Raw genomic sequence first — 55,952 nt, 5'->3', positions numbered from 1 at the left:
GACAACACGATGTCGGCCCACGGCTGAGCCGCGATCGCCGCCAGCGCGACGGCATCGGCACCGGCCGCCATCGTCTTGGCGACCTCCGACAGCGCCGAGTCGTCCCGGTCCTGCTCCGCCAGGTGGGCGTCGGTCAGCCGGCCGTTGGCCAGCCCCTCCTTGACGATGACCGTCCATCCGGCCTCGTGGGCCTCGGCCAGCGCCGGCCCGACCGAGGTCTCCAGCAGGTTGTAGGTGGCCTGGACGCTCTCGAACAGACGGCTGCCGCCGACCGTGATCCGCAGCGCGGCCCGGATGGCCTCGGCCTGCCGCGGCCCGCTGGTCGACATCCCGATCCGCACCCCGCGCGCGGCCAACGCGGCCAGCCTGCGGTGCAGGCCCTGAGCTGTATCAGCCAAGGCCGGGCTGTCGGGGGTGACCGAGTGGATCTGGTACAGGTTCAGCCGATCGCCCAGCAGGGACCGGGTCTCGGCGATCTGCCGGGTGAACACCGCGATGCTGTGGTCCTTGACCTCGTGCACCGGCGCGTCCACGCGCCAGTCGGCGGTGTAGGTGTAGCCCCATTTGCTGCCGACGGCGACGTCGTCGATATCAGGGTGCGCATGCAGCCATTCGCCCAGGAACTCCTCGGCGCGGCCGTAGGAACGTGCGGCGTCGAAGTAGCGGACCCCGGCCGCGTAGGCCGCGTCGAGCACCGCGTGCGCGCGAGAGCGCATCGCCTCGACCGAGCGGTCGGCGGGCAGGTCGTCGTCGCGGCCGAGGTTGATGTACCCGGGACGCCCCACGGCCGCCAGGCCGAGCCCGAAGGCCGTCCTCGGGGCCGGATCGGGATCAGGGTGCTTCGACGTCATGGACTTCCTCCTGGGCGCTGCTCGGCGGTTCCGGCTTCAGGCTTCAGGGCATGGCCGGCCAGCAACGCCGGCGCACCATGCGCTGCACGCTCTCCAGCGTCTCGCAGGTGAGTGCCTCGGCAGCGACATCGGCGCAGATCCGCGCGTCCAGACGGCGGATGCGGACCCGCGTCTCGTCCAGCGCGGCGGGGGCGACCGACAGCACGTCGCAACCCAGGCCGATCAACAGGGGGATGACCAGGGGATGCGCCGCGGCGTCACCGCACACTGACACCCGGATGCCTCCCAGGTGCGCGGCCCGCACAGTGCGGGCGATGGCGTCGAGGACGCGCGGGTGGGCGGCCAGCGCCGGGGACACCGCCGGATCGCGCCGGTCCAGCCGCAGGATCTGGCTGGTCAGGTCGTTGCTGCCGATGGAGAAGAAGGCCGCGTCCGCCGCCAGCTCGTCGGCGAGATCGACCGCTTCGGGCAGCTCGATCATCGCCCCGATCGGCGGCGCCGCAACGCCCAGGTCGGCGGCCACGTCGGCCAGGGTCTTCGCGCAGGCGGCCAGTTCCTCGACGGTGGCCACCATGGGGATCATGACGCGCAGATCGCACGCCGCCCCGGCGGTGAGGATCGCACGGAACTGATTCGAGAACGCCTCGGGGTCGGCGAGCATGTGCGGCAGGCCCCGGCCCAGATGCCCGTCCACGGCCTGGTCGGCGAGGAACGGCGGGAACTTGTCGTCGGCGAAGTCCAGGGTGCGCACCGTCACCGGCTGCCCGGCCAGCTTCTCGAGGATGGGCCGCAGGACCGCGGCATGCTGCTCAGCTGTCGGCCAGGAGCCCGCGTCCAGGAACGGCAGTTCGGTCCGCAGCAGCCCGACGCCGTCGGCCTTGGCGGTGTTGGCGGCCTTGGCCTCGATCGCGGTGGCGACGTTGGCCCGCAACGCGATCGCGTGTCCGTCAAGGGTCTGAGACGGCAGGTCGCGCTCGGCCGCCAGGACCTCGCGACGGCGGCGCGCCGCGTCCATCGCCGCGATGGCCGCGTCGCGCTCCCCCGGCTCGGGATTCACTGTGAGCGTCGAGCGTTCGGCGTCGATGAGGACCTCGGTGCCGTCCGGATGGTTCAGGACTCCCGCGTCGACACCCAGGATCAGCGGGATCCCCAGCGACCGGGCGATGATCGAGGCGTGGGAGTTGGGCCCGCCGACCACCGAGACCGCGGCGACGACCAGGTCGCCGTACTCCAGCAGGTCCGCGGCGCCGATCTCCTGCGCCGCCAGCACCACCGGGCCCCCGGGCACCGCCGACTCCGCCCCGGCGAGGTGGGCCAGGACCCGGCGGCCGACCTGGCGGACGTCGGCCGCGCGCTCGGCGAGAGTCGGATCGTCCAGGGACGCGAGCAGGGCGGCGTACTCGTGGACGGCCAGGACGACGGCGTCCGACGCGGACTGGCCGGCGCGCACCTGCTGCACGGCCGCGCCGCGCAGTTCGCCGTCCAGCGCGATGTAGCCGTCGACCTCGACGATGTCGGCCAGGTCGGTCTGCCCGGAGGCGCGCAGCGTCCGCGAAAGCCCGGCCAGCTGCCCGGCCACCGCGTCGAAGGCTTCGGTGACCTCTGCGACCGGGTCCGGGGCCGACTCCCGCGTCGGGTCTGGGCTCGTATCAGGGCCCGTACCCGAACTACCAGGCGGCGCGACCGGCGGCAGATCCGTATGGTGCAGCAGGCCCAGAGCCGTACCGGCGGAAGCCAGGTGTCCGACGTAGGTCGAGCGGGTCACGACTGGAGCACCTCCGCGAGGGTTCGGAAGACCAGTGCGGTGGAGGTGGCACCGGGGTCCTGGTGTCCGATGCTGCGGGCGCCGAGGTAGGACGCGCGTCCCTTGCGGGCCTGCAAGGGGATCGTGTCCTGCATGCCGGTCTCGGCGGCCTTCGCGGCCTGCTCGGCGGCCGCGGCCTCGCCCTGTCCGGCGCCCGCCGCCTCGCCGAACGCGGCCAGCGCCGGGACGAGAGCGTCGACCATGGTCTTGTCACCGGGCACCGCGGCGCCGAGTTTCTGTACGCCGGCCAGTCCGGCGTCGAAGGCCGCGGCCAGTTGCCCGGCGTCGGCGGTCGGGCCGGACAGCTGCTTGCCGGTGGCGCGGAAGAAGGTGCCGTAGAGCGGGCCGGCCGCGCCGCCGACGGTGGAGATCAGCGTGGTGCCGGTCTTGACGAGCACGTCGCCGACGCCGGCCGCCTCGTAGCCGTCCAGGGCCGCCAGGACCGCGGTGAAGCCACGCTGCATGTTCACGCCGTGGTCGGCGTCGCCGATGGCCGAGTCCAGCTGGGTCAGGCGGTCCTTGTTCTCGTCCATCGCCGCGGCCATGGCCCGGACCCAGGCCCGGGTCAGGTGGATGTCCATCGGTCGACTCCTTTGTCTCTGTCCGGTCCTTCGAGGTCTGACTGCTCAGGCGCCCCAGCGCAGCGCCGGGGTGTCCACCGGCGCGTCCCACAAGGCGAGCATCTGCTCGTCGGCCTTGCAGACGGTCAGCGAAACGCCTGCCATCTCCAGGCTGGTGATGTAGTTCCCGACCAGGTTGCGGGCGATGCGCACGCCGCGTTCGGCGAAGTACTTCGCGACCTCGGCGTAGGCGACGTACAGCTCGATCAGCGGGGTGCCGCCCAGGCCGTTGACCATGACGATGGTCTCCTCGCCGGCGGCCAGCGGCTGGTCGGCGAAGATGGCGTCCAGCGAACGGGCCACGATCGCCGAAGCCGGCTCCAGCTTCTCCCGGCTGCGGCCGGGCTCACCGTGGATGCCGACGCCGACCTCCATCTCGTCCTCGGCCAACTCGAAGCCGGGCCGGCCGGCCGCGGGCGTCGTACACGGGGTCAGCGCCACGGCGAAACTGCGCGAGGCGGCGTTGACGCGGCGGCCCAACTCGGCGACCTCGGCCAGCCCGGCGCCCTGCTCGGCGAGGGCTCCGGCGATCTTCTCCACGAACACCGTCGCACCGGTGCCGCGGCGTCCGGCGGTCCACGTCGAGTCCTTGACCGCGACATCGTCGTCGACCAGGACCGTGGCCACCTCGATGCCCTCGTCGCCGGCCAGTTCGGCGGCCATCTCGAAGTTCATGACGTCGCCGGTGTAGTTCTTCACGATGAACACCACGCCGGCGCCGCCGTTCACGGCCTGCGCCGCCGCCAGCATCTGGTCCGGGACCGGCGAGGTGAACACTTCCCCCGGGCAGGCGGCGTGCAGCATCCCGGTGCCGACGAATCCGCCATGCAGGGGCTCGTGCCCGGAACCGCCGCCGGAGATCAGCGCGACCTTCCCGACCGCGGGCCCGCCGGCCCGGGTGATGACGCGGGCCCGGGCGTCCACGTGGAGCGTGGGGTGGGCCGCCGCGACCCCGGCGAGGGCGTCGCTCAGGACGGACTCTGGTGTGTTGATCAGCTTCTTCATGCCGGGACTCCTTCGGAGGGATCACCCATGCACCGAGTGTCGCCCCGGCGGCCTGTTCGGCGATACAGCCGCGACCGGAATGGCGGGACACGGGCGAGAGGTAACACGGCCGACTTGTGTTCGTCATCACTGAACGATGTTCGGAAGTTAGTCCGAGGTCGAGGCGGTGTCAAGGCATCACGTGTCAAGGCATCCCTGTGGTCAGGGACGCACGGCCCGCGAGGTGCCGCGGCCCGCGCCGAGCTCCCGCGAGATCTGCCGCGCGACCTCGCGCACGGCGACGATGTGGTCCTGACGTGCGCCGTCGTCCAGGACCCGCTCGACCGGGCCGATGAGGCCGATCGCGCCGGCCACGCCGTTACGGTCGAAGACCGGGGCGGCGATCCCGGCGTCGCCCAGCGCCGACTCCTGGTTCTCCAGCGCGTGCCCGGTCCGCCCGACCTCGTCCAGCTGCCGGGCCAGCGCCTCCGGGTCGGTGATGCTGGAGCCGGTCAGCGCCTGCAGGTCGCCGTCCAGCAGCGCCGCGCGCTGGTCCGGGGGCAGGAACGCGACGATCGCCTTGCCCAGCGCGCAGGTGCTCCAGGGGATGCTGGCGCCGACCTCCAGGATCTGCACGACGCCCTCGGGCCGGAACGCGTGGTGCACGACGAAGACGTGATCGCCGGTCAGCACCGCCACCCAGACGGCCTCGTCGGCCCGGTTGGCCAGGGTGTCGGCCCAGCTCAGCGAGCGCGCCCGCAGCTCCTGCGTGTCCAGGTAGGCGTTGCCCAGCAGCAACAGCCCCGGGCCCAGCTGGTACCGGCCGGTCTCGGAGTCCTGGACCACCAGCCCCTCGCCCTCCAGCGTGCGCAGCAGGGCGTGCACCGTCGGCTTGGCGACACCGACCCGCTCGGCCAGCTCGGTCACACCCAGCCGCGGGCCACCGGCGGCGAGCTCCCGCAGGACGCGCACCGCACGCTGCACCGACTGCACCATCGGCCGACCTCGCTTTTCAGTATTGCTGAACACTGTTCCGAGATTTAGTATCACCGTTCATGAACCAGTCCCCCGGAATCGTACTCGTATCCCACAGCGCCCAACTGGCAGCGGGCCTGCGCGAACTCCTGGCGCAGATCGCCACGGACCGGGTCCCGGTGGCACTGGCCGGCGGCACCCCCGACGGCGGCCTCGGCACGAGCTACGAGCGCATCGCGGCGGCCATCGCGGAGGCGGACCGCGGCGCGGGCGTGATCGTCCTGCCCGACCTGGGCAGCTCGGTCCTGACCACCCTGACGGTCCTGGAGGACCACCCCCGCCCCGACGTCCTGCTGGTGGACGCCCCCTTCGTCGAGGGCGCGGTGGCCGCCGCCGTCACCGCGGCCTCCGGCGCCGACCTCGCCACCGTGGCCGAGGCCGCGCGCCAGGCACGCGGGATCAGGAAGCTGGCGGACTCGGACCCGGGCACGGACCCCGAACCGCGGCCCGAAACCGAGCCCGCCGGCACCCGCACCGTGTCACGCCAGGTGACCCTGCCCGCGACCCTCCACGCCCGCCCCGCAGGCCGCCTGGCCCAGGAAGCCGCGAAGTTCACCAGCACCATCCGCATCGAACACGGCGGCAAAACGGTCAACCCCACCGGCGTCCTGACCGTGATGAGCCTCGGCGCCACCGCCGGCGGCACCGTGACCGTGCACGCCGAGGGGCCGGACGCCGATGCGGCGGTCGAGACGCTGGCGGGGATTCTCGCCGAGGTGGAGTAGGACGTCTCCACCGACGAGGGCTTGCTGATCCGCCACAGACCCTCTCCCGCTTCTTCGACACCTCCACCCGACTGGTCCCGCTCCGGGCATCAGTCGGGTTTACTGCATGCAGGGCAATTGCGACAGTAGCCGTCTTTTACAGGATCCTCACATGCGCCGCTTGGCGGGGCATATCAATATCCTGTTTCCTTTGCGCCACCACAGCGGGAAGGCCGAAACCCGTGACGCCGCCGTCAGCACCGAAGAGCTGCCACGCGGCGTGCGCTTAGTCACACCGCGGCAGCCCGGCTACGACCCCGACCGGCAGCCGCCTAGACTTGCCATGTGGCAGATCACATGCAGAGTGCCAACCGGCAGCTGGTGTAAGCTCTCCGTCTACCTGCTTCGCAGAGCTCTGATCTTGCTGCTTCGCCGGTGCGTCGATCACGGGAGGATCGCATGAGCAGCTTCACCAACCCCAGTTACGAGAGGCTGAGGCTGCGACGCTTCATTCGCGCCGAACGCGTGGCCAGGGACCTCCGCCTCATCGACGTCGCGACGGCCATGAACTGGTCGGAGTCGAAGGCCATCCGGATCGAATCCGGCGCCGTCAAGATCGGCACCAACGACCTCAAGGCCCTGCTCGCCTATTACGGGATCGACGATGCCCAGACCGTGGCCGAGGTACTCGCCATGGCCAAAGCGAGCCGGGCTCGGCCTTGGTGGCATGAGTACCTGGACGTCATCAACCCTGTCTTCGCGTCGCTGCTGGGCTACGAGTCGTCCGCCACGAGACTGTCCATCGTTCACAATTCGGTGGCGCCGGGGCTGCTCCAGACCTCCGAGTACGCCAAGGCGATACTTCTGGAGTTCGCCTCGAAGGCCGACGTCTCGAGACTCACCGACCTTCGCATGCAGCGCCAGGCCATCTTCCAGCGGGAGGATCCGCCCCAGGCCACGTTCATCCTGGGCGAGGCGGCGCTCCGCAGCCAGGTCGGTGACGCCACGGTCCTCCGCAATCAGCTGAAACTCCTTCTGGATCGCATGGACTGCGAGCACACCACGATCGAGTTGGTCCCGTTCAAGGTCGGCGCCCATCCGGGGATGCTGGGCCCCTTCACAATCATGAGCTTCGACGAGGGCGAGGAAGACGTCGCGACCTTCGAGAGCCCCACCGGCTTCACCTTGATCAGGGAACAGGCCGACGTCACCAACAAGTACCGCCACACGTTTGAAGGATTGCGCGAAATAACGCTCAAGGGCGATGAGGCCGCACAGTTCATCAACCGGGTGATCCGGGACCTCGATGGTTAGAGGTTTACCGAGCCACAAGGGAGTGGTCGTGGAAACCAAGGTCCGTATATCGCTTTCGGCTGCCGTGGACGCCGCGAGAGGACGTCGTCGTGCCCGCGTCTAAACTGTGGCCGCGGCGTCCGAAGAACGTTCCGCAGCAACGGGAGTCCGGCGAGCCCACAAGCACGGCGCCGACAACCATTGCGGGCTCTAACGGCACCAACGGCGTTACCGCCGTGAACGGCGCGGTGCCATTCTCGTCCGCCACCGATGCCCCGTCGCAGCCGGAGCCGGCGACCGGCGCCTCGGCAAGTGAGAACCCACAGCCGCAAAGGCAAGCCGTGAAGGTCAGCGGCCCGTGGGACCTGATCGCGTACATCTTCGACGGGGCTCGCGTGCTGATCGCCGATGGCGATAAGCACAAGCGCAGGGCGGGGAGGGCCATCCTCAGGATGCTGTTCCTGGTGGTGCTCGTAGCGCTGGCCCTTCCCGTCGCGATCATAGTGTTGGGCGGCACTTGGACCGCCATCGGGACAGGTGGCTGCGCCGTCGGCGTTACCGGCGTGGCCGCGATGAAGAAGCTACTCGGACGTGGTGACGCCCCGTCCGATACCGATGGATCCGACACCGCGCCACGAAGCTAGTGGGTGAACCGGTCCGCAAACCAGCCGGCACAGCAGGTAAGCGCGATCACGAGAACCACCAGAGCCCACATGAACCACGACTGCGGAAGCGAGCGCGCGATCAGACTGCTTACTCCCATTGTCACGACACCACTCCCCACCGCGTAGACCGCCAGCGGCACCGTGACGAGTCGCGGCCTGAGCTTTTGGGAGGGCCGAGGAAAGCGTGATGGTCCCGTCGACGCCGCCAACCCTTCGGGGTCGTCGCTCAGCGGAGACGTCAGCTCGTTGACGGTGACAACTCGAGCCACAGGACCGTCCTCAGAAGCGTGCCGTATTAGCCGGTTGGCGGGGTGACTCCGTCGACTCCACCACACAGAGTAGCCAAGCCTTCGCGTGATGTCATTCATATGGAGACCACCACCCGTTCGTGTTCGACGGGGAACCCCTCGGTGAGATCGGCACGTTGTCCCAGTGACGTCATGAAACCACTCCCCTCCCCGGTGGAACATCGAACTCGTTGTTCCGGACACCGCCCAAGAACGCGGTCCACTCGTGAAAATCGAACTCCAGGTTCCCGCTCGAGGCATTTCTAGAATTGCGGACATAGACTGTGTCAGACCCGACGGCCACTTCCACACAATGATCGTCTGTGCATCGCGAGGAAGTCCGCCAACGCAGTCCCGGTTCGTGCTCCGACACTCGATCCCCCTTGTCTATCGCGCGGCACCGGAGGGATCGCAGACCCCCCACGACCTCCCGTCGTGCCCCGCTGTCACAAGCCACGGCCCGTAAGCGGATCGCGTTCACCCGCCTACAGACCGAAACCTAGGTGTTGAGTCTAGGAGCGTCGGTTGATCAAGTCCACGAAACTGGCATAAATGCGCAGTGAGATCACACTGAGATGATCGCACGTGAGTGATGTGACACAGGCTCTTGACACCGACGAACCATTCGTGCGGGCACATCATGTTGCTCGCAGTCAGTAGTAATAGCAGCTCCAGCAGCTCAGCAGCGGAGCCCTCAAGAAGACACCCTAGTCTAGTTCGATACCATTACCGTCGCCCTGCTACACGCACACTGATGTGAGATCTGTGGCTGAAAACCCAGCAGTCCGTGCAAATGCAACGCGCCGGAGACGCGCCGCCGTGGAGGCCGAACCACAGAGCAGGAAATCGAAGGTCGACGCCACGCTGGTGGCCAGCCTGGCGTCGACCGCTCATGTCCGACGGTTGGCAGAACCCCTCAGAACTCTCCCGCCAACCCCGCCCGCACCACCTCCGCGACCTGCCGCCGCTGCCGCATCACGAAGTGCCGCCCGTCGTCGATGACGCGGATCCGGAACGGCCCGGTGTGCAGCTCCCGCCACAGCGCGAGGTCCAGCGGCGGGATGTCGTCGTCGGCGCCCGACAGCACCGTCAGGCGGCAGGGCAGCGGCGCGCCGTCGACGTACTCGTACGTCTCCCACAGCCGGAAGTCGGCGCGCAGCGTCGACAGCAGCGGGCTGGCGGACAGCGCCTCCTTCGCCGAGTCCTTCGCCGAGTCCTCGCGGATTCCGCCCAGTGACTGCATCGCGCGCCTGAACTCCGGCTCCGGCAGGGTACTGACTCGCCGGTTCCGGTACGGCGCGTGGGGCGCGCCGTGGGCGGAGGCGAACAGGTGCTGCGGGGCCGGGGTTCCCTGGGCGACCAGGCGGCGGGCTGTCTCGAAGGCGATCAGGGCGCCCATGCTGTGGCCGAACAGGGCGTACGGGCCGTCGACGGCTCGGGCCAGGACCGGGACCAGTTCGGCGAGCAGGTCCTCCAGGCTGTCGTGGGCCGGGTCCCGGATGCGGTCCTCGCGGCCCGGGAGTTGGATGGCGGTCACCTGGACGCCCGGGCCGACCAGTTCCGGCCAGCCTCGGAAGGCCGAGGCGCCGGCTCCGGCGTGCGGGAGGCAGAACAGTCTGATGCCGCCGGTGCGGCGGTTCTGGTCGCGGAGCCAGCGGATCTGGTCGGGATCGGTGAGCGCCGTGGTGGGGATCGCGGTGGTGCGCGGGGCGGGGGTGGCCGCGCCGTCGGCGTCCGCTGTCATGGTCATCACGCCGCCGGGCCCCCGCGCCGGCCTGCGATCGGCTCCCCCTGGGGGCGGTTCTCCTCGGGGTGGTGCACCACTGTGTATGCGGATGTGTCGTGGACTTCGTAGACGGGCATGTCAGACTCCTCGGGGCCGGATCGGACGGGCGCCGGCGGACTTCAGGGCACCGAGCGTGGCATGGAGGTGTGGGGAATTGTGGAGCCGACGCCGCACCGGGCGACCGCGCAGACCCAGTGAAGTGCGGATTGATCGGCGGCGCATCGGTACAACTACTGGTCCTCGGCACGGTTTCGGCGTAGGTATATGTGCGCAGAGCTCTGATAACGCGCTCTGCACCCTTGGCCCGTAATGGGCCCGCGGCTGGTGAACCCAGCGCCGGCGCCGACCGTTTCACTAAGACTTCTGACATATCGTGACGGCGGATCAGTGGACTACATTTGCCGTAGATCGTTCCAGGAGGCCCCATGCCCACAGCCCGAGATCACGGCGCCGCTGACCGCCCACGGCCGGTGGTCGGCAGGACGGCTGAGCTCGGCGCTCTGGACAGCGCCCTGGCCCGGCTGCGGTCGGGCCGTGGACGGGCGATCGCCCTGGCCGGGGAGCCGGGCATCGGCAAGAGCACGCTGGTCGCCTACCTCGCCGCCCGGGCCCGCGCGGCCAAGGTCCACGTCCTGGGCCCGGCGTTCTGCGACAGCATCGCGGCCGGCCCGCCGCAGGCCGTCCCGGCGGCCGGGCCGGGCGACGCCGTGGTCGTCGCCGCGGACGAGCTGCACCGCATCGAGCCCGAACACCTGCCGGCCCTGGAACGCCTCATCCGCACCGCGGCCGACGCCCCCATGCTGCTGCTGCTCGCCTTCCGCCGCCGCCAGCTGGCCCCGGCGGTGGCCGGCGCCGTCTCCCGGGCCGTGGCGGCGGACCTGCTCGACGTCTGGGAACTGGGCCCGCTGTCCCGGGACGAGGCCCGGGAGCTCGTCGGCGACCTGCCGAACCTCGACGCCGTCCACAAGGCGGCCGGCGGCAATCCGCAATATCTCAGGATCCTGAGCGCCGACGGCGACCCGCACACCGACGCCGCCCGCGCCGTCGTGGGCGAGCTGGCCGACCTGGACCCGGCCGCGCTGACCACGCTGCAGGCGCTGGCCGTCCTGGGCGAACCGGCGCACCCGCAGCTGATCGCGGCCGTCGCCGGCCTGTCGGCGGCCGGGGCCCTGGACGCCCTGGACGCCCTGACCCGCCTCGACATCGTCCGGCCGACCGGCACCATCGCCCGATTCGCGATACGCCACCCCGCGGTCGGCGAAGTCGTCTACCGCCGCATCGAGCCCGGCTCGCGCATCGCGATCCACCTGCGCGCCGAAAGCGTGCTGTCCAGCCAGGCCGCCCCGATCGCCAGGCGCGCCTACCACCTCACCCACGCCGCCGACCCCAGCCGCCCGGAGCACACGGCCACCCTGATCGCGGCGGCACGGCTGTCCATCCACACCGCTCCCGCAGACGCCGCGCGCTACCTGCAGACCGCGCTGCCGCATCTGCAAGAGGACTCCCCGTCGTGGCGCGAGGTGCAGGTCCTGCTGGCCCGCGCGCGCCTGCTGACCGGACAGGCCTCCGAAGGCCGGAGTCTGCTGCACACGCTCCCGGCCATGGTGGACGCGCCGACCGGCGACCTGACCGCGGTCGCCGTCGCCGGCCGCCTCGAGCGCCAGCTCGGGCGGCTGTCCGAGTCCTCGGCCATCCTCCGGTCGGGCCTGGCCGCCGCCCCCGGCGACGACTCGGCGGCCGCGGCGCTGCACAGCATGCAGGCCGACAACGCGCTGGACCAAGGCGACTACGCGCGCGCGCAACAGCATGCCGACACGGCCGCCGCGCTGGCCCACGGCAGCCTCGACCCGGTCGGCGAAGCGCTGGCCAAGGCCCAGGCCGCGCTCGCGTACCTGTCCTCCGACCACCTGGACGCGGCCGAGACGGCCCTGACGCAGGCCGCCGAACTCGTCGACGCCGCCTCGGACGCGGCGCTGTTGAAGAACCTCGAGGCGGTCTACCAGCTCGGCCTCAGCGAGTCGATGATGTCCCGGCTCGCCGACGCCGAACGGCATCTGGTCCGCGGCGCGGAACTGTCGCGGCGCAGCGGGCAGACCTACGTCCTGCCGATGATCCTGAAATCCCTGGCGGACACCCAGTCCCGGGCCGGCAGCATGAAACGGGCCCTGGTCACCCTCGACGAGGCCGATCTGTACGTCGAGAGCGCCGAGAACCCGGCGACCAAGGCGATCCTGGCGATCATCCGGGCCGCGGCCCTGCTGTGGACCGGCGTCAGCGACGCGCCGCAGCAGGCGCTGGCCTGGGCCGACAAGGCCGCGTCCTGGGCCGAGGGCAGCACCACCGTGTGGGCGGTCGTGGTCCGCTGCCGCCGGGCCGAGATCGTCCTGCAGGCCGGCGACCCGTCGCGCGCCGGACGGCTGCTGCTGGAGGCGGCCGGCGGCCCGGACCTGTCCCACCTGATCGCGGCACGCAAGACAAGGTCCTGCGACACCATGGCCGAGGTCGCGATGTACGAGAACGACCGCGAGGCCGCCGACCGCTGGGCCGAGCTGGCCGAGGCCTCGCTCGAACGCATCCCCTCCCCCAGCAGCCGGGCCTTCGCCTCCCGCGCACGCATGCGGGCCCAGACGATGCACGACGACCTCAAAGCCGCCCTCAGCAGCGCCCAGCAGGCCATCGAGGACTTCGCCGCGAGCGGCGAGCGCATCGAGGTCTGCCGGACCCTGTCCTCGGCGGCCGCACTGTCCTCCGCGCTGGGCAACCACAAGCAGTCCCAGGAGTGGCTCGACCGGGCCATGGCCCTGGCCGAGCAGTGCGAGGCGACGCTGCTGGTCGGCGAGACCGCCCGGCAGCGCACCCGGCTGGCCGAGAAGCCGGCCGAGCGCGAGCCGTTCGACGCCCTGGCCGGCCTCACCGCGCGCGAGCGCGAGATCGCCGCCCTGGCCAGCACCGGCGTCACGAGCGGACAGATCGCCGAGACGCTGTTCCTGAGCAGGCGGACGGTCGACGCCCACCTCGGCCAGATCTACCGGAAGCTGGGGGTGTCGAGCCGGGCGGCGCTGATCCGGACGGTGCTGGACGCCGAGGCGCGGGGCTGAGCAAGGCCGAAGACCTCCGGCCGAACCTACCCCTCGCCCGCCGCGGCCATCGCAGAGGCCTGCCGCTCGGCCGTCATCGCCCCGACGAACCCGGTCGTGTGCCTCCCCGCCCGGTGCGCGGGATGGGCCAGGATCTCGCGCAGGAAGCCGATCGTCGTGCGCAGCCCGTGCCCCTCGACGCGGAACTCGCCGAGGGCGCGGTCCATGCGGGCGATGGCCTGGTCGCGGTCGGGCGCCCAGACGACGGTCTTGGCCAGCAGCGAGTCGTAGTCCGGGCCCATCAGCCAGCCGGGGTACGCGTGCGAGTCGACGCGGACGAAGGGGCCGCCGGGCGGCATGAACTCGGTCAGCAGGCCCGGGGTCGGGGCGAAGTCCCGGTCCGGGTCCTCGGCGTTCACCCGGCTCTCGATCGAGCAGCCCCTCGGGGCGAGGTCTTCCTGCCGGAAGCTCAGGGGAACGCCGGCCGCGATCAGCAGTTGCTCGCGCACCAGATCGATCCCCGTGCTCATCTCGGTGACCGGATGCTCCACCTGCAGGCGGCAGTTGACCTCCATGAGGTGGAAGGAGCCGTCGGAGGACACCACGAACTCGAACGTGGCCGCCCCCACGTACCCGACGGCCAGCGCCCCGCGCACGGCGGCCTCGCACATCCGGCTGCGGAGCTCGTCGGGCAGGTTCGGCGCCGGCGCCTCCTCGATCAGTTTCTGGTACCTGCGCTGGACGGAGCAGTCCCGCTCGCCGAGATGGACCGCGCCGCCGTGGCGGTCGCACAGCACCTGCACCTCGATGTGGCGGGCGTCCTCGACGAAGCGCTCGACGTACAGCCGGTCGTCGCCGAAGACGGCGCGCGCGTGGGCACAGGTCTCGCGGAAGGCCTGGGTCAGCTCGTCGGCGGCCCGCACCACGGCGATGCCCCGGCCGCCGCCGCCGGCCACCGCCTTGAGGATCAACGGGTACCCGATCTCGTCGGCCACCTTGCGGGCCTCGGCCAGTCCGGTCACCGCCCCGATGGAGCCCGGCAGCACCGGCAGCCCGGCCTCCGCCATCAGGCGGCGGGCCAGCGCCTTGTCGCCGAGCTTCTCGATGACCTGCGGCGGCGGGCCGATGAACGTGACGCCCTGCGCCTCGCAGACCTCTGCGAAGTCCGGGTCCTCGGAGAGGAATCCATAGCCGGGGTGGATCGCGTCGGCGCCGGTACGCCGAGCCGCCTCCATGACCGACGGCATGTGTAGGTAGCTGGCCTTCGCCGAGGGCGGCCCGATGTGGACCGCCTCGTCCGCGAACCGGACCACCGCGGACTCCCGGTCCGCGGTGGAGTGCACGGCCACGGTCCGGATGCCCAGTTCCCGGCAGGTCCGGGCGACCCGCAGCGCGATCTCGCCCCGATTGGCGATCAGCACGGTCCGGAACATGTCAGCGCCCGCCGACCGGTTCCAGGGACATCAACGGCTGCTGGAACTCCACCGAACTGCCGTCGGGCACCAGGATCTCCCGGACCGTCCCCGCGGCGCTCGCCTCGACCGGACTCATCATCTTCATCACCTCGAGGATCCCGATCTGCTGGCCGGGCACGACGGTGTCGCCCACGGACACGAACGGCGGCGTACCGGGCTCGGGCGAGTGGTAGAACGTACCGATCATCGGTGCGCACACCCTGTGCAACCCGTCGTCGACGGCCGGCGGATCCATATGCGGCACAACCGCTCCCGCCGCCGAAGCCGCGCCGGCAGTCATACCCGAACCCGGCCCCGCGCCAGTCCACAAATAGCCCGAACCGGGACCCGCACCGGCCGCCATCGCGGCCGCGGCCTTCTCAACCGCCGACGGCCACTCGATCTCCAGGGCGGTCCCCAGATGCTCCACCCGGATCCGGCTCGGCGCCTCCGGCCGCGTCCGGGCGAGTTCGGCGACGTGGTGGCACATCGCCTCCAGATCGGCCTCCAGCCCGGCCGCCGTGACCACCGCGGGCCGCATCACCCCCGTCGCATGACGCCGCACGCCGCCGTCCTTGGCGAACTCACCCCTGACATCGGTGGTCACGACTCTCTCCTTTCCTCGGGTCCCACGTGCTCGGGCTGTTCGGTCCCGAAGTTGTGGAAACGGTTCCTGCGTTGCGTGATGAGCTGTTGCGGATCCCAGGGGACGAGCTCCTGGAGGGTGGCCTTCAGCGCGTTCTCCAGCAGGACGGCCGCCGCGGCGCAGTCCAGGTGCGCGCCGTCCGGCGGCTCGGGGACGACGCCGTCGACGATGCCGAGCCGGAGCAGGTCGCCGGCCCGCACCCGCAGCGCGGCGGCCGCCGTCGTCGCCGCCTCCGGCGCCTTCCACAGGATCGCCGCGCAGCCCTCCGGGCTGATCACCGAGTAGATCCCGTTGGCGCTGACCAGGACCCGGTCGGCGACGGCCAGCGCCAGCGCCCCGCCGCTGCCGCCCTCGCCGATCAGCACCGCGATGATCGGCACCGGCAGCCGGGCCATCAGCCGCAGGTTCTCGGCGATGGCGACGGCCTGCCCGGCGCGCTCGGCGTCAGGACCCGGATTCGCCCCGGGCGTGTCGATGAGGGTGATGACCGGCAGCCCGAGCTTGGCGGCCATCCGCATCAGCCGCGCCGCCTTGCGGTATCCGGCCGGCGTCGCCATGCCGAAGCGCCGGCGCCGCCGCTCGTTGAGATCGGGACCGCCCTTGTGGTGCCCGATCAGCATCACCGGGATCCCGGCCACCAGGCCGGTCCCGCCGACGATGGCCGGGCAGTCCTCGGCCAGGCGGTCGCCGTGCAGTTCCTGGAAGTCGTCGACGACGTGGCGGATGTAGTCCTGGGTGGTCGGGCGGTCCGGGTGCCTGGCCAGGCGCACGGTCTCCCAGGGGCCCCGCTCCGTCAGCTGCTCGGTCACCCGGAAGACCGCCGCACCGGCACCGGTATCGGCGGGCATGCTCCGTTCCGAGCGGCGCAGGCTCAGCAGCCGGGCCAGCGCCGGCCGCAGCGCCGCCCGGGGTACGACGTCGTCCACCATCCCGTGCCGCAAAAGGAATTCGGCGGTCTGGAAGCCCTCCGGAAGGGTTTCGCCGGTCGTCTGCTCGATCACCCTCGGCCCGGCGAACCCCATCCGCGCGCCGGGCTCGGCGAAGATCACGTCGGCCAGCGTCGCGAACGAGGCCGCGACGCCGCCGTACGTCGGGTCGGTGATGAGCGAGATCGTCAGGATCCCGGCCTCGTCCAGCGCCGCGAACGCCTGGGCGGTCTTCGCCATCTGCATCAGCGACAGCACGCCCTCCTGCATCCTGGCCCCGCCGGACGCCGTCACCACCAGCAACGGGATCCGCCGCTCCAGGCTGGTCGCCACCGCCTGGGTGATCATGTCCCCGACCGCGCAGCCGAGACTGCCGCCGAGGAACCGGAAGTCCATGGCCGCGACCACGACCGGCAGCCCCTCGATCAGGCCGCTGGCACACACCACGGCCTCGGACAGGCCGGTGTCGGCCCTGGCGTCCCGCAGCCGGTCCGGATAGGGCCGGCTGTCGACGAACTCCAACGGATCGTGCAGGGTGCGCCCGCCGACGATGGGTTCGGCCGAGCCCGGATCGAGCAGCTGGTCCAGCCGCTCGGGCGCGGTCAGCCGACCGTGCCGCGCACACTCCGGGCAGACCTTCAGCATCCTGACGTACCGCTTCGCATAGAGCAGCCCGGCGCAGCCCTCGCACCGCACCCAATGCGGCGCCCGAGTATCCCGCGAACCGTCGACGGCGGTCATGCCCAGTCCTCCTCCTATGAAGCAACACAGCGGCGATCAGTCGGTTCAGCCGGGTCCGGCGCTGTCCCAGCGATAGAACTCGCGGGCCATCGCGTCCTTCGGCTCGCGCCAGGTCTCCGGGTCGTACGCGTCGACGAACGCCGAGAGCCGTTCGCTGACGGCCCGGAACTCCGGATGCCCGGTGTGCCGGGCGACCTGGGGCCCGGCCGGCTGCTCGGACTCGATCAGGTGCAGGTACACGTCGCCGAACTGGAACAGGCTGCGGCCGCGGACCCCGATCAGGTGCGGCAGTTCGCCGCGGTCGGAGTCGGCGAAGATGCCGGCGATGCCGTCGGCCGAGCCCGGTTTCATCCGGGCGACGATGAGTGTGCGGTGCACAGCCCTCACACCTCCGTCGCGCGCTTCTCGACCTTCTCCCGGATCAGATCCATCTGGATCCGGGAGTTGTGGTTGATGCGCTGGGTCATGCCCTCGTCGTCGACCGGCGCGGTGGGCTTCATCGCGAAGTCCTGGATCCAGCGCATGCTGGTGCCTCCCGGGACCTCGCTGTACTCCCACCGGATGTCCATGTACTCGAACGGCCCGGGCTCGACCCGGCGGGCCTTGACGGACCGGTTCTCGCGGTCGGTCTCGCGTTCGGAGACCCAGCTCCAGACCTGGCCGTTCTCGTCCGGGTGCATCGTCAATCGGAACCGGGTGAGCTCACCGGTGCGATCGAGCACCTCGACAGAGGCGTACTCGCTGAACAGGGTGGGCCAGTTCTCCAGATCGTTCGTGACCTGCCACACCAGGTCCAGCGGAGCGTTGATGACGACGGTGTTCTCGGTGTGTCCGGACATTTTCAGGCGCCTTTCTTCAAGGAGAGGTTGACGGTCTGGAGGAATTCGGCGGAGGACTTCGCGGACTCGGCCGCCGTCATCGACAGGCCGTGGCGGTTCTCGAGCTCCCCGACGACGGCGAGCAGCCCGAGCGAGTCCACGCCGAACTCCTCGAACGTGGCGCCCGGCCGGTCCAGCTCGAGCGGGTCGACGGTGATCCCGGCCTTCTGCTTCAGCAGGCCGGCCAGATCGGTGGAGGTCAGTTCGACAGTCAACGCGTCGCTCCTTGTTCGAGTCCCTGCCGGGACGGTTGTGAGGGTTGCCGGAGGGTCCGGTATGTCAGGACTCGGATCCGCGCCGCAGGAGCAGCGCGGAGTTCGAGCCCATCAGGCCCCGGCTCAGCACCAGCGCCGTGCGCGGTGCGCCGACCCGGGCCAATCCCGTGACCAGGTCGAGGTCGTACACGCAGCCCGCGACGTTCGGCGTCGGCGGGATCAGCCCCTTCTCCAGGGCCAGTACGGCGGCCGCCGTGTCGAGCGCCGAGGACCCGCAGGAGGCGCGGCCGGTCCCGGCCTTGGGAGCGGTCACCGGCACGCGGGCGGCGTGCGCGCCCAACACGTCGGCCAGCGCCAGCGCCTCGGCCCGGTCGGCCTCGGGCACGGCGAGCGCGTCGGCGAAGACGACGTCCACCTCCTGCGGCGCGCACTCCGCCTCGGCGAGCGCCGCGCGAATGGCGTGCGCGAGTCCGTCGCGCGAGTCCGCCCAGCGGGACGCTCCGGTGAACGTGGCCGCGTGCCCGGCGATCAAAGCCCTGATCTGCGCCCCGCGGGCCCGCGCGGTCGCCTCGTCCTCGACGACGAAGAACGCGCCGCCCTCGGCGGGGACGAATCCGGCGGCCTGCTTGGTGAAGGGCAGATACGCCGCTCCGGCCTCGGTGGCCGTGCTCAGCTCCGGATAGCCGAGCTGACACACCATCGAATACGGGGCGACGGGTGCTTCGGCGGCGCCGGCCACGACCGCGCTGGAGCCCCGGCGCACGTCCCGCGCGGCGTGCGCGAGCGCGTCCAGCCCGCCCGGCTCGTCGCTGGCCACCACCCCGCAGGGGCCCTTGAAGCCGCCGCGGATGGAGATCTGTCCGGTGCTCGCCGCGTAGAACCACGCGATCGACTGGTACGGCCCGACATGATGAGGGCCCTGACTCCACAGCTGCTGGAGCTCGCGCTGGCCGAACTCGCCGCCGCCGGAGCCGGCCGCGGTGACCACGCCGATGCCGAAGGGGTCGGCGTCCTGGCCGGTCGGCACCCCGGAGTCGGCCAGGGCCAGGCCGGCGGCGGCCAGGGCGAAGTGGGTGAACCGGTCGGTCGCGACCAGCACGCGCTCCTCGACGAACTGCGCCGCGTCGAATCCCTTGATCAGGCCCGCGATCCGCAGCGGGTACCCGTCGCAGCCGTCCCGGTCGATCGGGGCGAGAACGCTGGTGCCCTCGCACGTCGCCTTCCAGAACCCGTCGGTGCCGAGGCCGTTGGGGGCCACTACCCCGATCCCCGTTATCGCGGCCCGTCGGCCGGCCTTCGTCCCCGTCCCGGTCATAACGAGGCCTCCTCCCGGCTGAGCACGACAGCGGATTGGAAGCCGCCGAAACCGCTGCCCACGGAGAGCACATGGCGCAGCGGGACTTCGCGCGCGGTGTTCGGGACGTAGTCCAGGTCGCATTCCGGATCCGGCTCGCCGTAGTTGGCGGTCGGCGGGACGACGCCGTGCTCCAGCGCCAACGCGCACGCCGCCAGCTCGATCGCGCCGATGGCGCCGAGCGAATGGCCGACCATCGACTTGATGGAGCTCATCGGGGTCCGGTACGCGTGCTCGCCCAGGGAGCGCTTGACCGCGGCCGTCTCGTGGCGGTCGTTCTGCTTCGTGCCCGAGCCGTGGGCGTTGACGTAGTCCACGTCCGCCGGGTCGAGCCGCGCGTGGTCCAGCGCCCGGTCGATCGCCTCGGACATCTCCCGGCCCTCCTGGGTGAGACCGGTCATGTGGTACGCGTTGCCGAACGTGGCGAATCCGCCGAGCACGGCGTAGATCCGCGCGCCGCGGCGGCGGGCCTGCTCCAACTCCTCCAGGATCAGCACCGCGCCGCCCTCGCCGAGCACGAAGCCGTCCCGGCTCGCGTCGAACGGCCGGGAGGCGTGCGCGGCGTCGTCGTTGCGCGCCGAGGTGGCCTTGATGGCGTCGAAGCAGGCGACGGTGATCGGCGAGATCGGCGAGTCGCAGGCCCCGGCGATCGCGATGTCGGCGCGGCCCTCCTCGATCGCCAGCGCGGCGTAGCCGACGGCGTCCAGACCGGAGGTGCAGCCGGTGGAGACGGTCTGGACGGGACCGGCGGCCCCGAAGCGCTCGGCCACGGCCGAGGCCAGGGCGGCCGGGGTGAACGCACGTTCCAGATGCGCCTCGGCCCGCCGGTGGTCGACGTCCCAGGCCTGGCCGCCGGCGCTGACCGCGACGTAGTCGTGCTCCAGGCGGGTCGTGGCCCCGACGGCGGTCCCCAGCGAGACCGCGAGCCGCCACGGATCGGCCGCGGCCAGGTCCAGGCCGCTGTCCCGGACCGCCTCGTCGGCGGCCGCCAGCGCGAACCAGATGTAGCGGTCGTTGCGTTCGATCTCCTCGGCGCTCAGACCGTGGGCGGCGGGATCGAAATCGCATTCGGCGGCGATGCGGGAGCGGAAGCCCTCGGGATCGAAGAAGGTGATGCCGCGGGTGGCGGTCCGGCCTGCCGAGAGCAGGTCCCAGAACGCCGGGACGCCGGTCGCGCCCGGGGCCACCACGCCGATCCCGGTCACCGCCGCCCGACGGCTCATCGGACGGCCTCCGCCGGCTCCGGCGAGTCCTGCGCCCGCGGCGGCTCCTCGGTGTCCACGTGGCCGAGCTCCGGGCTCGGCGCCAGCGGCCCGAGGTGGAACACCAGGCGGGCCTCGGTGGTGCCGACGTTGCGGAAGCGGTGGCGCATGCCGATCGGGATCATCAGTCCCTGGTCGGCGTGCAGCGGCTGCGGCACGCCGTCCAGGTCCACCATCAGCTCGCCGCAGACGACGAAGACGAACTCCTCGGAGTACGGGTGGTAGTGCTCGCCTATGCGCTCCCCCGGCTGGACGCTGGCCAGCCCCATGAAGCCGCTGGTGGCGCCGACGGCGGTGGGCGTGAGCATGGCCCGCAGATCGCCGCCCCGGCGGCGGTTCGACGGAGCATCGGCGACATTGACGACACGAGGCAGCTGCGTGGTCACGACGGTTTCCCCTGACGCTTCGGGTCACCCGGCCGGTCCGCCGGGTGCGCTATCGGACGTTTTCGCGGGCTCGCCGGCCGGTCGGCTCACGGGCCCACGGACCCGGGGTTCCCGGGCCTTCGCGGTTTTCGCGGTGTTCTGGCTGTTCTGGCTGTTCTGGCTGTTCTGGCTGTTCTGGGCTTTCTGGATGTTCTGGGCTTTCTGGATGTCCTCGAACATGCCGGCGACGGAGTCCGGCGAGCAGGCCTCAGGCCTGCGGCGAGCGCCGGTCGGTGACCGAGGTCAGCTCCCAGCTCGCGAGCGCGGCCCGGCGGCCGTCCTCCTCGCGCAGGTCCGGCGCGGCCCGGAGCAGCCGGGACAGCACGGCGCCGGCCCGCGGACCGGCGACGCCGAGCGCCGCGGCCGGATCGGCGTCCGCCGGCACGGTCATGTCGACCATTCGGACCACGCGGTCGCCGCGCTGGAAGATGGTGCTGCGCACGAGCGGGGACGCGGCGTCGGCCACGGCGGCCCGGTCCTGCCGGTCCAGGTACTCGGCGACCGCCTCGCCGCTGCCCGGGCGCACCGGGTAGACGAACGCGTGGCGGACCGGCTCCTTGCCCGCCTTCGTGCGGGAACGCTTGCTGCCGGCGTCGCGCGTGTTGTGGCGGACAGCCGGCAGTGCGGCGCGCATGAAGAAGTCCTTGGCGGCCAGCGGGTCGTTCAGATCCCGGGCCTCCTCCAGGTAGGGGTTGACCGCCTCCTCGACGGCCCGCACCTCGGGCTGCGCGGCGACGTGGCGCAGCGCGGCGACCAGGTCGCCGACCACCTCCACCGAACGGACGACCTGGTTGCCCCGCATGAACAGCGAGGTGCGCACGAGCCGGGTGGTCTCGTCGACCTGGGCCGCCGGCGAGGTATAACCGGCCAGGATGCCGGCCACCGTCTGCTCGGTGCCCGGCTTCACGGTGAAGGTGAGCGCGTGCCGGACGATGCCGTCCGGTCCCGGCCCGAGCGGCGTGGGGCGCCCGGATCCGTTCTTCTCGCGCGGCGCCTGCTTGCTGTCGACGCTCTCGGCGCCGAAGGTCTCCTTGAGCACCGTGAAGCGCAGCGACCTGGTGTCCCGGACGCACTTGCTCATGGGCCTGACCATCTCGATGTGCTCCGGGCTGTCCAGCCAGGCCAGGAACGGCTCGGGGGCCTCCCACTCGCTGGTGATCAGCCAGCGCGACGGGTCGTCCGTCGACTGGCAGAGCTGGTCGGTGAGGTGTCCCGGAACGGCCGAGACCTTGTAGCGCATCTGCTCGTACGCCTCGAGGAAGTTCTGCTGCTCGCCGTCTTGGACGTCCAACAGGAGGACGACCCGCAGACGGGAGTCGGCCGGGCGCGCGCGCTCATCGAGAACGGGAGCTGACTGAACCATGATTCGGTCTCCACTTTCCGGTTGCCTGACCACCAGATCGTTTCCGAGGTATCCACGGGCCGCGACGATTCGCAGCCATCCGGGCGAAATTCGCGCAATCGTCGCGCTCGTGATGGATTGGTCCAAGGGGAACCCCAAGCACCAAGCCAGGGAATGGAGCCACACCGTGAACCAGCCAAGCGAGCAACGGGTACCGGTCCTCGTCGTCGGGGGCTCACTCGTGGGCCTGTCCATGTCGGTCTTCCTGGGCCGCCTAGGCGTCCCGCACATGCTGGTCGAGAAGCACGCCCGGACCTCGCACCATCCGCGCGGCCGCGGGAACAACCTGCGGACCATGGAGCTGTTCCGGGTCGCCGGAATGGAGGCCGACATCCGCAAGGCAGCGTCGGTCCTGCGCGACAACCACGGCATCCTGCAAGCGCACACGCTGGCCGGCTCCGAGCAGGAATGGCTCTTCCGGCAGATCGACCCGGGCAACCGGACGGCGGGCTTCAGCCCCGCCGGCTGGTGCCTGTGCAGCCAGAACGACCTCGAACCGGTGCTGCTGCGGCACGCCGAGCGCCTCGGCGGCACCGTCCGCTTCGGCACCGAGCTGGTCTCCTTCGAACAGGACAGCGACGGCGTCACGGCCGAACTGCTGGACCGTTCGACCGGACGCAGCAGCACCGTGTCCGCCGACTACCTGGTGGCCGCCGACGGGCCCCGCAGCCCGGTCCGCGAGCGCCTCGGCATCACCCAGAGCGGCAAGGGCGACCTGTTCCACAACATCAGCGTCACCTTCCGCGCCGACAAGCTCGCCGACGTGGTGGGCGACCGGCTGTTCATCGCGTGCTACCTGACCCACCCCGAGGGCGCGGGCGCGCTGCTCCCGGTGGACAACCGCGAACACTGGGTCTTCCACCTGCCCTGGCATCCCGACAGCGGCGAGACGGTCGAGGACTTCACCGACGAGCGCTGCACCGCGCACATCCGGGCCGCGGCCGGCGTGTCCGACCTCCCGGTCGAGATCACCGGCCGCGCGCCCTGGCACGCCGCCGAGCGCGTGGCCGACCGCTACCACTCCGGCCGGGTCTTCCTCACCGGCGACTCAGCCCACGAAATGCCGCCCACCGGCGCCTTCGGCTCCAACACCGGGATCCAGGACGCCCACAACCTCGCGTGGAAGCTCGCCGCGGTGCTGTCCGGGTGGGCGGGAAGCGAGCTGCTGGAGTCGTACGGCACCGAGCGCCGCCCGGTGGCCGTGGAGACCGCGGCCCGCGCCGCCCAGCGCTCGGCCGAACACAGCCACCCCGGCTTCGACGCGCCCCCGACCGGCGGCCGCACCTCGGTCCTGTCGGTGGCGCTCGGCTACCGGTACACCGACGGTGCGCTCGTGGGCGCGGACGCGAAGGCGCCGACCGTCCCCGAACACTTCGAGGCCACCGGGGAACCCGGCACCCGGGCGCCGCACGTCTGGCTGGATCAGGACGGCGCGAAACTCTCCACGATCGACCTGTTCGAACGCACCCCGGTGGTGCTGACCGCGCAGGACAGCCCGTGGCAGAAGGCTGCGACGTCGGCGGCGGCGAAGACCGGCGTACCGGTCGCGTGCCACGGCCTTGACATCGACCTCGACAATGGCGGCGAATGGCTGAAAGCGTACGGAATCGGGCCCGACGGCGCGGTGCTGGTGCGCCCCGACGGCTTCGTGGCGTGGCGGTCGCAGGACGGGGCTCGGGATGCGGAGTCCACTATGAGCGGCGTACTGCGTGAGGTGCTGAGCCTGAAGGAGAGCAAGGAGAGCAAGGCCATGGCGAGTCGCTAGCCCCTTCCCACAATCGCGGCCGCCTTTATGGCGGCCGCTCACATGGCCGGCCCTGCCTGCCGGAGCTACGTTCCCCGGAACATCAGCGGCGCGCGGCGGAGGGGTGGCAGTGATGAGAAGACGATGGGCGGCGATATGGGCCCTGACACTGTTTGCGGCTGTGGCGGTGCCGACCACTGAAGCCTCGGCGAGCGGCGGCCCTTACACCGTGAGCCCGGTAGCCGGAAGTCTGTCCGGCTACCGGATCTCGGGGGTCTACGTGGCCGGCGTCTCCTCCGGCGGATACATGGCCGGGCAGCTACAGGTCGCCTACTCCAGCCGGATCCGGGGCACCGCGGTCTTCGGCGCCGGCCCCTACTACTGCGCGCAGAACAATGCAGCGCAGGCGGTATACGGGTGCGCAGCCAACACCTACCCGGACTACCTGGGCACGCTGGAGTCCGACGCCTCGCTGTGGTCGGCGTACGGCTGGATCGACCCGATCGGCGATCTTTCCGGAAAGCCGGTCTGGGTCTACCACGGCTCGCAGGACACTGTCATCGCCGCCTCGGTCAGCAAGGACGGGGCGACCTTCTGGTCCCACTTCGGCGCGCATGTCACCTCTGTCACCGGTGCCGGCGCGGGCCACGCTTGGGTAACGCCTTACGGCACCAGCTCGTGCGGAACCACCGGCTCCCCGTATCTGAACAACTGCGGCACCGATCCCGAGCACGACCTGCTCACCGCGCTGCTCGGGTCGGTCTCCACGGCGAACACCGGCCCGCTGACCGGGACCCTCACCCAGTTCGACCAGGACGCCTACGCCGACGGCGGATCGGCCGCCGCCCTCGACATGTCAGGATCCGGATTCGCCTACGTCCCGCGCTCCTGCTCCGCCGGCTCGACCTGCCGCCTGCTGGTTGCCCTGCACGGCTGCGAGCAGGGATACGACAGCGTCGGCACGGCGTTCGTGGACCGCGCCAACCTCGACCAGTACGCCGACACCAACAACCTGATCGTCCTGTATCCGCAGGCCACCACCGGCCCGAGCAACCCGTACGGCTGCTGGGACTGGTGGGGCTACCTCGGGGCGACCAACTACCCGATCCAGGGCGGCGCGCAGATCGAGAGCATCATGAACATGGTGGGCGCGCTCGGCGGATGAGGCCGAGCGCGACCGCGGCCTCACCGCCGCTTGCTCACCACCGGCTGCTCACCACCGGCTGCTCACCACCGGTCGCCGACCTGGGGCGCGATCAGCTCGTCGTAGACCTCGTGCACCGCGGCCAGGTCGGCCGCCGACAACGGCGCCAGCCCGGCCGCGGCGGCGTTGCCGGCGGCCTGCTTCGGGTTGCGCGCGCCCGGGATGACCACGCTGACCCCGGGCTGGTCCACGATCCAGCGCAGAGCGAACTGCGCCATCGCGACGCCGGAGGGCACCAGCGGCGCCAGCCGTCGCACCGCCTCCAGCCCGGTGGCGAAGTCGACGCCGGAGAACGTCTCGCCGACGTCGAAGGCCTCGCCGTGCCGGTTGTAGTTGCGGTGGTCGTTCTCGGCGAAGGTCGTGTGCTCGTCGTACTTGCCGGACAGCAGTCCGCTGGCCAGCGGCACGCGCGCGATGATGCCGACCCCGGCTTCGCGCGCGGCCGGCAGCACGTCCGCCAGCGGGCCCAGCCGCAGCATGTTCAGGATGATCTGCACGCTGGCCACGTTCGGCCGCGCGATCGCGGTGAGCGCCTCGGCGCGGGTCTCGACGCTCACGCCGTACGCCGCGACCCGCTTCTCGGCGACCAGGGTGTCCAGCGCGTCGAAGACCTCGTCGCTGGAGTACACCGGCGTGGGCGGGCAGTGCAGCTGCACCAGATCGAGGGTGTCGACGCCCAGGTTCGCGCGGGAGCGGTCGTTCCAGGCGCGGAAGTTGTCGAGCGTGTACGCCTCCGGCACCTGCGGCACCCGGCGGCCCATCTTCGTCGCCACCGTGATGTCCGCACCCGGCCGCGACTTCAGGAACGTCCCGATCAGCTGCTCGCTGCGGCCGTCGCCGTAGACGTCCGCGGTGTCCAGGAACGACACGCCGCCGTCCACGGCCGCGGCGAGCGTGGCCAGCGCGTCGTCCTCGGCCACCTCGCCCCAGTCCGCTCCCAGTTGCCAGGCACCGAGACCGATGACGCCGACCTGCCGGCCGGTGCGGCCCAGGGTTCGCTTTTCCACCTGATTGGTCCTTCCTCTCCGTACTTGCCCCGGCCATGCTAACCATCCGGGGTCGTAAAACGTTGACGGCCGCCTCCTCGCCGCGCGGCGGTCATCCGGCCTTCGCCTGCTCCGACAGCCTGCCCTTGCGCAGGACCAGGATCCGGTCGGACTGCCCGGCCAACCGCTGCGAGTGCGTGACGACGACCACGCACTTGCCCTGCTCGTGGGCCAGATCGCGGAAGGTGTCGATGATGCCCTGCGCGGTGTCCTCGTCGAGGTTGCCGGTGGGCTCGTCCGCGAAGAGGATGTCGACGTCGCAGGCCAGGGCGCGGGCGATGGCGACGCGCTGCTGCTGGCCGCCGGAGAGCCGCAGGACGTTGCGGGTGGCCGTCGGCCGGTCCAGGCCGATCCGCTCCAGCAGCTCCAGCGCCCGGGCCCGGCGGCTGCCCGAGGCGGGTCTCACGCCGGTGATCTCCATGGCGGCCGTGACGTTCTGCACGGCGGTCATGTAGGTGAGCAGGTTGTACTGCTGGAAGACCGTGGCGGCGTGCCGATTGCGGTAGCGGCCCAGGCCCAGGTCCCGCAGATCGCGGCCCTCGAAGCTGATGGTGCCCCGGGTCGGGGTGTCCAGGCCGCTGGCCAGACTGAGCAGCGTCGTCTTGCCGCTGCCGGACGGGCCCAGGATCGTGTAGAAGGTGCCGCGTTGGAAGGCGTAGCTGATGCCGTTGAGGACTGCGCTCCTGCGGCGCTGGTCCGAATAGGTGTGGCTGACGCCGTCGAGGCGCAGGACGGGTGTGGCGGCGCCTGTCGTGGAGGACACGGTCATGGCAGGTCACTTGCCCTTCGTGAGAATGGTTCGAGGACTGAGACGCAGCACGGCACCGGCCGGGATCGCGGTCGCGAGCAGGCCGATGCCCAGGCCGACGCCACCGACCACGAGCAGGGACGCCGGATCGAGCGCCACCGAGATCTTGTCGATGGGGTCGGCGTTCTCGACGGGCTTGTCGTTCGGGTCGATGCCCTCGCCGAGGCCGGTGCTGCCGGGCGGTGGGGGCTTCCAGGCGTCGATCTTCTGCTTCGCCGCGGACGCGTCGCGCCCGAGCAGCCACTGGCCGGCGCTCTGGGTCAGTCCCGGTGCGATGAGGGAACTGATACCGATGGCGAGGATCGCCACCGCGGCTATCTCCAGGATCTGCTGAGCGATGAGCTTGGTCTTGCGCTCCCCTATCGCCAGCAGGACGCCGTACTCCCTGCGGCACTGCTTGACGGCCAGGTTGGCCAGCAGGGCCAGAACGGCCGCGCCGGCCAGCGCCATCAGCCACATGGCCAGGGCCGCCGTGGTGCGGATGCTGCCCAGCGGGCCGGTCATCTGATCGATGGCCTTGGTGTTGACGTCCAGCTTGAAGCCGGCGAGCGCCGAGCCGGCGATCTGCTTGGCCGCAGCTTTGAAGGCGTCCTGCGCGTCGGCGTCCTGCAGGATGAAAGTCGCGGTACTCACCTGCGGGGATCCGCTTTGCTGCGAACCGAGCGCGGCGAGACCCCCGAACGTCCCGTAGATCATGTTGGCCGGGTTGATGCCGTATTCGGGCTCTGTCTCGGTGACCGCCCGCGGGTCGCGGTAGATCCCGCCGACGGTGAAGTCGGCGGTTGTCTTCTCGTCGTTGCCGGTGAGTGTGAGTTTGTCGCCGACCTTCAGGTGGTTCTTCAGGGCGAACCGTTCCTCGATCAGGACTTTGTGCTCATCCTTGTCGGCGGGTGTTATGTGCGCGCCGGACAGAAGTGTGAACCGGCCGCTGCGGAAGTCAGACAGCACGGAGCTGTCGCGGACGGCCTGGTCCACGGTGCCGCCGGGTCCCATCGGCGCTTGCGGCCCGCCGTCCACCAATGTGGCGCCACCGCCCAGGATCGCGCGGTCCCAGGTCGAGTACGTGTACTTCTGCACCTGTGGCAGAGCGCCGATCTTGTCGACGATCCCGGCGTCGACGTGCGGGGCCTGCAACGCTCCGCCGGCGCCCATCTTGCTCAGGTCCATCTCGAGGGTGACCTCGGCGCCCACGGACCGTTTCACCCCCTGTTCGGCCCGCGCCGTCGCGGAGTCGATCAAGACGCCCGCCAGGACCATCACCGAGATGGCGAGGAAGGTGGCCAGGGTGATCAGGGTGCGGCTCTTGCGGGCCCACAGGCTGAGCGCCGCGCGTTTGACGAAGTTCATGGGAAGTCGGTTCTCCTGGGCTATTCGGTGTCGGTGCGGCTGTCCGGTGGCGTGCGGCTATTCGGTGTCGGTGAGGATGGATCGGGGGTGCAGGCGGAGGATTCCGATGCCCGGCACGATGGTCGAGACCAGGCAGATGCCGAGTGCGAGGCCCGCGACCTCGGCGACCGCGGCGGGCTCGACATGCACCGGGGTCTGGGCGAGACCACCGGTATGAGGACCGAGCAACGCATGGCCTAAAGACGGCCCGGCCAGAGCACCGGCCAGCACGGCGAGGGCAACTGCGGGCAGCGCCACCGCCGTCATCTCCACCACGTGTTGGCCGATGAGCTTCCATTTCTTCTCGCCCATCGACAGCAGCACCCCGAGTTCGGACCGGCGCTCGCGGATCTGCAGCATGACGATGAGGCCCAGGACCAGCGCCCCGGCCGTCGCGATCACCCAGACGACCAGCGCCGCGAACGCGCCGACCCGCTGGATCGGGCGGACCTGGTCCCGGTAGGCCTTGTCGTTGACCTGCCCGGTGAAGGTGCCGGCGGCCAGCAGCCGCGCGGCCCGCGCGTTCAGCTGCCCGGCCTGGTCCGGTGAGCCGACCCGGTAGACGGCCTCGGTCACCGTCACTGGCGCCGTGCTGAGTTTCTGTGCCATGGCCAGCGGTACGTACACCGCGTTGCCGGGCAGGTCGCGCGGCGGGGTCGGCATCGTCGGATCTGGTGAGGGGTCCTGGAAGATGCCGACGACGGTGACCGGGACCGTGCGCCTGCCGTCGGCGGACCGCGTCGGCAGGGTGCCGCCGACCGCCAGGTGGTCCTTCTCGGCGAGGCGATGTTCGATCACTGCGACGTCGTGCCCGGCGTCCTCGGGGAGGATCGCGCGCCCCTGGGTGACCTTCATCGACCCATAGGAAAAAGGCAGCAGCAGCCCCAGATCCCGGACGCCGTACACGGTCAGGGCGTCGGCCGGCACTTTTGTCTCGGGGTTGTAGCGGTGCACGACGGTCGCGGCGCCGAGCCGATCGGCCAGGTCCGGCGTGAACCCCGCCGGACTGCGGATCGTCACATCCACGCCGATGTCACGCTGCGCGGCGGCCTCTTGCCGGGCCGCGGCGCCGCGCAAGAGGAAGCCGCCGAGGAGCAGCGCGCAGATGACGGCGAAGATCGCCAGCAGGACGACGGTCCTGGAGGCTCTGACGACCAGGCTCATCCCGGCGCGCTTGACGAAGTTCATGCGGCGATGCAAGCAGCGCGGCGCGTACGGCCCGATAAAGCTGTTACAGCGGCATAAGGTCTTATCCGGCTGTAATCATGATCATGGTTCCATGGAGTCATGAGAGTCCTGGTGGCCGAGGACCACCGCGTCCTGGCGCGCACGATCGCCACCGGGCTGCGCCGCGAGGCGATGGCGGTGGACATCGCACTGGCCGGCGACCAGGCCGAGCAGATGTGTCTGCGCACCGCCTACGACGTCCTGATCCTGGACCGGGATCTGCCGGTGCTCAGCGGCGACGAGGTGTGCCGGCGGCTGCGCGCTCTGGCCGATCCGCCGCAGATCCTGATGCTGACCGCGGCCGGCACGCTTTCCGACAAGGTCTACGGCCTGATCGCCCTCGGTGCCGACGACTACCTGGCCAAGCCCTTCGACTTCGGCGAGCTCGTCGCCCGGGTGCGCGCACTGAGCCGCCGCGCGCACCGGCCGGCGCCCGCCGTCCTGCGCTCCGGAAGCATCACCTTGGACGAGACGCGGCACGAGGTGTCGGTGGACGGCCGCCTTCTGGAGCTGACCCCGAAGGAGTTCTCCGTGCTGCGCTTGCTGATGGCCGCGGATGGAAAGGCGGTGCCGCATGACGAACTCGTCCGCAGAGTCTGGGACGAGTTTCTCGACCCGCGGACCGGTGCGGTGCGCGCCACCGTCAGCCGGCTGCGGGGCAAGCTCGGCGATCCCGGGGTGATCGTCGCCGACCGGCAGGGCGGATACCGATTGTGCGACTGAAGCCACGGGACATGCGCCTCATGCCTCATCATGTGACCCTCAATCCTCGAACCCTGATAAGCCGTCTGCCGTTCCGTGCCCGCCTCGCTGTCTCCTTCGCCGGGCTCTTCCTACTCGTCGGCAGCGCGCTGCTCGCCTCCGTCGTGGTGCTCGCGCGGTACGGCACGGCTCAGAAGGTGCAGGGGATGGCGATCGCGTACGTCGACGCGCCGTCCAGCAGTACACAGTTCGGGCCCACCACTCCGGTACAGCCGGCCGTCGGGTCGAACGCGGCGTCGGGCGCGGCGTCGGGCGAGGCGCTGATCCGGAAGATCGACCAGACGGTTCGGGCCGTCCAGGACACCGCGCTGCGGGAGATGGTTCTGTGGTCGGGCGTCGCGCTCGTCGTCATGACGGTGATCGCCGGGGTGCTGGGCTGGCGGCTGGCCGGCCGCGCGCTGCGTCCCGTCGCCGCCATCACCGGGGCGGCGCGCCAGATCAGCGAGGAGAACCTGCACCAGCGCCTGTCGCTCACCGGGCCCGACGACGAGCTGCACCGGCTCGCCGACACCTTCGACACCATGCTCGACCGGCTCGAGCGGTCCTTCGAGAGCCAGCGCCGCTTCGTCGCCAACGCCTCCCACGAACTCAAGACCCCGCTCGCCGTCCAGCGCACGTGCCTGCAGGTGGGCTTCCCCGATCCGCTTCCGGGCGACCTCGCCGACGTCCGCGACGACCTGCTCGCCACCAACTACGAGGCCGAACGGCTCATCAACGCCCTGCTCCTGCTGGCCCGCAGCGACCGCGGCCTGGACGAGACCGAACCGGTGGATCTGGCTGCCACGGCCAGGGCGGTCGCGGCCGAACTGGCGCCGCTGGCCTCGGGGAACGAGGTGCGCGTCGACCTCGACGCCGACGCCGACGCCCCGCTGGTGGTCCCCGGCGACCCGGTTCTGGTCCGCCACCTGCTGACGAACCTCACACGCAACGCCATCCAGTACAACCAGCCCGGCGGCCAGGTCCGCATCCGCCTCGACACCGCCACCGCGACGGCGACGGTCGCCAACACCGGCCCGGCCGTGGCACCCGAGAAGATCCCCGACCTGTTCGAACCGTTCCGCCGCCACGGCCCCGACCGCACCGCGAGCACCGGCCACGGCCTGGGCCTGTCGATCGCCCGCTCGATCGCCGAGGCGCACGGCGCGGAGCTCACGGCCCGCGCCCGGGACGAGGGCGGGCTTGTGCTCACCCTGGCCTTCGGGCCATGAGCGATTCAGCGCCAGGCCATACCGGCGGCACCAGCCAGGCCACGCCAGCCGACCCGATCACACCCGGCTTCGCGCCGTCCACAACTCCGGGAAGACCAAAGCCTCGGCGCGCTTGGCCAGCCAAGCCACGCCGGCCGACCCGCCGGTCCCGACCTTGGCCCCCATCGCCCGCCGCGTCGCCATCAGATGGTCGCCGCGCCACCGCCACACCGCCTCGGCGACGTCGGTCAGCGCCTCCCCGAGCCGCACCAGATCCGGCTCGCGCTCCGGAGCGGCATAGATGTCGGCCCACACCTTCTCCACCGCCGGATCGCCCTCGTAGCGCCGAGCGAGGTCCCGGTCCAGAACCGTCTGCGGAACCCCGTAGCCGCGCCGATGCAGCAGCCGCAGCACCTCGTCGTACAAACTCGGCTCGCCCAGCGCCTGCCGCAAGTGCTCCTGCATGTCCGGCGTCCCGGCGTGCGGCACGAGCATCGACGCCGACCGCTCGCCGAGCACGAACTCCAGCCGCCGGTACATCGCGGACTGGAACCCCGAGCCCTCGCCCAGCGCCGCCCGATACGCGTTGAACTGCGCCGGCGTGAGGCGGGCCAGCGGCTGCCAGGACGCGTTCAGCGCGGCCAACTCGTCCAGGCTGCGCCCGAGAGCGGACAGCGCCGCGGGGACGTCGTCGACGCGCAGAGCCGCCGAGGCGGCCTGCCACTCGTGCACCAGAAGCGTGAACCACAACTCCATGACCTGGCTGGTCACGAGGAACGCCATCTCCCCCGGATCCTCAGTCCGCGTCTGCTGAAGACCGGCGAGGACGGACGCCCGGATGTAGTCGTCATAAGGGGTCGAGCCCCCGAGGTCGAGCCTGGGAGCGAGCACGTCGGAAGAGTGCGGAACGGAGGACATCGGCACATCCTTGGTATCGGCTGCCGGGTAGCGGTCCGCTCGTACTCCGGAGCGCCGGTCCCCTCGGACCCGCATGGCGCACCGCCGGCCGGCCCGATCCCATGATGCGGGGTCGGTGCTCGCCGGGGCAAGGAAAAAGTCCGCCCCGGCCGGTGAGAAACCGGCCGGGGCGGACTCGCTGCTGTCACGTGCCTCAGGCCACGCGCTGGCCCTGCGCCGCGCCCACGCCGCGGTGCGGCACGACGGTGCCCTCGCCGGCGCCGGGGTAGCTGTCCCAGACCTTGTTCAGCTGGCCCTGGTAGTACACCGTGTGCGTGCTGAACAGGATCGCCAGCAGGATGCCCAGGCCGCCGCTGCACGTCGCCGGCAGGCCGGCCGCGGCCTGGACCTGCGCGATGCGCTTGCCGGTGCGGTACGCGGACACGAAGGGCGGGATCACCAGGTACGAGCCCGGGATCCAGGCCAGGACCGACAGCGCCGGGTTGACGTTGATCGAGTTGTCGAAGTCCCGGGTCTCACGGTTGACCTTGTACCACCACACGTAGTAGTAGACGCCGAGCGTGATGATCGTCAGCCCCCACACACCCCACGGCTGACGCTTCTTACCGACCGCTCCTTGCGGCATTTGCCTTCCCCTCCCGATATGCGATGCGCGCCAGGACTCCCTCGCGCGCCGAGCGATCATTGCGCAGCTCAGGGGGCCGCGTCTACCGGTTCAGAGAAATTGTGAGAAAACCGAGGAACATGCCGCACCAGGTCAATCATGGGTCTGATAAACGACGCGGCCGCTGAGTGTCGGGATTACCCTTAAGTACCGCACGCAACGCGGTCTCGATATCCCCGTCCCGGAAACAGAATCCGGCCGCCGACAAACGTTGAGGGACCACCCTCAAACTTCCCAAAACCTCCGGGCCCATCTGCCCGACCCCGATGCGCAGCGCCCACAAAGGCAGCCGCAATCTCGCCCGCGTGCCGATCGCCGACGCCAGCGCCTTAGTGAAGTCGACCGCGCTGACCGGAGCCGGTGCCGAGAGGTTGTACGGGCCCTCAGTCTGCGGACGTTGAGCAAGGAACCGGATCGCCGCGACCGTGTCGTGCAGCGTCAGGAAGCTCCAATACGCGCGCCCCGACCCCAGCGTCGTCCCCAGCCCATAACGGAAAGGCGTCAGGAGCCGCGGCACCAAGCCGCCCTCCGCTGACAACACCAGTGCGGTCCGCAGGTGACAGACCCGCACCCCGGCCTCCGCCGCCGGTGCGGTGGCGGCCTCCCACCGCGCCGTGACCAGCGGCAGGAATCCGTCGCTGCCGGCGGCGCTCGATTCGGTCAGTTCCTCGTCCCCCCGATCGACGCCGTAGTACCGGATGCCGGACATCGAGACCAGGACCGACGGCGGTGCGGCGGCCCGCGCCGCCATCGCGGCCAGCGCCGATGCGGTGTCGATCCGGCTGGACGCGATCAGCGCGCGGTACCGGGCGTTCCATCGCCGATCGCCCAGCGGGGCGCCGGCGAGGTTGATCACCGCGTCGGCGCCGTCGACGAGCCGCGGATCGGGACGCAGCGGATCCCACCGGACCTCGTCGGGAGCCTGCGCCGGACGACGGATCAAACGGACCACCTCGTGGCCGTCGCCCTGATAGGCCGCACAGAGCGCGCCGCCGATCAACCCGCTCGATCCGACGATGACCACCCGCATCAGCGCCGCACCACGCTCGCGACCAGGGCGAGCACGAACCCGGCGCCGACCAGCGACCAGATCGTCCGCGCGCTCATCAGCAGCCTGCGACGGAAGTCCGGACGCTCCTCACGAAGCGCGAAGACCCGAGCCGGCCAGTGCCGCCACGACACGTGCACGAACACGCCGGTCGCGGCGGCATCCAGAACCAGCGCGATGCCGTAGACCACGCGCGCCCCGGGCCACGGACACACGACGATCAACGCCGCGGCACTCGCGATCAGCGTCGCCGCCATGGCCAGAACCCGCCAGCGGTTCCCATGCGCGAGAACCGTGAGGAACTCCTCCAACTGGTCGTCGTCGCGGAAGAACCGTGCGCTGCGCGGCTGCACGACCGCGAGGCTGTACGTCATGGAGCCGGTCCACACCGCGGCCGGTAGCAGGTACACAGCTTCGAGGATCACGACGGCACGGTACGCCATCAGGTCGCGTCACCAGGTCTGGCCCGAGCGCCGAGTCGGGGCGACAATCAGCCGGTCGGGCGGAAACGCCGCAGGGCTCTTATATCAATCGGAGCGTAAATGCCGTTCCTTCGTCGCCGCCGAAGTGCTGTGCTCACCACCTTGTGCGCAGCCACCCTCACCCTCACCGCGATACCCGCGAACGCCTCATCCGCACCAATGCCATCCGCATCCGTAGACCGACCCGTGATCGTGGTCATGGCGAACCAGCACCCGCTGGACGCACGCGCGATCGCCTCCGCACAGGCCCCGTTGCTCAGTTCGCTCAAGTCGGCGAACAGCCGGAACGTCCGGCCGCTGACCGTCATCAATGCCCTGAGTGCGACGGTCTCGCCCGCCGAGGAGCAGGCGCTGCGCGGCGACCCGGCCGTGTCCGCGGTCGTGCCCGACGCGGCCATCAAGGTGCGCTCCGGCTTGACCCTCCCGGCACTTGCCCAGACCCCAGGTCTCCCCCACGCCCAGAGCGGTCCGGCCAAGGCCGCCTCCGCGAAGCTCCCGTCCGGGACCCTCCCGTCCGGGACCTGCGCCGCGAACGGCGGCGTGCAGCTGAACCCGGAGGCGGACGAGGCGATCAAGGCCGACTCCGACGAGCCCGGCGCGAAGACCGCGCGCTCGCTCGGCTTCACCGGGGCCGGGGTCATCGTCGGCGACATCGCCGCCGAGATGGACGTCAGCACCCCGGACATGGTCCGGCCCGACGGCTCGCACGTCATCGCCGACTACCAGGACTTCACCGGCGAGGGCGGGAACGTCCTCGGCGGCAACGAGATCGAGTCGATGCTCGACGACGGCATGATCGCCGCGCAGGGCGACCACGTCTACAACCTGCAGGACTACACCGCCTCCGCCCTCGGCAAGCCCTGCCTGATCCGCCTGGAGGGCGTCGCCCCCGGCGTGACCCTGGACGCCTATAAGGTCTACGGCGAGAACGACTACACCACGACCTCCGCGTTCCTGGAGGCCATCGACTACGCGACCACCGTCGACCACGTCAACGTCCTCAACGAGGAAGCGGGCAGCTTCCCGATGCCGGACACCAGCGCCGACCTGATCAAGGCCGCCAACGCGGCCGCGATGGCGGCCGGCGTCACCATCACGGTGCCGTCCTACGACGCCGGAGACCAGAACACGATCTGGTCTCCCGCCTCCCAGCCCGGCGTCATCGCCGTCGGGGCGTCCACCACGTTCCGCTCCTACGCGCAGGCCGACACCGCCGGCTACGACGACATCGGCGCGACCGGCTACGTCAGCGACAACATCAGCTCCCTGTCTTCCGGCGGAGCCACCGAGCAGGGCCGCAGCATCTCCGTCGTCGCACCCGGCGACCTGGACTGGATGATCTGCACCCCGGACAAGACCCTGGCGCCGGACTGCCTGGACAGCCTCGGCCGGCCGAGCCCGGTGCTCCAGGAGGGCGGGACCAGCGAGGCCGGTCCGCTCGTGGCCGGCGTGGCCGCGCTCGTCATCCAGGCCTACCGTTCCGCGCACGCCGGGGCCAGCCCGACGCCCGCACTCGTGGACCAGCTGATCGAGAGCACCGCGGACGACCTGGACGTGGTCGGTTCCGAGCAGGGTTCCGGACTCGTGGACGCCTACCGCGCCGTCCAGGCGGCCCTGTCCGTGCGCACCCCGGACGGCGCCGGCAAGGCCACCGGCGACACCCTGACCATGAGCGCCGACCAGTTCGACGCCACGGCCGCCCCCGGCACGGTGCAGCACTTCAGCAGCAGCCTGACGAACACCGGCACCAGCACGCAGACGGTCAGCCTGGCCGGCCGCACCCTCGGCCCGAGCAGCGTGGTCGCGAACCGCACGGTCCAGCTGACGAACGGCGGCTCCACCTACGTGGACCAGTCCGGCGTCGAGAACAACTACCTGAAGGTGACCTTCCAGGTCCCGCCGGGCCAGGACCGTCTTGACTCGAACATCGCCTGGCCGGGTACCGGCCAGTTCCCGGTGAACCTGGTGCTGCTCGACCCGAACGGCCGGCTCACCGCGAACAGCCTGCCCAACGGCAACGGCAACCACGGCCACGTGGACGTGCACTCCCCCGTGCCCGGCACCTGGACCGCCGTCATCTCCGACGCGGCCTCGTCCGGCTACACCGGAAACGTGCTGTTCAACGCGGCGGTCGCCAGGTTCGTGCCGTTCGGCCGGGTCACGCCGTCCGCGGTGACCCTGCGACCGGGTCAGAGCACGACCATCGCGGTGAGCGCGAAGACCCCGCCGCGAGCCGGGGATCTGAGCGCCTCGCTGGTGATCAGCACTCCCCGGTCCGGCCGCGGCACCATCCCGATGACGCTGCGCTCGCAGGTCGCGATGACCGACGGCACGGGTTCCTTCTCCTCCGACATCCAGGGCGGCAACGGCCGCGGCTTCGTGCCGGCGCAGAGCGAGTTCTACGTCGTGGACGTCCCAGCCGGCGCGCCCGCGCTGGACGTCCGCACCGCGCTGGCCGGCCACAAGACCGATCCCTACTACGTCTACCTGGTCTCGCCGGACGGCCAGAACCCGGCGCGGGCCTCGAATCAGACCCTTGAGGGCAGCGGCGGCGATCAGAGCACCGTCGCGAGCTCCGGGGCGCTCCTCAACGTCCTGAATCCCGAACCGGGCCAGTGGACCATCATCGCCACCTTCACCAACCCGGTCACCGGCGACGCGCTGGACACGGCCTTCACCGGCGAGGTCGACCTCCACGGCGTCGGCGCGGCCGCCACCGGTGTCCCGCGCGGCGGGGTGCTCGCCCGGAACAAGCCCGTCACCATGAGCTTCACCGTTCACAACACCTCGCAGGGCATCGAGTCCTACTTCCTGGACCCGCGGCTGGACCAGTCCGTCACCATGCCGCTGGCCCCGACCACGCCGACGGCGAACCTGACCCTGCCGCTGGCCTCCAGCAACCCCGTGCCGCAGTGGATCGTGCCGACCCGGACCAGCCAGGTCTCGATGGCGGCGACCTCGACGGCGCCGGTCCAGTTCGATTCCTCGCCGTTCAACGGCGAGCCGGACGTCGCCTCCACGGCGGTCGGCAACAACGCGTTCGCGAGTTACAGCGCTCCGCGCGCGGGAGGGAACAACAGCGTCACACAAGGCGACTGGGACGTCGTGCCCCAGCCGACCGGGCCGTCCGGCAGCACGAGTGGCGCCGCGAGTTCGACGGCGTCCCTGTCCATGACGGCCGTGAGCCAGGCCTTCAACACGGACGCGGTGTCGGGCACCGGGGACCTCTGGCAGCTCGGGGTGAACCCGAAGGCGGCGTTCACCCCGGTGGTCGTGCAGCCCGGCGGACAGGCCACCCTGACGCTCACCCTGACGCCGAGTCAGGTGTCGGGCGCCGAGGTGTCCGGCGTCGTCTACCTCGACGACTCCTCGGCGCTGAGCAACAACGGCATGTCGCCGACCGGCGACGAACTCGCCGCCTTCCCGTACCACTACACCGTTCAGTAACGCCGCCGCGACGCGCTACCGGTACCGACCGGAGCGCGTCGCGCTATACAGCCGAGAGCATCACTGTGTGGATCACGGTGAGCATCACTGTTCCGCGGAATCGGCCACGAGCGCCGCGTACTCGACCTCCATCGCCTTCAGCGCACTGTCGCGCCAGGCGTCCGCGACGAGTTCGGACATCGGGTCGGGGAAGATCTCGTCCTCGCCGGCGGCCAGGCCGTCGAAGATGCGCGCGGCGACGACTTCCGGAGCGGCCTTGGGGATGTCGAAGGCCTTGGTCATGTCCGTGTCGACGACGCCGATCATCGCCGCGTGCACCCGCACGCCGCGGTTGGCGAGGTAGGCGCGCAGCCCCTGGGTCAGGGAGAAGGCGGCGGCCTTGGACACCGAGTAGCTGGGCAGCAGCGGCATGTTCGCCCACGACGAGGTGGACAGGATGTTGAGCACCGCGCCCCGGGCCGCGGTCAGGGCGGGCAGCATGTCCTGCGTGACGGCGAAGGAGCCGAAGACGTTGACCGCGAAATGCTGCTGCAGCAGGGACGGATCGGTCAGGTCGTCGTCCCACAGCGCCAGTCCGGCGTTGTTGACGAGCAGGTCCAGCGAGTCCACCGCGTCGGCGGCGGCCCGGATCTGGTCGGCGTCGGTGATGTCCAGCGTCAACGGCACGACGCGGTCGTCGGAGTAGTCCAGTGGCTGCCGCGTCCCGGCGAATACGCGTGCGGCGCCGCGTGCCAGAGCCTCGTGCGCCAAAGCCCTGCCGATACCGCGATTGGCGCCGGTCACGAGCACGGTCTTACCCGACATCGTCGACATCTGATCTCTTTCCCGAAGGGGCCGGTGGCAGCACACAGTACTGATCGGCATTGCGCCTGTCGCCCCGGCGGGTTTTCACAAAGCTTTGATATTCGGCGACTCACGGATTCGGCGGAAATGGCGTGTCCCGCCATCGCGCACGCGATGGCGGGACACGGTTTCCCCTAAGGGTTCCGAACCCCGTTCAGCAGGCCTGAACGAAATAGGCGGGTATGAAGTTGTACGCGTTGTCCCCGCCCTGCGGGATGTTCACCAGGACGTTGTGGCTCGAACCGGAACGGTTGGACGGGATTTCAGGCGGCATCCGCCGAAATAAGGGTTCTGGCGTTATGTCGAGTTTCCCTCAGAACGGCAGCAACCGCCCCGAGGGCGTGCGCAGATCCAGCTCGGGCAGGTCGCGCAGCTTGCGGCTCGACGACTTCCGGACGCGCACCTGTCCGCGCCCGGAGACCACGATCCGCACGGTGCCGCCCGGGCGCCGCCAATCGTCGCGAGTGGTGTCGGCTGAGCCGTTCATGATCGCCTCCCGGGCTCGTACGGTCTTCGTTCATCGGCCTTTCGGGGCGTGGTACCCAGCGCGACCGGACGTGAACATACGGGGGCGAAATCGAGCCCTGCGTCGCATGGCGGCGCAGGGCTCGGCACTCGAATCGCCTCGGCGTCAGCGCAGCGACCAGACCTGGTTGGCCTGGGTCCCGCCGCCGCCGTAGCAGTCCCAGATCTGGATCAGGGTGCCGTTGCCGGTGCCCTGGTTCACCGCGTCCAGGCACTTGCCGGAGTTGGGGTTGGTGATGGTGCCGTTGCCGTTGACCTGCCACTGCTGGGCACCGCTGCCGTTGCACGACCACAGCCGCACCTGGGTGCCGTCGGCCGTGCCGGCGCCCGCGACGTCCAGACACTTTCCGGTCTGCGGGTTGACCAAGCTGCCGCCAGTGGAGGACCAGCGCTGGTTCCAGGCGCCGCCGCAGTCCCAGAGCTGCACCGGTGTGCCGTCGGCGGTGCCGAGGTTCTGGATGTCGAGGCAGCGACCGCTGCCCTGGCCGACGACTTCGTTGCCGCTGCCTCCCCCGGTTCCGCCGCCCGAGGCGTTGGCGTTGAAGGAGAAGGAGTTCACGCCGAGTCCGGGGCCGCCCTGCCAGGGTTCGAAACCGAACTGGACGCTGGTCAGGTACCAGGCGCTGCTCATGTAGCCGCGGCTGAGCGAGTCGTTCGTGAAGTCCTTGATGTTCACGGTGATCGCGGTGGTCGGGTTCTCGCGGACGTAGGACACGTCGTTCCAGCCGATGCCGCCGTTGTTCATCCGCGACTCCCAGACGTCCCAGGTCGCGCCCTCGATCACGGCCGTGCCGACCTGCGAGCCGGCGGGCCGGGGCGCGCCGGCGTGATTCGCCCAGATCATCAGCTCCTCGCCGTCGTTCTGGCCGGAGGGGTTGGGCTGGGTGTCGAACCAGATGTCGTAGGAGGAGTCCCACTGCCCGGCGGCGGTGGTGAAGTCGACGCTGGACTGCGGATTGCCGAACGCCGACACCTGGAGCGGCAGGCCGCTGCCGGTCGAGCAGTTGCCGTAGTGGCAGCCCGCGTAGATCGACGGATAGGCCGCCGGCGCGCCGCCGGTGCTGACGTTGTGGTCGCCGGTGGTGACGGAGAACCCGTCGTTGGTCACGTCCAGGCACTGCTGGATCGTGTCGCCCCATTCGTTGTTCTGCACGATGTACTGGCCGCCGGAGACCTGGGTGCTGTCGAACTGGCCGCAGATCGTGGTGTCCGCGTGGGCCGCGGGGCCGGTGAACACGCCCGCGGCGGCCACCGTGAGCGCGAGCAGCCAGCCGCGCCACCTCCGGGCCAGCGGGGTGCGGGGGGACTGAGCCATGAGGGGACCTTCCCTTGCGTCGGTCTGACCCGGTCGAGTCGGGGCAGATGGAGTCGGGGGTGCCAGCGCTTCCGGCATGGCGGAGCCGATCGACCTGGTGTTGAGATCATCGGCCGATGTCAGCCTGCGGCGTGAAACTGGAAGCGCTTCCGGTGAGAGTAACCGCGCAATGGCCGCCAGGGAAGGGGGCTTGCCAGGATTCTGTTACGTACCGGCAATGACGAGCCCTGCCACGGCGGATCACGGCGCACAGCTCGCCGGCTCGCGACGAACCGCTTGATGAGATGATGGGAGCGCTTCCAGTCCCCCGGCGAAAGGCAGACCCGCCATGCCCGAGGCCTCCCGCCGCCAGCCCACCCTCGACGAGGTCGCCGAGCGGGCCGGCGTCTCGCGCACCGCGGCCTCCCGGGTCCTGAACAACGCCCCGCACGTCAGCAAGGCCAAGCGCGAGGCGGTCCAGAAGGCGGTAAGGGAGCTGGGCTACGTCCCCAACGCGACGGCCCGCGCCCTGGCCACCCGCCGCGCCGGCGCCGTGGTCCTGGCCATCACCGACGACGACTCGGCCCTCGGCCAGGACACCCCGTTCTACAGCCAGGCCATCGCCGGAGTCACCGCGGCCCTGGAGGAGACCGGCCTGGAACTGATGCTGGTCCTGGTGAACTCCCCGCGCAGCCGCGCGAAACTCCAGCAGATCCTGCGCACCCACAGCGCCGCCGGCGTGATGCTGATGGGCCGCCACAGCGACGACCCCCTGACCGACCAGGCCGAACAAGCCGACACCCCGGTCGTCTTCGGTGGCCGACCGCTGAACTTCGAACCCCGCTTCTACGTCGACTCCGACAACCGCGGCGGCGCCCGAGCAGCCACCGAGCACCTCATAGCCCGAGGCCGCCGCCGCATAGCCGCCATCACCGGCCCCCTCGACAGCGACGCTGGCCTGGCCCGCCACCGCGGCCACCTGGACGCCATGGCCGTCGCCGGCCTGGACGCCACCCGCGTCGTCCACGGCGACTACACAGAAGCCAGCGGCACCCAGGCGATGCAGGCCCTCCTGGCCCGCCACCCCGACCTCGACGCGGTCGCGGCCGGCAACGACACCATGGCCATCAGCGCCCTGCGCGTCCTCACCGCGACCGGCCGCCGCGTCCCCGACGACGTGGCCCTCACCGGCTTCGACGACTACCAGGCCGCCCGGCACACCACGCCGCCGCTGACCACCGTGCACCAGTCCATCCAGGCCTGGGGCCGGGAGATGGCGCGGATGCTGGTGGCGGTGGTCGACGGGGGGCAGCCCAGCCCTTTGATACTGCCGACGCGGTTGATCGTGCGGGAGTCGAGCTGAGCTCGCGAACATTCCTCCAACCGCGAGCCAACCTTCCCACGCCCCCAAGGACTCTGGCCCTGACGGTGTCCGGCAGAGCCCGGATATGAACAGCGAAGGGGCGGGGGCGTGCGCGCGGAGCACGAAGAGGAATTCCGACAGTTCGTGATCGACAGCCGGCATCGGCTGGTGCGCACGGCTTACGTGCTGACCGGTGACTACGCCAGGGCCGAGGACCTGGTGCAGACGGCGCTGGTGCGGACGTATCGGGCGTGGACGCGGATCGAGCGGCGGGATGTGCCGGAGCACTACGCGCGGCGGGTCGTGGTCCACTTGCACGCTTCCTGGTGGCGGCGGGCCGCGCATCGGTCCGAGCGGCCGGTCGCGTTCGTGCCGGAGGTGGTGGCGGCCGACGGTACTGAGGCCGTCGATCGGCGCGATCAGGTGTGGCGTGCGGTGCTGGCGCTGCCGCCGCGGATGCGGGCGATCATCGTTCTGCGCTACCTGGAAGACCTCAAGGAGACCGAGACCGCCGAGGTTCTCGGGTGCTCCGTCGGCACCGTCAAGTCCCAGACGTCCAGGGCTCTGGCCAAGCTCCGGACGCAACTCGGAACGGAGGCCGCGGCCGAGCATGCCGCGGCCTCCGCCTGGAAAGCCGGGTGACCCGGATGACGGAGGACAACATGACCGACGACCACGAGAGCTCGCTCGCTGACGAGCACGAGGGCGCGCTCGCCGACGAGCTGGCCGACAGCCTGCGGGCCGCCGCCGCTCTGACCCCGCGCTCAGCTGACCCCTACGGGCCGCTCGGCCCGGCGATCGCCCGCGACCGCAGGAGGCGGGCCACCCTCGGCGCGTCGCTGGCCGTAGTGGCCGTGCTGGGAGCGGCGGTCGGGATCGGCAGCGCGGTGGGGCGCGGCGGCTCGGCGGGGCCGGCCTCGGCCGCGGCCGCGGGCAGCACGACGACCTCGCCGTTCGCACCGCCGACCAACCCCGCGACCAACCCCGCGACCGATCCGGTGACGCACTCCGCGCCGGCCGCGCCGCCGACCACGGCGTCGACAACCACCTCGACGCCGCCGCCCCTGACCTTCACCACCAGCCAGGCGATGATGTTCGGCTGGCCCACCGACTACTCGCTGTTCCCCGGCTACCAGACGTCGACGGCGCAGGCGAAGCCGGCGGTGGACGCGATGATCCACGCCTACGGCAAGCCGGTCAGCGACGGCACCCGCGACGTCCTGGACAACCTGGTCGGCTCCTTCAAGCTGTGCGGCTACCCGCTGTCGTCCTACACCTTCAAGCTCCAGTGGGCCGGCGACCTGGCGCACGCCGGCGGCGACGGCGCGGTCGTCGTCGACGTCAGCCACGGCGGCGCCGTGTACCGCATGTTCGGCTCCGGCTCCTACAAGGGGGTCTGGCTCCAGCTGCCGGAGACCGTCGACGCGAGCGAGGCGGCCCACGTCGAGGCGGCGCCGCTGGCCGAACTCGACTCGCCGGCCCAGGTCTTCTACGCCGTCGTGGTAGCCGCCCCCGGCTCGAAGGTGACGGTCGCGGGCACTAAGACGAACGCGAAGGTCTACGGGAGTCCGGTCCCCTTCCAGGCGGACCCGGTCACGGTCGGCGCGTCCGGCCTCGTCGAGGTCAAGCTCACGACCCGGGACGCGGCCAACGGATTCCTGGCCTACCCGGACATCACCTCGGTGACCATCGTCCGCCCCGACGGGACCACGGCTTCGGCCCCCCTGCTCGGCGGCACCAGCGACGCCCAGGAGCAGGCCGCGCGCGAGCTGCTGCCCGCGACCACGACCTGCCCCGGGATGACACCGGAGAAGCTGCAGCACTGAGCGGCGCGCAGGTAGGCCGGAAGGCTGGAAGGTCGGTGGGCCGGCGATCCACCTGGATCGCCGGCCCTCCGGCGCTCTTCGGGACCTATGGCCACTCCCTCACCGGGCCGAAAGACCGTTCCGTAATCGCACAAAGCGGGGCAAAATGTCCATAGAGGGAGCACTCATGAACCATGTCTGGATCAGCACGGCGGGCGGCGACCTCCTCCGCGCGGACCAGATCCGGCAGATCAATTGCGTGGAGGGCGTGCGCGTCGTGACGATCGGGGGCAGCCAGTTCGTGGTCGCCGCGATCGAGGGGCGGCACGCCGCGCGGTCCGTGGCGCGCGGGCTGGCCTGCGCCATCGCCGAGGCGGACACCTGGACCTGCGCCGCCGAGGTCGACGTCGTGAGCGACGGCGAGGACTGGAAGGTCCGGCTCAGACAGATGCCGGAACACCGGACGGTCGAGGGGACGACGAAGGCCGCCTGACAGCCGGACCAGCACACCCGCCCGGGGGGACGCGGAGCAACCATGAACCACACAGCCGTCTCCCGTCTGATGACTCCGGCCGACCAGGTCGTCACGGTCCCCGCCGACGCCCCCTTCACCACGGTGTCCGAGCTGCTCGAACGCCATCATGTCGGCGCCGTGCCCGTGGTCAACGGAGGCGGCCGGGTGCTCGGCGTCGTGTCCGGGTCGGACCTGCTGCGCAAGGAGTCGGCCTGCGCGGCCGAGCCGCACGGGTTCGGACGCCGCCTGCTGGCCGGCCGCGCCCGGCGGAGGGCCGAGGCGGAGATCGCCGCGACCACCACCCAGGAGCTGATGACCGCCCCGGCGTTGACGATCGGGCCGGAGGCGGCGGCCCCGGCGGCGGCCCGCAGGATGGCCGAGCAGCGGGTGAAGCAGCTGGTCGTCACCGACGCGCGCGGCGTCCTGAAGGGCGTGGTCAGCCGCTCGGACCTGCTGGCCGTCTTCGTCCGCCCCGACGCGGAGATCCGGCGGGAGGTCGCCGAGGACATCATCCGCGGCGTCTTCTGGATCGATCCGGCGGACCTGAACATCCTCGTCGACGACGGCGTGGTCCTGCTCGGCGGCCGCGTCGAGACCCGGGGGCTGGCCCGGCTGATCGGCGAGGTGGTCGGGCGCGCCGACGGTGTCGCGGCCGTGGTCGACGACCTCGAATACGACCGGGACGGCGCGCGGGACCGGCCTCCGGGCCCCGGACCGTACGAGCTCCTCCATCACCGCGAGCGCTGATGCCCGTCCTGAGGCTGTTCTGAAGCCGTTCTGGGCCGTCCTGACAACGCTCCCGAGATCACGTTTCCGCCGGTCGGGCGTACTGTTGACTCATCAGGAGGCGAGTCGCCCATGACCACAGCAATCGGTGCCGTTCCAAGGCTTCTCGAGCACGCCGACAGCGCCCGGCGCTTCGCCCCGGCACGGCAGGGTCCGCGGCATCCGGCCGCACCGGACCAGAATCTGATCTCCTTCATCCGCCTGAGCCTCGACGACGCCGCCACCGCCCACCTGCTGCAACACGCCGCGGCGCAGCTCGCGGCGGGCTGGCCCACCGACGTCGCCGCCGCCACCGTCCTGGACGAGACGATGGCCCTGACCGGGGCGGACCTCGGCAACATCCAGCTCACCGAGCCCGCCACGCACCAGCTGCGGATCGTCGCCTCCGCGGGCTTCGGCCAGGACTTCCTGGAGCACTTCGCCGTCGTCGCCGACGACACCTCCGCCTGCGGACGCGCGCTGACCGAACACCGGCAGGCCGTCATCGCCGATGTGGACACCGACGAGGGCTACACCTCACACCGCGCCATCGCCGCGGCCGCGAGGTTCCGCGCCGTCCAGTCCACACCGCTGATCGACGTCGACGGGAACCTGGTCGGCGTGGTGTCGACGCACTTCCCGTACCCCGGCGTCCCGACGGCCAGGGCCCTGGAGGTGACCCGGCTCTACGGCCTGGTGGCCGGCGAGGCGCTGGCCCGGAGCCTGAACGGACGGACCGGGCGGCGCCTCGGCGGCCATGACGGCCCAGACTGGCGGGCGACGGCGCCGACACCGGCATCGACATCGACATCGACATCGACATCGACATCGACATCGACACAGTCCACCGTCCTGGACCTGACCGACACCATCGTCCGGGCCCTGCTGTCCGCCGGCCTGAGCCTGGCCGGCGCCCAGAGCCTGATCGGCGACTGCGCCGCCGGGGACCGCGTGGCCGAGGCGATCGACAAGCTCGACCAGGCCCTGGACGGTATCCGCTCGGCGGTACTCGACCTGCACAGCTGAGTATCAGGGTTCGAGCACCGCGGCTCCGTCGAAGAGCCCTGCCTTGAGATCCCGCAACGCCTGCTGCGCCTCCCGAAGCGGATACGGGTGAGTCGTCACCTCAAGACGGTGCTCCGCGGCGAACCGCAGGAAGTCCTCCCCGTCAGCGCGGGTGTTCGCCGTGACGCTGCGGATCTGGCGTTCGTAGAACAGGTCCCGCTCGTACACCAGCGAAGGCACGTCGGACAGATGGATCCCGGCGATCGCCAGCACGCCGCCCCGGTCCAGCGCGCGCAGCGCCACCGGGACCAGGTCGCCGACCGGGGCGAACAGGATCGCCGCGTCCAGCTTCTCCGGCGGCTCGTCGTAGGCCCCGACCACGGAAGCCGCCCCCAGTTGCAAGGCCAACCGCTGAGCCCGCTCACCACGCGTCATGACGTGGACCGTGGCGCCGCGAGCCAACGCGACCTGCGCGGCCAGATGCGCACTGCCGCCGAAGCCGTAGATGCCGAGTCGGCCGCCGTCCGGGACCGCCGCGCGTTGCAGTGCGCGGTAGCCGATGATGCCCGCGCACAGCAGCGGCGCCAGCTCGGCGTCGGTGTAACCCGCTGGGAGCCGGTACGCGAAGGCCGCCGGAACCGTCATGTACTCGGCATAGCCGCCGTCGGCGTCCCAGCCGGTGTAGGAGGACTGCGGGCACAGGTTCTCCGCGCCGCGCAGGCAGAACCGGCAGTGCCCGCAGGTGCTGCGCAGCCAGGCCGCCCCGACCCGGTCGCCGATCGCGAACCCGGAACCGCTCGTGCCGGGTCCCAGCGCGGCGACCGCGGCGACCACCTCGTGGCCCGGCGTGACGCGCTCGCGCCGCACCGGCAGATCGCCTTCACTGACATGCAGATCGGTGCGGCACACCCCGCACGCGATGACCCGCACCAGCAGCTCCCCGGGCCCCGGCTGCGGCACCGGCTTGGAGACCAGCTCGAGGGGTCCCTGCTCGATCGGGCCCGGACGCCTGACGGCCCAGGCGTTCATCGACTGCGGCACGGCGGGGTTCATACGGCACCTCCACGTCAAGTGTCGCGCCGCGAGCCCGCATCGGCAGCGGCCGGGATCAGGTTGAAAGCAATACATATCGGAATAACTAGGGCCTAAAGCCTCTGCTCCCCCATCCCGGCCGCGCGGACGATCGAATCAAGACCGTGGTAGTGGGCACGACCCGCCCCGCCTGCGGGGCGACCGAAGGAGGCACACCATGTCCCATCCCCTTCTCAACGCCTTCTGGATGATGCTCTGGTTCTTCCTGTGGATCATGTGGTTCCTGTTGCTGTTCCGCGTGTTCGCAGACGTCTTCCGGGACCGCAAGCTGTCCGGCTGGGCCAAGACGGGGTGGATCATCTTCTGCTGCGTCCTGCCGTTCATCGGGGTGTTCGTCTACCTCATCGTGCGGGGCCACAGCATGGGCGAACGGGATGTCGACCAGGCCCGGCAGAACCAGGAACAGTTCGACGACTACATCCGCAAGACAGCGGGCAGCGACGGCGGCTCCAAGACGGACACCGGGGCCGAGCTCACCAGACTCGCCGGGCTGAAGAACGACGGGGTCCTGAGCGAGGAGGAGTTCCAGCGAGCCAAGGAGAAGGTGCTGGCCTGAGAACGACCGAGAACGCCGAGAACGACCGCGGCCGCGCCGTCCGGGAACCCGCCCTCGAGCCCTAAGAAGCCCGAAGAAGCCTGAAAAGGCCCGAGGCCCGGAACGGCGCGGCCGCCGGCGTTCACCCGTGCGGAACGTTCACCCGTGCGGAACGACCGCGACCGGGCAGTCGGCGTGGTGCAGCAGGGCGGTCGCGGTCGGACCGTGGTGCATTCCCTGGTGCTCCCCGCGCCGGCGACCGCCGACGACGATCAGGTCCGCGTGCGTCGTGGCCTCGGCCAGAACCGTGCTCGGCGCCCCCTGGTCCAGCTCGCACTCCACGACGACATCCGAATGCTTCTCCCGCCACGGTCGCAGCCGTTCCTGCAGGGCCGCGTCGGCACGTTCCCCGACCTCCTCCGACGCATGACGCAACTGACCATGGTCACCGGCATACGCGAAGGGCCAGAGCATCTCCAGCGCGCTGACCACCTTCAGCCGCGCACCCCGTTGAGCGGCCTCGGCGAAGGCGAACTCGAGGACCTCCTCGGCACTGTCGCCGACATCCACGGCCGCCACCACCACGCCGCGGGTGCCGTCAGAGGCGCCCTGCACGACCACGGCCGGGCAGCCGGCCCGGGCCACGGTCCGCACGGCCACGTCACCGAGCTGCAGACCGGCGAACCCGCCGCGCCCCCGATGCCCGACGACCAGCAGATCCGCGTCCGCCGACGCCGCACCGAGCGCCGCCGGAGCCGTGCCCTCCACCGACACCGCGTGCGCCGACAGCCCGGGGTGACCGACCCGGGCGCGTTCGGCGCCTTCCTCGGCGACATCCTGCCCCGTGAGCGCGGACGAGGACTCGGCACGGGACATCGCCGCGCCGTGATGATGGTGGAGCGCGTGCACCACTGTGAGCTCGACACCACGTCGCGCGGCCTCTTCCGCCGCCACATCGACCGCGCGCTCGCTGGACGGGCTCCGGCCATAGCCGACGACGACTCCCATGGTGTTTGCCTCCTTGCTCGACGCGGTTCGACGCGGTTCGACGACGCTCAACGCGGTACGACGACCACCGGACATGGTGCGCGATAGACCAGATGCCGACTGACCGACCCGAGACCCGCCGGCATGGTCCGGCCCCGCGCACCGACGACCATCAGGGACGCGCTCTCACCGGCGTCGATCAACGCGTGGCGCGGGAGCCCGTGCACCAGCACGTCGCTCACCAACACATCCGGGTACTTCTCGCACCAGCCCGCCGACGCCTCGGACACCAGCCGTTCCGCCCCGATCCGCACGGACACGACGACGCCGGGCAGATGCGGCTCCGGACGCGTCCACGCGTGAACCACCGCGAGCCGCCGACCGCGCAGATCCGCCTCGGCGAAGGCGAAGCCGACCGCGGACTGGGAAACGGCCGAACCGTCGACACCGACCGCGATCGGGCCACCCGGGTCGCCGAGGCCGCGCGTCACCAGCACCGGACACGACGTCTTCAGCACCAGAGCGCCCGCGACCGTCTCGGCCAGTGCCCTGGCCAGCGCGCCGAGCCCGCGGTCGCCGATGACGACCAGCTCGGCGTCCCGGGACGCCCCGACCAGCACCGCCTGCGGAAAACCCCTGGCCACCTCGCCGGTGACGGTGAGTTCCGGATGGCCGGCCCCGGCACGCCGCACCGCGCGGTCCACCCAGAGTCCGGGCTCGGGGAGCCCCTCGGCAGCGGAGCCCGCGAACGGGTCGGCGTGGACGACGTGCAGCGGCCGACGCCTCAGCGCCGCCTCCGCGGCCGCGGCGTCGAGCGCGATGAGGCTGTTGTCGCTGTCGTCCACACCGACGACTACGCGGCGTCCGACCATGGCGTCTCCTCCGAACCGCAAGGTCCCCGCTACCAGGACATGTCGTGCTCCGGCCGATGAACAGGGCCGATGGTCCTGTTCCGGCACGCGGCATGAGGACATAGCGTGGAGGTGGAGCGTCGGAACGGAGGTTCTGACATGGGCGACACCGTGAAACTGGGCCGCATCCTCGGCGTCGAGGTCGGCGTGAACTGGTCGGTCCTGGTGGTCTTCGTCCTCATCGCGTGGGGCCTGGCCGGGACCGTGCTCCCCCAGGAGGAGCCCGGCCACTCCCACGCCGTGTACTGGACCGCGGCCCTGATCACCGCGACGCTGTTCTTCCTGTGCCTGCTCGCCCACGAGCTCTCGCACGCGGTCGTGGCCCGCCGCAACGGCCTCACCGTCTCCGGCATCACGCTGTGGCTGCTCGGCGGCATGACCAGGCTGGACGGCGACATGCCCTCCGCCTCCGCCGAACTGCGCGTCGCCGGGATCGGACCGCTGGTCAGCCTGCTCCTCGGCGCACTGTTCACCGGCTTCGCCCTCACCCTGCGGACCGCCGGCGCCCCCGGCCCCATCGTCGCCTCGGCCGCCTGGCTCGGCGCCATCAACATCCTGCTGGCGGTGTTCAACGCCCTGCCGGCCGCCCCGCTGGACGGGGGACGCCTGCTGCGCGCCTTCGTCTGGTGGCGTACCGGCGACCGCAATCGCTCCGCGCTGGCGGCCGCAGCGGCGGGCCGTTTCCTGGGCTGGCTCTTCATCGGCGGCGGAACCGTGCTGCTCTTCCTGACCGGGAGCATCGAAGGGTTCTGGTTCGCCCTCACCGGCTGGTTCCTCCTGGTCTCGGCCACGGCCGAGAGCCGCCAGACCCGCATCCACACCCTGCTGTCCGGAATCCGCGCCCGCCAGATCATGACCCCCGACCCGGAACCGGTCGCGGCCTCCTTGACCGTGGAGCGCTTCCTGGAGGACCCGTCACACCACCGCCACTCCGCATTCCCCCTCACGGTCGGCGACCCCACCCCGATCGGCCTGATCACGCTGGACCGCATCCGCCGCATCCCGCCCGCCGCCCGCGAAGACATCAGGCTCCGCGAGATCATGTACCCCCTGGACCAACTGGTCGTGGCCGCCCCGGACGACCCGGCCGAAGCCCTGATCCCCCGCCTGACCACCGCACCGGCGCACCACGCGCTGATCCTGGACGACGGCCGCCTGGTCGGCATGGTCACCCCGTCGGACATCAGCCGCGCGATGCAGTGGGCGTCGGTGCGTTCCCGGGCTTCGGGGCCCGGCGGCCCGGTGCCGTGAGGCGCCCGGAGCAGGACCCCGGGACCTTCGACCCTGCGACAACGGGATCATGGACTCTGCGGCGACGCACGCCGCGGCGCGAATCTGGGAAAAGGACGAGGATCCTTCGACAGATCGGCCAGGCCAGCCATGAGCACCGTCTACGACGACCACGCACCCCCCTCCCCGCCGCCCACGGAACTCGGCCCCGACGCGCACCGCGACCTGCTCATCGCCGTCCAGCGGGCGCTGGCCGCGCACTGGGACGACGACCAGCCGCGGATCGCCGTGATCCAGCGCGAGCGCCTGGCGACCGTGTACGTGAGCACCACCCAGGTCCTGGAGCCCCCGGCCCGCCTCGACATCCGCGGCGCGGTACGGGCCGCGCTGGCGCCGCACACCGCCCTCGCGCCCGACACCGACGTGGTGTTCCTGCGCCGCGGGGCGCCCTGATCCCCCGGCTCGCGCAACACAGGACTTTCGGCCCGTCCGGCGGAGGCGCCGCGGCCTTACTGTCGTGTGCAGGACATCCACGCGGCCACGGGAGGCTCGGCACCATGGACGGCGGCAACGGCCCCGACGGCACCACCGGCACCGACACCGACGGCACCACCGAAACCACTGCCACCACCGACAGCACCACTGCCACCGCCACCACCACCGCCGCCGGCACCAAGATCGGCGTGTTCCTCCTGGACGACCACCAGGTCGTCCGCCGAGGCCTGCGGGACATGCTGGAGGACGAGCCGGACTTCGAGGTCGTCGGGGAGGGTGCCACCGCCGCCGAGGCCCTGGCCCGGGTTCCGGCGCTGCGGCCCCGGGTCGCCGTCCTGGACGTGCGGCTCCCGGACGGCGACGGCGTCACGGTGTGCCGCGAACTGCGCTCGAAGCTGCCCGAGTTGAGCTGCCTGATGCTGACGTCCTTCGCCGACGAGGAGGCGCTGTTCGACGCGATCATGGCCGGCGCCTCGGGCTACCTGCTCAAGCAGACTTTGGGCCCGGAACTGGTCTCGGCAGTGCGGACGGTGGCCGGCGGCGAGTCGCTGCTGGACCCCAGGCTCGCGGCCAAGGTGATGGCCAAGCTGCGGGCCGCCGACGAGAAGAAGGACCCGCTGGCGCAGCTGACCTCGCAGGAGCACAAGGTCCTGGACCTGATCGGCGAGGGCCTGACCAACCGGCAGATCGCCGAGCGGATGTTCCTGGCCGAGAAGACCGTCAAGAACTACGTCTCGGCGATGCTGGCGAAACTCGGTCTGACCCGGCGCGTGCAGGCCGCGGTGATGGTCTCCGAGATCAAGTCCGGGCAGTCCCGCCACCGCTGAGCCCGACCCAGCCGCGCGCCGCACGACCCCCGACTTCGCCCCACCCTCAATCCTCCAGCGGAACCCGCCACGTCAAAACCGTCCCCCCACCCTCAGCCGGCTCCACCGAGAACTCGCCGCCGAGCGCCGCAGCCCGGTCGGCCAGGTTCCCCAACCCGCTGCGCCGGACCGCGTCCGCCGGCATCCCCACCCCGTCGTCGGCGATCCGCAGCACCAGCGACCCGTCGGCGGTCTCCACATCGACCTCGGCCTTCGAAGCGTGTGCGTGCCGCCCCACGTTCGACAGCGCCTCCCGGGTCACGGCCAGCGCGTGCTCGACCGCGCCGTCGGAGACCTCGAAGTCGACCGGCCCGGTGAACCGCACCGCGGGAGTGAAGCCCAACACGGGCGAAGACTCCTGACAGACCTGCAACACCTGTGCCCGCAACCCGGGCTCGTCCGGCCCTCCGTGCTCGGACAGGGCGAAGATGGTCGAGCGGATCACCTTGATGGTGTCGTCGAGTTCGGACACGGCCCGGTTCACCCGGTCCCGGACCGCCTGCTTCTCGGTGATCTTCAAGACCGACTGCAGCGTCATCCCGGTGGCGAACAGCCGCTGGATGGCCAGGTCGTGCAGGTCCCGGCCGATCCGGTCCCGGTCGGCGTACAGGGCCAGCAGGTCCGCGTCCGACCGGTGGTCGGCCAGCTCCAGCGCGACCGCGACCTGCAAGCCGACCTCGGTCAGCATGCGCACGACACCCGCGTCGAACGGCAGGGCCCCGAACCGCTTGGCGGCCACCAGTGCCCCGCGCACCTTGCCCGCCGCGCCGAGCGGGGCGATGTAGGCCGGCCCCAGGCCGAGCTCCTTCCACAACGGCCCGTCGTCCCACTCGCCGTCGACGATCGCGTGCCCGATCCCGTCGGTGAACACCGCGCCCACCTCGGAGCCGGCGACCGGCGCCGACTCGCCCAGCACCCGCTTCTCGCCGGTGCCCGCCGCGACCTGGACGGTCAGCCGCCCGGCCGCGGAACCCGGAAGCGATACCATCACCAGCTCCGCCCCGGCCATGTCCCGCACCCGTTCGACCAGCACGGCGAGCACGTCCCGGGAATCGACGCCGGAGAGCAGGGCCCGGGTCAGCTCGGCGGTCGCCTCCATGCGCCGCTGCCGCTGCTGTGCCTCGTCGTACAAGCGGGCGTTGTCGATCGCCACGCCGGCCGCCGCGGCCAGGGCGGTCAGCAGCGTCTCGTCATCGGCGTCGAACTGGGAGCCGCCGCGCTTCTCGGTCAGGTACAGGTTGCCGTAGACCTTGTCCCGGACCCGGATCGGAACACCAAGGAAAGTCCGCATCGGCGGATGGTTGTCGGGGAACCCGAACGAGGACTCGTGAGCGGCGATGTCGGCCAGCCGGAGCGGCACCGGGTGCCGGATGAGCTGGCCGAGCAGCCCCATGCCGGTCGGGTAGGGCCCGATGGCGTCGATCTCCTGCTGGCTCAGCCCGACGGTGACGAAGCGCTCCAGGTGCTCCCCGGCGCTGTCGATGACCCCCAGGGCGCCGTAGCGGGCGTCCACGAGCTCGGTGGCGGTGGCGATGATGGTGGACAGCACCTGGTCCAGCTCCAGGCCGCCGGAGACGGCCAGGACGCCCTGCAGAAGCTGTTGCACTCGGTCCCGGGTGGCCCGGATCTGGGTCACCCGGGAGATCAGCTCGTCCAGCAGCTCGTCCATCCGCAGCTGCGGGAGCAAAGAGTTGCGGGGCTCGCCCATGTCCCGATCGGCCATCCCCGAGCCGCCTTTCCGACGGTGGGCGGACCGCCGGCCCGCACCGGCGTCTGTCATGCCCACTCTAATCCGGCCCCGCCCGGACGACCCGGAATGAACGGCCTCGGAAGTAGGGTCCAAAGCCTCTTCTGCCGCCTCCCGGGCGATGGACACGATCGAGGCATGACCGTGGGACAGCGCATGGAGCACTTCAGCGAGGCCGAGGCCTTGGACCTCGCCGCGACGGTGCCGATCGGCCGCATCGTCTACAGCCGTTACGCCCTGCCGGCCGTCTTCATCGTCAACTTCCGGCTGGACGGCCGCGACCCGGTGTTCCGGACCCGCAAGGGCTCGATGTTCGGCGCCGGCGTGGCCGAGACCGTCGTCGCCTTCGAGGTCGACCGGATCGACGAGGCGGCGCGCGACGGCTGGTACGTGACCTTCCTGGGCCGCGCCAAGCTGATCACCAGCCCCGCCGAGCAGACCCGGCTGGCCGGGCTGGGCGTCGACCCGTGGGCGCCGGGCGAGCGGGAGCACTTCATCAAGATCGTGACCGAGAAGGTCGTCGGCCGCCGGATCCCGCACCACCCCGACGACGAGCACGACGCCTGAGAGCCGGCGGCCTCTGAACCGGCGGGCTCTGAGCCGATGGGCTGCGAGCCGACCGCCGGGCTTCGAGGGGGTGCCGTTCCCGGTGTCCTCCGATTGGACGATCGCCCCGCCCGCGTCGGCATGCGAGGAGAAGCCATGAGCGCACCACGATCCGCCGGCTCGCTGACCTTCCTTGGCGGCGCCGGCACCGTCACCGGAAGCAAGTACCTCGTCCGCACCACGCGCTCCTCCGTGCTCGTGGACTGCGGGCTGTTCCAGGGGCTGGGCAAGCTGCGGCGGCGCAACTGGGAGCCGCTGCCCGTGGCCGCCGAGTCCATCGACGCGGCGGTCGTCACGCACGCCCACCTGGACCACTGCGGCTACCTGCCCCGGTTGGTCAGGGACGGTTTCACCGGCCGGGTGTACGCCACGCCGGAGACCATCCGGCTGGCCGGGATCGTGCTCCGCGACTCCGCGCATCTGCAGGAGGAGGACGCCGAGCACGCCAACCAGCACGGCTGGAGCAAGCACGAGCCGGCGCTGCCGCTGTACGACACCAAGGACGTCGAACGCTGCCTGGAGTACTTCACCGAGCTCGACTTCGACACCACGGCCCGCATCGCCGACGGCGTCCAGGCCCGCCTGCGCAACGCCGGCCACATCCTCGGCTCGGCCTGGGCCGAGCTGACCCTGGAGGGGCCGGACGGCGCGTCGCAGCCCTCGACGATCGTCTTCTCCGGCGACCTGGGACGCCCGCGCCATCCGCTGCTGCGGCCGCCGGCACCGTTCCAGGGCGCCGACACCCTGGTCCTGGAGTCGACCTACGGCGACCGCCGCCACGACGACGCCGGTTCCGCGGCGCGGTTCGAGGACGCCGTCGACTCCACGCTCAGACACGGCGGAACGGTGCTCATCCCGGCCTTCGCCGTGGACCGCACCGAGATGATCCTGCACGAGCTGGCCGGCCTGGCCCGGCGCGGTGTGCTGCGCGACGTCCCGATCTACGTCGACAGCCCGACGGCCCTGGCCGCGCTCGACATCTATTCGGAGGCCCTGGCCGACCACCGACCGCAGTTCCTGCCGACGGTCACCGAGAA

General features: G+C 71.0%; 54 protein-coding genes (2 of these 54 running past the window's edge). 21 read left to right on the top strand and 33 right to left on the bottom strand.

Annotation, left to right across the window (positions count from 1 at the left end):
* The 5 genes from ABH926_RS13670 to ABH926_RS13650 all read right to left on the bottom strand — a co-directional run.
* Window positions 1-851, bottom strand: partial view of an aldo/keto reductase gene (locus ABH926_RS13670; protein ID WP_370365865.1) — the 5' portion only. It extends 145 nt beyond the left edge of the window; only the first 851 of its 996 coding nucleotides appear in the window; its start codon is at window positions 849-851; the stop codon falls past the left edge of the window.
* A gap of 43 nt (window positions 852-894) precedes the next feature.
* A complete protein-coding gene (locus ABH926_RS13665) occupies window positions 895-2,616 on the bottom strand; it encodes a putative PEP-binding protein (protein WP_370365864.1) in 1,722 nt (573 codons plus the stop codon).
* The gene (gene dhaL, locus ABH926_RS13660) at window positions 2,613-3,236 is read right to left on the bottom strand and encodes a dihydroxyacetone kinase subunit DhaL (protein ID WP_370365863.1); all 624 of its coding nucleotides are present in this window, start codon (window positions 3,234-3,236) and stop codon (window positions 2,613-2,615) included. Before dhaL ends, ABH926_RS13665 begins: the two co-directional genes overlap by 4 nt.
* Before the next feature lie 45 nt (window positions 3,237-3,281).
* The gene (gene dhaK, locus ABH926_RS13655; protein ID WP_370365861.1) at window positions 3,282-4,280 is read right to left on the bottom strand and encodes a dihydroxyacetone kinase subunit DhaK; all 999 of its coding nucleotides are present in this window, start codon (window positions 4,278-4,280) and stop codon (window positions 3,282-3,284) included.
* A 201-nt stretch (window positions 4,281-4,481) separates the two neighbouring features.
* Window positions 4,482-5,255 (bottom strand): IclR family transcriptional regulator, encoded by a 774-nt coding sequence (locus ABH926_RS13650; protein ID WP_370365860.1) that lies wholly within the window; start codon window positions 5,253-5,255, stop codon window positions 4,482-4,484.
* Window positions 5,256-5,314: 59 nt separating this feature from the next.
* Between ABH926_RS13650 and dhaM the strand changes: the two genes are divergently transcribed.
* The 3 genes from dhaM (at window position 5,315) to ABH926_RS13635 (ending at window position 7,935) form a co-directional block, all read left to right on the top strand.
* On the top strand, window positions 5,315-6,019 hold the full coding sequence (dhaM, locus tag ABH926_RS13645) for a dihydroxyacetone kinase phosphoryl donor subunit DhaM (protein WP_370365859.1): 705 nt from the start codon (window positions 5,315-5,317) through the stop codon (window positions 6,017-6,019).
* 438 nt (window positions 6,020-6,457) lie between these two features.
* Entirely contained in the window at window positions 6,458-7,312 is an 855-nt protein-coding gene (locus ABH926_RS13640) for a helix-turn-helix domain-containing protein (RefSeq protein ID WP_370365858.1), read from the top strand.
* A gap of 89 nt (window positions 7,313-7,401) precedes the next feature.
* Complete coding sequence (locus ABH926_RS13635; RefSeq protein ID WP_370365857.1) at window positions 7,402-7,935, top strand: hypothetical protein; 534 nt, start codon at window positions 7,402-7,404, stop codon at window positions 7,933-7,935.
* Window positions 7,936-8,394: 459 nt separating this feature from the next.
* Here ABH926_RS13635 and ABH926_RS13630 read toward each other — a convergent pair whose 3' ends face one another.
* Both ABH926_RS13630 and ABH926_RS13625 read right to left on the bottom strand, forming a co-directional pair.
* Window positions 8,395-8,616: a DUF397 domain-containing protein gene (locus ABH926_RS13630; RefSeq protein ID WP_370365856.1), complete on the bottom strand. Its 222-nt coding sequence runs from the start codon at window positions 8,614-8,616 to the stop codon at window positions 8,395-8,397.
* 543 nt (window positions 8,617-9,159) lie between these two features.
* Window positions 9,160-9,993 carry a thioesterase II family protein gene (locus tag ABH926_RS13625; RefSeq protein WP_370365855.1) on the bottom strand — a complete coding sequence of 278 codons (834 nt, stop codon included), beginning with the start codon at window positions 9,991-9,993 and terminating at the stop codon, window positions 9,160-9,162.
* 461 nt (window positions 9,994-10,454) lie between these two features.
* Here ABH926_RS13625 and ABH926_RS13620 point away from each other — a divergent pair, with 461 nt between their 5' ends.
* Window positions 10,455-13,127 carry a LuxR C-terminal-related transcriptional regulator gene (locus tag ABH926_RS13620; protein ID WP_370365854.1) on the top strand — a complete coding sequence of 891 codons (2,673 nt, stop codon included), beginning with the start codon at window positions 10,455-10,457 and terminating at the stop codon, window positions 13,125-13,127.
* A gap of 26 nt (window positions 13,128-13,153) precedes the next feature.
* Here ABH926_RS13620 and ABH926_RS13615 read toward each other — a convergent pair whose 3' ends face one another.
* From ABH926_RS13615 to ABH926_RS13565, 11 genes are all read right to left on the bottom strand, one after another.
* Complete coding sequence (locus tag ABH926_RS13615) at window positions 13,154-14,539, bottom strand: acetyl/propionyl/methylcrotonyl-CoA carboxylase subunit alpha (RefSeq protein ID WP_370365853.1); 1,386 nt, start codon at window positions 14,537-14,539, stop codon at window positions 13,154-13,156.
* A 1-nt stretch (window position 14,540) separates the two neighbouring features.
* Window positions 14,541-15,167: an acetyl-CoA carboxylase biotin carboxyl carrier protein subunit gene (locus ABH926_RS13610; RefSeq protein WP_370365852.1), complete on the bottom strand. Its 627-nt coding sequence runs from the start codon at window positions 15,165-15,167 to the stop codon at window positions 14,541-14,543.
* Window positions 15,164-16,873 carry an acetyl-CoA carboxylase, carboxyltransferase subunit beta gene (gene accD, locus ABH926_RS13605; RefSeq protein ID WP_370365851.1) on the bottom strand — a complete coding sequence of 570 codons (1,710 nt, stop codon included), beginning with the start codon at window positions 16,871-16,873 and terminating at the stop codon, window positions 15,164-15,166. Before accD ends, ABH926_RS13610 begins: the two co-directional genes overlap by 4 nt.
* 45 nt (window positions 16,874-16,918) lie before the next feature.
* The gene (locus ABH926_RS13600) at window positions 16,919-17,251 is read right to left on the bottom strand and encodes a TcmI family type II polyketide cyclase (protein WP_370365850.1); all 333 of its coding nucleotides are present in this window, start codon (window positions 17,249-17,251) and stop codon (window positions 16,919-16,921) included.
* Between the two features lie 5 nt (window positions 17,252-17,256).
* Entirely contained in the window at window positions 17,257-17,712 is a 456-nt protein-coding gene (locus ABH926_RS13595; RefSeq protein WP_370365849.1) for an SRPBCC family protein, read from the bottom strand.
* Window positions 17,713-17,714: 2 nt separating this feature from the next.
* A complete protein-coding gene (locus ABH926_RS13590; protein WP_370365848.1) occupies window positions 17,715-17,966 on the bottom strand; it encodes an acyl carrier protein in 252 nt (83 codons plus the stop codon).
* A 64-nt stretch (window positions 17,967-18,030) separates the two neighbouring features.
* Window positions 18,031-19,281, bottom strand: coding sequence for a beta-ketoacyl synthase N-terminal-like domain-containing protein (locus tag ABH926_RS13585; RefSeq protein ID WP_370365847.1), 1,251 nt, complete (start codon window positions 19,279-19,281; stop codon window positions 18,031-18,033).
* Entirely contained in the window at window positions 19,278-20,543 is a 1,266-nt protein-coding gene (locus tag ABH926_RS13580; RefSeq protein WP_370365846.1) for a beta-ketoacyl synthase, read from the bottom strand. The genes ABH926_RS13585 and ABH926_RS13580 overlap by 4 nt, the downstream gene beginning before the upstream one ends.
* Window positions 20,540-20,968 carry a cupin domain-containing protein gene (locus tag ABH926_RS13575; RefSeq protein WP_370365845.1) on the bottom strand — a complete coding sequence of 143 codons (429 nt, stop codon included), beginning with the start codon at window positions 20,966-20,968 and terminating at the stop codon, window positions 20,540-20,542. The genes ABH926_RS13580 and ABH926_RS13575 overlap by 4 nt, the downstream gene beginning before the upstream one ends.
* Window positions 20,969-20,992: 24 nt before the next feature.
* The gene (locus ABH926_RS13570) at window positions 20,993-21,187 is read right to left on the bottom strand and encodes a hypothetical protein (RefSeq protein ID WP_370365844.1); all 195 of its coding nucleotides are present in this window, start codon (window positions 21,185-21,187) and stop codon (window positions 20,993-20,995) included.
* A gap of 28 nt (window positions 21,188-21,215) precedes the next feature.
* Window positions 21,216-22,370: a SchA/CurD-like domain-containing protein gene (locus ABH926_RS13565; RefSeq protein WP_370365843.1), complete on the bottom strand. Its 1,155-nt coding sequence runs from the start codon at window positions 22,368-22,370 to the stop codon at window positions 21,216-21,218.
* 166 nt (window positions 22,371-22,536) lie between these two features.
* Here ABH926_RS13565 and ABH926_RS13560 point away from each other — a divergent pair, with 166 nt between their 5' ends.
* Both ABH926_RS13560 and ABH926_RS13555 read left to right on the top strand, forming a co-directional pair.
* Window positions 22,537-24,174, top strand: a complete 1,638-nt coding sequence (locus tag ABH926_RS13560) for an FAD-dependent oxidoreductase (RefSeq protein WP_370365842.1) — start codon at window positions 22,537-22,539, stop codon at window positions 24,172-24,174.
* A gap of 166 nt (window positions 24,175-24,340) precedes the next feature.
* Window positions 24,341-25,318: a PHB depolymerase family esterase gene (locus tag ABH926_RS13555; RefSeq protein WP_370365841.1), complete on the top strand. Its 978-nt coding sequence runs from the start codon at window positions 24,341-24,343 to the stop codon at window positions 25,316-25,318.
* Between the two features lie 62 nt (window positions 25,319-25,380).
* On the opposite strand, the gene ABH926_RS13550 is transcribed toward ABH926_RS13555, so the two are convergent.
* The 4 genes from ABH926_RS13550 to ABH926_RS13535 all read right to left on the bottom strand — a co-directional run bounded on the left by ABH926_RS13550 (window position 25,381) and on the right by ABH926_RS13535 (window position 29,785).
* The gene (locus ABH926_RS13550; RefSeq protein WP_370365840.1) at window positions 25,381-26,364 is read right to left on the bottom strand and encodes an aldo/keto reductase; all 984 of its coding nucleotides are present in this window, start codon (window positions 26,362-26,364) and stop codon (window positions 25,381-25,383) included.
* 91 nt (window positions 26,365-26,455) lie between these two features.
* Window positions 26,456-27,166 carry an ABC transporter ATP-binding protein gene (locus ABH926_RS13545; protein ID WP_370365839.1) on the bottom strand — a complete coding sequence of 237 codons (711 nt, stop codon included), beginning with the start codon at window positions 27,164-27,166 and terminating at the stop codon, window positions 26,456-26,458.
* Between the two features lie 12 nt (window positions 27,167-27,178).
* Entirely contained in the window at window positions 27,179-28,558 is a 1,380-nt protein-coding gene (locus tag ABH926_RS13540) for an FtsX-like permease family protein (RefSeq protein ID WP_370365838.1), read from the bottom strand.
* A 57-nt stretch (window positions 28,559-28,615) separates the two neighbouring features.
* Window positions 28,616-29,785 carry an ABC transporter permease gene (locus ABH926_RS13535; RefSeq protein ID WP_370365837.1) on the bottom strand — a complete coding sequence of 390 codons (1,170 nt, stop codon included), beginning with the start codon at window positions 29,783-29,785 and terminating at the stop codon, window positions 28,616-28,618.
* Between the two features lie 99 nt (window positions 29,786-29,884).
* Here ABH926_RS13535 and ABH926_RS13530 point away from each other — a divergent pair, with 99 nt between their 5' ends.
* Entirely contained in the window at window positions 29,885-30,547 is a 663-nt protein-coding gene (locus tag ABH926_RS13530; RefSeq protein WP_370365836.1) for a response regulator transcription factor, read from the top strand.
* Between the two features lie 20 nt (window positions 30,548-30,567).
* Entirely contained in the window at window positions 30,568-31,794 is a 1,227-nt protein-coding gene (locus ABH926_RS13525) for a sensor histidine kinase (RefSeq protein WP_370365835.1), read from the top strand.
* A gap of 57 nt (window positions 31,795-31,851) precedes the next feature.
* On the opposite strand, the gene ABH926_RS13520 is transcribed toward ABH926_RS13525, so the two are convergent.
* From ABH926_RS13520 to ABH926_RS13505, 4 genes are all read right to left on the bottom strand, one after another.
* Window positions 31,852-32,691, bottom strand: a complete 840-nt coding sequence (locus tag ABH926_RS13520) for a tryptophan 2,3-dioxygenase (protein WP_370365834.1) — start codon at window positions 32,689-32,691, stop codon at window positions 31,852-31,854.
* 193 nt (window positions 32,692-32,884) lie between these two features.
* Window positions 32,885-33,316, bottom strand: a complete 432-nt coding sequence (locus ABH926_RS13515; RefSeq protein WP_370365833.1) for a DUF4234 domain-containing protein — start codon at window positions 33,314-33,316, stop codon at window positions 32,885-32,887.
* Between the two features lie 136 nt (window positions 33,317-33,452).
* Complete coding sequence (locus tag ABH926_RS13510; RefSeq protein ID WP_370365832.1) at window positions 33,453-34,385, bottom strand: TIGR01777 family oxidoreductase; 933 nt, start codon at window positions 34,383-34,385, stop codon at window positions 33,453-33,455.
* Window positions 34,385-34,828, bottom strand: coding sequence for a hypothetical protein (locus ABH926_RS13505; RefSeq protein ID WP_370365831.1), 444 nt, complete (start codon window positions 34,826-34,828; stop codon window positions 34,385-34,387). Before ABH926_RS13505 ends, ABH926_RS13510 begins: the two co-directional genes overlap by 1 nt.
* A 255-nt stretch (window positions 34,829-35,083) precedes the next feature.
* On the opposite strand from ABH926_RS13505, the gene ABH926_RS13500 reads away from it, so the two are divergent.
* Window positions 35,084-38,332 carry a S8 family serine peptidase gene (locus ABH926_RS13500; protein WP_370365830.1) on the top strand — a complete coding sequence of 1,083 codons (3,249 nt, stop codon included), beginning with the start codon at window positions 35,084-35,086 and terminating at the stop codon, window positions 38,330-38,332.
* An 84-nt stretch (window positions 38,333-38,416) separates the two neighbouring features.
* On the opposite strand, the gene ABH926_RS13495 is transcribed toward ABH926_RS13500, so the two are convergent.
* From ABH926_RS13495 to ABH926_RS13485, 3 genes are all read right to left on the bottom strand, one after another.
* Entirely contained in the window at window positions 38,417-39,145 is a 729-nt protein-coding gene (locus ABH926_RS13495) for an SDR family NAD(P)-dependent oxidoreductase (RefSeq protein ID WP_370365828.1), read from the bottom strand.
* A 343-nt stretch (window positions 39,146-39,488) separates the two neighbouring features.
* Window positions 39,489-39,662: a hypothetical protein gene (locus ABH926_RS13490; RefSeq protein WP_370365827.1), complete on the bottom strand. Its 174-nt coding sequence runs from the start codon at window positions 39,660-39,662 to the stop codon at window positions 39,489-39,491.
* Window positions 39,663-39,806: 144 nt separating this feature from the next.
* Window positions 39,807-41,015 carry an RICIN domain-containing protein gene (locus tag ABH926_RS13485; protein ID WP_370365826.1) on the bottom strand — a complete coding sequence of 403 codons (1,209 nt, stop codon included), beginning with the start codon at window positions 41,013-41,015 and terminating at the stop codon, window positions 39,807-39,809.
* 328 nt (window positions 41,016-41,343) lie between these two features.
* On the opposite strand from ABH926_RS13485, the gene ABH926_RS13480 reads away from it, so the two are divergent.
* The 6 genes from ABH926_RS13480 (at window position 41,344) to ABH926_RS13455 (ending at window position 46,467) form a co-directional block, all read left to right on the top strand.
* The gene (locus ABH926_RS13480; RefSeq protein WP_370365825.1) at window positions 41,344-42,357 is read left to right on the top strand and encodes a LacI family DNA-binding transcriptional regulator; all 1,014 of its coding nucleotides are present in this window, start codon (window positions 41,344-41,346) and stop codon (window positions 42,355-42,357) included.
* A gap of 108 nt (window positions 42,358-42,465) precedes the next feature.
* Window positions 42,466-42,999: a SigE family RNA polymerase sigma factor gene (locus ABH926_RS13475; protein ID WP_370365824.1), complete on the top strand. Its 534-nt coding sequence runs from the start codon at window positions 42,466-42,468 to the stop codon at window positions 42,997-42,999.
* A 5-nt stretch (window positions 43,000-43,004) separates the two neighbouring features.
* Window positions 43,005-44,183 (top strand): hypothetical protein, encoded by a 1,179-nt coding sequence (locus tag ABH926_RS13470; protein ID WP_370365823.1) that lies wholly within the window; start codon window positions 43,005-43,007, stop codon window positions 44,181-44,183.
* 166 nt (window positions 44,184-44,349) lie between these two features.
* A complete protein-coding gene (locus ABH926_RS13465; protein ID WP_370365822.1) occupies window positions 44,350-44,655 on the top strand; it encodes a hypothetical protein in 306 nt (101 codons plus the stop codon).
* A 42-nt stretch (window positions 44,656-44,697) separates the two neighbouring features.
* Complete coding sequence (locus tag ABH926_RS13460; protein ID WP_370365821.1) at window positions 44,698-45,423, top strand: CBS domain-containing protein; 726 nt, start codon at window positions 44,698-44,700, stop codon at window positions 45,421-45,423.
* 111 nt (window positions 45,424-45,534) lie between these two features.
* Window positions 45,535-46,467: a GAF domain-containing protein gene (locus tag ABH926_RS13455; protein WP_370365820.1), complete on the top strand. Its 933-nt coding sequence runs from the start codon at window positions 45,535-45,537 to the stop codon at window positions 46,465-46,467.
* 3 nt (window positions 46,468-46,470) lie between these two features.
* Here ABH926_RS13455 and ABH926_RS13450 read toward each other — a convergent pair whose 3' ends face one another.
* Window positions 46,471-47,475, bottom strand: a complete 1,005-nt coding sequence (locus ABH926_RS13450) for a zinc-binding alcohol dehydrogenase family protein (protein WP_370365962.1) — start codon at window positions 47,473-47,475, stop codon at window positions 46,471-46,473.
* A 220-nt stretch (window positions 47,476-47,695) separates the two neighbouring features.
* On the opposite strand from ABH926_RS13450, the gene ABH926_RS13445 reads away from it, so the two are divergent.
* Window positions 47,696-48,094 carry an SHOCT domain-containing protein gene (locus tag ABH926_RS13445; protein WP_370365818.1) on the top strand — a complete coding sequence of 133 codons (399 nt, stop codon included), beginning with the start codon at window positions 47,696-47,698 and terminating at the stop codon, window positions 48,092-48,094.
* A gap of 138 nt (window positions 48,095-48,232) precedes the next feature.
* Here the strand turns inward: ABH926_RS13445 and ABH926_RS13440 are convergent, their stop codons facing one another.
* Together ABH926_RS13440 and ABH926_RS13435 are read right to left on the bottom strand one after the other, a co-directional pair.
* On the bottom strand, window positions 48,233-49,081 hold the full coding sequence (locus ABH926_RS13440) for a universal stress protein (protein ID WP_370365817.1): 849 nt from the start codon (window positions 49,079-49,081) through the stop codon (window positions 48,233-48,235).
* Window positions 49,082-49,128: 47 nt separating this feature from the next.
* Complete coding sequence (locus tag ABH926_RS13435) at window positions 49,129-49,932, bottom strand: universal stress protein (protein ID WP_370365816.1); 804 nt, start codon at window positions 49,930-49,932, stop codon at window positions 49,129-49,131.
* Window positions 49,933-50,070: 138 nt separating this feature from the next.
* Between ABH926_RS13435 and ABH926_RS13430 the strand changes: the two genes are divergently transcribed.
* The 3 genes from ABH926_RS13430 (at window position 50,071) to ABH926_RS13420 (ending at window position 52,523) form a co-directional block, all read left to right on the top strand.
* Window positions 50,071-51,222, top strand: coding sequence for a site-2 protease family protein (locus ABH926_RS13430; protein WP_370365815.1), 1,152 nt, complete (start codon window positions 50,071-50,073; stop codon window positions 51,220-51,222).
* A 129-nt stretch (window positions 51,223-51,351) separates the two neighbouring features.
* The gene (locus tag ABH926_RS13425; protein ID WP_370365814.1) at window positions 51,352-51,654 is read left to right on the top strand and encodes a hypothetical protein; all 303 of its coding nucleotides are present in this window, start codon (window positions 51,352-51,354) and stop codon (window positions 51,652-51,654) included.
* Between the two features lie 104 nt (window positions 51,655-51,758).
* Complete coding sequence (locus ABH926_RS13420; RefSeq protein ID WP_370365813.1) at window positions 51,759-52,523, top strand: response regulator; 765 nt, start codon at window positions 51,759-51,761, stop codon at window positions 52,521-52,523.
* Between the two features lie 46 nt (window positions 52,524-52,569).
* Here ABH926_RS13420 and ABH926_RS13415 read toward each other — a convergent pair whose 3' ends face one another.
* Window positions 52,570-54,285, bottom strand: coding sequence for a GAF domain-containing protein (locus ABH926_RS13415; protein ID WP_370365812.1), 1,716 nt, complete (start codon window positions 54,283-54,285; stop codon window positions 52,570-52,572).
* A 162-nt stretch (window positions 54,286-54,447) separates the two neighbouring features.
* On the opposite strand from ABH926_RS13415, the gene ABH926_RS13410 reads away from it, so the two are divergent.
* Both ABH926_RS13410 and ABH926_RS13405 read left to right on the top strand, forming a co-directional pair.
* Window positions 54,448-54,876, top strand: a complete 429-nt coding sequence (locus tag ABH926_RS13410; RefSeq protein WP_370365811.1) for a pyridoxamine 5'-phosphate oxidase family protein — start codon at window positions 54,448-54,450, stop codon at window positions 54,874-54,876.
* Window positions 54,877-55,011: 135 nt separating this feature from the next.
* A protein-coding gene (locus tag ABH926_RS13405) for an MBL fold metallo-hydrolase RNA specificity domain-containing protein (protein ID WP_370365809.1) crosses the window boundary here: on the top strand, window positions 55,012-55,952 show its 5' portion. It continues 478 nt past the right edge of the window; the window shows 941 of its 1,419 coding nt (coding positions 1-941); the start codon lies at window positions 55,012-55,014; its stop codon lies off the right edge, out of view.

Source organism: Catenulispora sp. GP43 (genome assembly GCF_041260665.1).
GTDB lineage: Bacteria > Actinomycetota > Actinomycetes > Streptomycetales > Catenulisporaceae > Catenulispora.
This window is presented reverse-complemented; position numbering and strand designations above follow the sequence as displayed.

Bases quoted from the DNA above. Each gene is read 5' to 3' on its own strand.
- dhaL (WP_370365863.1), bottom strand. From the start codon at position 3,236: ATGGACATCCACCTGACCCGGGCCTGGGTCCGGGCCATGGCCGCGGCG.
- dhaK (WP_370365861.1), bottom strand. From the start codon at position 4,280: ATGAAGAAGCTGATCAACACACCAGAGTCCGTCCTGAGCGACGCCCTC.
- ABH926_RS13650 (WP_370365860.1), bottom strand. From the start codon at position 5,255: ATGGTGCAGTCGGTGCAGCGTGCGGTGCGCGTCCTGCGGGAGCTCGCC.
- dhaM (WP_370365859.1), top strand. From the start codon at position 5,315: ATGAACCAGTCCCCCGGAATCGTACTCGTATCCCACAGCGCCCAACTG.
- ABH926_RS13640 (WP_370365858.1), top strand. From the start codon at position 6,458: ATGAGCAGCTTCACCAACCCCAGTTACGAGAGGCTGAGGCTGCGACGC.
- ABH926_RS13625 (WP_370365855.1), bottom strand. From the start codon at position 9,993: ATGACCATGACAGCGGACGCCGACGGCGCGGCCACCCCCGCCCCGCGC.
- ABH926_RS13620 (WP_370365854.1), top strand. From the start codon at position 10,455: ATGCCCACAGCCCGAGATCACGGCGCCGCTGACCGCCCACGGCCGGTG.
- ABH926_RS13615 (WP_370365853.1), bottom strand. From the start codon at position 14,539: ATGTTCCGGACCGTGCTGATCGCCAATCGGGGCGAGATCGCGCTGCGG.
- accD (WP_370365851.1), bottom strand. From the start codon at position 16,873: ATGACCGCCGTCGACGGTTCGCGGGATACTCGGGCGCCGCATTGGGTG.
- ABH926_RS13595 (WP_370365849.1), bottom strand. From the start codon at position 17,712: ATGTCCGGACACACCGAGAACACCGTCGTCATCAACGCTCCGCTGGAC.
- ABH926_RS13585 (WP_370365847.1), bottom strand. From the start codon at position 19,281: ATGACCGGGACGGGGACGAAGGCCGGCCGACGGGCCGCGATAACGGGG.
- ABH926_RS13580 (WP_370365846.1), bottom strand. From the start codon at position 20,543: ATGAGCCGTCGGGCGGCGGTGACCGGGATCGGCGTGGTGGCCCCGGGC.
- ABH926_RS13570 (WP_370365844.1), bottom strand. From the start codon at position 21,187: ATGTTCGAGGACATCCAGAAAGCCCAGAACATCCAGAAAGCCCAGAAC.
- ABH926_RS13565 (WP_370365843.1), bottom strand. From the start codon at position 22,370: ATGGTTCAGTCAGCTCCCGTTCTCGATGAGCGCGCGCGCCCGGCCGAC.
- ABH926_RS13540 (WP_370365838.1), bottom strand. From the start codon at position 28,558: ATGAACTTCGTCAAACGCGCGGCGCTCAGCCTGTGGGCCCGCAAGAGC.
- ABH926_RS13535 (WP_370365837.1), bottom strand. From the start codon at position 29,785: ATGAACTTCGTCAAGCGCGCCGGGATGAGCCTGGTCGTCAGAGCCTCC.
- ABH926_RS13530 (WP_370365836.1), top strand. From the start codon at position 29,885: ATGAGAGTCCTGGTGGCCGAGGACCACCGCGTCCTGGCGCGCACGATC.
- ABH926_RS13525 (WP_370365835.1), top strand. From the start codon at position 30,568: ATGCCTCATCATGTGACCCTCAATCCTCGAACCCTGATAAGCCGTCTG.
- ABH926_RS13520 (WP_370365834.1), bottom strand. From the start codon at position 32,691: ATGTCCTCCGTTCCGCACTCTTCCGACGTGCTCGCTCCCAGGCTCGAC.
- ABH926_RS13515 (WP_370365833.1), bottom strand. From the start codon at position 33,316: ATGCCGCAAGGAGCGGTCGGTAAGAAGCGTCAGCCGTGGGGTGTGTGG.
- ABH926_RS13510 (WP_370365832.1), bottom strand. From the start codon at position 34,385: ATGCGGGTGGTCATCGTCGGATCGAGCGGGTTGATCGGCGGCGCGCTC.
- ABH926_RS13500 (WP_370365830.1), top strand. From the start codon at position 35,084: ATGGCGAACCAGCACCCGCTGGACGCACGCGCGATCGCCTCCGCACAG.
- ABH926_RS13495 (WP_370365828.1), bottom strand. From the start codon at position 39,145: ATGTCGACGATGTCGGGTAAGACCGTGCTCGTGACCGGCGCCAATCGC.
- ABH926_RS13490 (WP_370365827.1), bottom strand. From the start codon at position 39,662: ATGAACGGCTCAGCCGACACCACTCGCGACGATTGGCGGCGCCCGGGC.
- ABH926_RS13485 (WP_370365826.1), bottom strand. From the start codon at position 41,015: ATGGCTCAGTCCCCCCGCACCCCGCTGGCCCGGAGGTGGCGCGGCTGG.
- ABH926_RS13480 (WP_370365825.1), top strand. From the start codon at position 41,344: ATGCCCGAGGCCTCCCGCCGCCAGCCCACCCTCGACGAGGTCGCCGAG.
- ABH926_RS13470 (WP_370365823.1), top strand. From the start codon at position 43,005: ATGACGGAGGACAACATGACCGACGACCACGAGAGCTCGCTCGCTGAC.
- ABH926_RS13465 (WP_370365822.1), top strand. From the start codon at position 44,350: ATGAACCATGTCTGGATCAGCACGGCGGGCGGCGACCTCCTCCGCGCG.
- ABH926_RS13460 (WP_370365821.1), top strand. From the start codon at position 44,698: ATGAACCACACAGCCGTCTCCCGTCTGATGACTCCGGCCGACCAGGTC.
- ABH926_RS13455 (WP_370365820.1), top strand. From the start codon at position 45,535: ATGACCACAGCAATCGGTGCCGTTCCAAGGCTTCTCGAGCACGCCGAC.
- ABH926_RS13450 (WP_370365962.1), bottom strand. From the start codon at position 47,475: ATGAACGCCTGGGCCGTCAGGCGTCCGGGCCCGATCGAGCAGGGACCC.
- ABH926_RS13445 (WP_370365818.1), top strand. From the start codon at position 47,696: ATGTCCCATCCCCTTCTCAACGCCTTCTGGATGATGCTCTGGTTCTTC.
- ABH926_RS13440 (WP_370365817.1), bottom strand. From the start codon at position 49,081: ATGGGAGTCGTCGTCGGCTATGGCCGGAGCCCGTCCAGCGAGCGCGCG.
- ABH926_RS13435 (WP_370365816.1), bottom strand. From the start codon at position 49,932: ATGGTCGGACGCCGCGTAGTCGTCGGTGTGGACGACAGCGACAACAGC.
- ABH926_RS13430 (WP_370365815.1), top strand. From the start codon at position 50,071: ATGGGCGACACCGTGAAACTGGGCCGCATCCTCGGCGTCGAGGTCGGC.
- ABH926_RS13425 (WP_370365814.1), top strand. From the start codon at position 51,352: ATGAGCACCGTCTACGACGACCACGCACCCCCCTCCCCGCCGCCCACG.
- ABH926_RS13420 (WP_370365813.1), top strand. From the start codon at position 51,759: ATGGACGGCGGCAACGGCCCCGACGGCACCACCGGCACCGACACCGAC.
- ABH926_RS13415 (WP_370365812.1), bottom strand. From the start codon at position 54,285: ATGGCCGATCGGGACATGGGCGAGCCCCGCAACTCTTTGCTCCCGCAG.
- ABH926_RS13410 (WP_370365811.1), top strand. From the start codon at position 54,448: ATGACCGTGGGACAGCGCATGGAGCACTTCAGCGAGGCCGAGGCCTTG.